Source organism: Achromobacter sp. 01N37 (assembly GCF_056399725.1).
Genome location: NZ_JBFTRX010000002.1, coordinates 509,325 through 564,871, shown reverse-complemented (window position 1 = coordinate 564,871; position 55,547 = coordinate 509,325). Strand labels below are relative to the sequence as shown.

At 64.7% G+C, this 55,547-nt stretch carries 53 protein-coding genes (2 of these 53 cut by a window edge); 15 read left to right on the top strand and 38 right to left on the bottom strand.

All coding sequences use genetic code 11. The annotated features are described in order from the left end of the window. Positions 1 to 906 carry the 5' portion of a Bug family tripartite tricarboxylate transporter substrate binding protein gene (locus tag AC1DSJ_RS05775; RefSeq protein WP_476760276.1) on the bottom strand. The gene continues 81 nt to the left of window position 1, outside the view, so only the first 906 of its 987 coding nucleotides appear in the window; the start codon lies at positions 904 to 906; its stop codon lies beyond the left edge, outside the window. 122 nt (positions 907 to 1,028) lie between these two features. Here AC1DSJ_RS05775 and AC1DSJ_RS05770 point away from each other — a divergent pair, with 122 nt between their 5' ends. Together AC1DSJ_RS05770 and AC1DSJ_RS05765 are read left to right on the top strand one after the other, a co-directional pair. Continuing rightward, entirely contained in the window at positions 1,029 to 1,958 is a 930-nt protein-coding gene (locus tag AC1DSJ_RS05770) for a LysR family transcriptional regulator (protein WP_082386960.1), read from the top strand. Positions 1,959 to 2,044: 86 nt separating this feature from the next. Further along, positions 2,045 to 2,386: a zinc ribbon domain-containing protein YjdM gene (locus AC1DSJ_RS05765; protein ID WP_054422110.1), complete on the top strand. Its 342-nt coding sequence runs from the start codon at positions 2,045 to 2,047 to the stop codon at positions 2,384 to 2,386. 108 nt (positions 2,387 to 2,494) lie between these two features. On the opposite strand, the gene AC1DSJ_RS05760 is transcribed toward AC1DSJ_RS05765, so the two are convergent. The 10 genes from AC1DSJ_RS05760 to AC1DSJ_RS05715 form a co-directional block, all read right to left on the bottom strand. After that, on the bottom strand, positions 2,495 to 2,731 hold the full coding sequence (locus AC1DSJ_RS05760) for a hypothetical protein (protein ID WP_054422111.1): 237 nt from the start codon (positions 2,729 to 2,731) through the stop codon (positions 2,495 to 2,497). A 16-nt stretch (positions 2,732 to 2,747) separates the two neighbouring features. After that, a complete protein-coding gene (locus AC1DSJ_RS05755; protein ID WP_427948966.1) occupies positions 2,748 to 2,984 on the bottom strand; it encodes a FixH family protein in 237 nt (78 codons plus the stop codon). Between the two features lie 17 nt (positions 2,985 to 3,001). Beyond that, positions 3,002 to 4,492 (bottom strand): cytochrome c oxidase accessory protein CcoG, encoded by a 1,491-nt coding sequence (gene ccoG, locus AC1DSJ_RS05750; RefSeq protein ID WP_342067686.1) that lies wholly within the window; start codon positions 4,490 to 4,492, stop codon positions 3,002 to 3,004. Between the two features lie 154 nt (positions 4,493 to 4,646). Then, positions 4,647 to 5,621 (bottom strand): cytochrome-c oxidase, cbb3-type subunit III, encoded by a 975-nt coding sequence (ccoP, locus tag AC1DSJ_RS05745; protein ID WP_175171308.1) that lies wholly within the window; start codon positions 5,619 to 5,621, stop codon positions 4,647 to 4,649. Further along, on the bottom strand, positions 5,618 to 5,794 hold the full coding sequence (locus tag AC1DSJ_RS05740) for a cbb3-type cytochrome oxidase subunit 3 (RefSeq protein ID WP_054422115.1): 177 nt from the start codon (positions 5,792 to 5,794) through the stop codon (positions 5,618 to 5,620). The genes ccoP and AC1DSJ_RS05740 overlap by 4 nt, the downstream gene beginning before the upstream one ends. 2 nt (positions 5,795 to 5,796) lie before the next feature. Then, positions 5,797 to 6,606: a cytochrome-c oxidase, cbb3-type subunit II gene (gene ccoO, locus AC1DSJ_RS05735; RefSeq protein WP_441371549.1), complete on the bottom strand. Its 810-nt coding sequence runs from the start codon at positions 6,604 to 6,606 to the stop codon at positions 5,797 to 5,799. 12 nt (positions 6,607 to 6,618) lie between these two features. Next, positions 6,619 to 8,115, bottom strand: a complete 1,497-nt coding sequence (gene ccoN, locus AC1DSJ_RS05730; RefSeq protein ID WP_175171310.1) for a cytochrome-c oxidase, cbb3-type subunit I — start codon at positions 8,113 to 8,115, stop codon at positions 6,619 to 6,621. A gap of 209 nt (positions 8,116 to 8,324) precedes the next feature. After that, a complete protein-coding gene (ccoS, locus tag AC1DSJ_RS05725; protein ID WP_082386961.1) occupies positions 8,325 to 8,486 on the bottom strand; it encodes a cbb3-type cytochrome oxidase assembly protein CcoS in 162 nt (53 codons plus the stop codon). Next, the gene (locus AC1DSJ_RS05720; protein ID WP_441371548.1) at positions 8,483 to 9,457 is read right to left on the bottom strand and encodes a P-type ATPase actuator domain-containing protein; all 975 of its coding nucleotides are present in this window, start codon (positions 9,455 to 9,457) and stop codon (positions 8,483 to 8,485) included. Before AC1DSJ_RS05720 ends, ccoS begins: the two co-directional genes overlap by 4 nt. 79 nt (positions 9,458 to 9,536) lie before the next feature. Next, positions 9,537 to 10,805, bottom strand: a complete 1,269-nt coding sequence (locus AC1DSJ_RS05715) for an adenosylmethionine--8-amino-7-oxononanoate transaminase (RefSeq protein WP_441371547.1) — start codon at positions 10,803 to 10,805, stop codon at positions 9,537 to 9,539. A gap of 147 nt (positions 10,806 to 10,952) precedes the next feature. Between AC1DSJ_RS05715 and AC1DSJ_RS05710 the strand changes: the two genes are divergently transcribed. Genes AC1DSJ_RS05710 through bioD form a run of 3 tightly spaced genes read left to right on the top strand, consistent with a single transcriptional unit; the run spans position 10,953 to position 14,325 of the window. After that, a complete protein-coding gene (locus tag AC1DSJ_RS05710; protein WP_441371546.1) occupies positions 10,953 to 12,170 on the top strand; it encodes an aminotransferase class I/II-fold pyridoxal phosphate-dependent enzyme in 1,218 nt (405 codons plus the stop codon). Further along, a complete protein-coding gene (locus AC1DSJ_RS05705; RefSeq protein ID WP_441371545.1) occupies positions 12,167 to 12,889 on the top strand; it encodes an alpha/beta fold hydrolase in 723 nt (240 codons plus the stop codon). Before AC1DSJ_RS05710 ends, AC1DSJ_RS05705 begins: the two co-directional genes overlap by 4 nt. Next, the gene (gene bioD, locus AC1DSJ_RS05700; RefSeq protein ID WP_441371544.1) at positions 12,889 to 14,325 is read left to right on the top strand and encodes a dethiobiotin synthase; all 1,437 of its coding nucleotides are present in this window, start codon (positions 12,889 to 12,891) and stop codon (positions 14,323 to 14,325) included. Before AC1DSJ_RS05705 ends, bioD begins: the two co-directional genes overlap by 1 nt. 11 nt (positions 14,326 to 14,336) lie before the next feature. Here bioD and AC1DSJ_RS05695 read toward each other — a convergent pair whose 3' ends face one another. From AC1DSJ_RS05695 to AC1DSJ_RS05685, 3 genes are read right to left on the bottom strand one after another with little or no spacing between them, the layout of a single operon-like run. Next, the gene (locus tag AC1DSJ_RS05695; RefSeq protein WP_441371543.1) at positions 14,337 to 15,545 is read right to left on the bottom strand and encodes a CaiB/BaiF CoA transferase family protein; all 1,209 of its coding nucleotides are present in this window, start codon (positions 15,543 to 15,545) and stop codon (positions 14,337 to 14,339) included. Beyond that, positions 15,542 to 16,423, bottom strand: coding sequence for an HpcH/HpaI aldolase/citrate lyase family protein (locus AC1DSJ_RS05690; protein ID WP_441371542.1), 882 nt, complete (start codon positions 16,421 to 16,423; stop codon positions 15,542 to 15,544). Before AC1DSJ_RS05690 ends, AC1DSJ_RS05695 begins: the two co-directional genes overlap by 4 nt. 43 nt (positions 16,424 to 16,466) lie before the next feature. After that, the gene (locus tag AC1DSJ_RS05685; protein WP_175171316.1) at positions 16,467 to 17,459 is read right to left on the bottom strand and encodes a tripartite tricarboxylate transporter substrate binding protein; all 993 of its coding nucleotides are present in this window, start codon (positions 17,457 to 17,459) and stop codon (positions 16,467 to 16,469) included. Between the two features lie 140 nt (positions 17,460 to 17,599). Here AC1DSJ_RS05685 and AC1DSJ_RS05680 point away from each other — a divergent pair, with 140 nt between their 5' ends. After that, entirely contained in the window at positions 17,600 to 18,457 is an 858-nt protein-coding gene (locus AC1DSJ_RS05680; protein WP_175171317.1) for a LysR family transcriptional regulator, read from the top strand. Between the two features lie 80 nt (positions 18,458 to 18,537). On the opposite strand, the gene AC1DSJ_RS05675 is transcribed toward AC1DSJ_RS05680, so the two are convergent. Further along, on the bottom strand, positions 18,538 to 19,434 hold the full coding sequence (locus AC1DSJ_RS05675; RefSeq protein WP_054422125.1) for a LysR family transcriptional regulator: 897 nt from the start codon (positions 19,432 to 19,434) through the stop codon (positions 18,538 to 18,540). A gap of 106 nt (positions 19,435 to 19,540) precedes the next feature. On the opposite strand from AC1DSJ_RS05675, the gene AC1DSJ_RS05670 reads away from it, so the two are divergent. Then, positions 19,541 to 20,608, top strand: coding sequence for an NAD(P)-dependent alcohol dehydrogenase (locus AC1DSJ_RS05670; RefSeq protein WP_054422126.1), 1,068 nt, complete (start codon positions 19,541 to 19,543; stop codon positions 20,606 to 20,608). A 198-nt stretch (positions 20,609 to 20,806) separates the two neighbouring features. On the opposite strand, the gene aceA is transcribed toward AC1DSJ_RS05670, so the two are convergent. Further along, complete coding sequence (gene aceA / locus AC1DSJ_RS05665) at positions 20,807 to 22,126, bottom strand: isocitrate lyase (RefSeq protein WP_054422127.1); 1,320 nt, start codon at positions 22,124 to 22,126, stop codon at positions 20,807 to 20,809. 322 nt (positions 22,127 to 22,448) lie between these two features. On the opposite strand from aceA, the gene queF reads away from it, so the two are divergent. From queF to AC1DSJ_RS05650, 3 genes are all read left to right on the top strand, one after another. Further along, on the top strand, positions 22,449 to 23,273 hold the full coding sequence (gene queF / locus AC1DSJ_RS05660; protein WP_054422128.1) for an NADPH-dependent 7-cyano-7-deazaguanine reductase QueF: 825 nt from the start codon (positions 22,449 to 22,451) through the stop codon (positions 23,271 to 23,273). Positions 23,274 to 23,530: 257 nt separating this feature from the next. Beyond that, positions 23,531 to 24,685: an amidohydrolase gene (locus AC1DSJ_RS05655; RefSeq protein ID WP_054422129.1), complete on the top strand. Its 1,155-nt coding sequence runs from the start codon at positions 23,531 to 23,533 to the stop codon at positions 24,683 to 24,685. Positions 24,686 to 24,820: 135 nt separating this feature from the next. Further along, positions 24,821 to 26,152, top strand: a complete 1,332-nt coding sequence (locus AC1DSJ_RS05650) for an MFS transporter (protein WP_217483397.1) — start codon at positions 24,821 to 24,823, stop codon at positions 26,150 to 26,152. Positions 26,153 to 26,262: 110 nt separating this feature from the next. Here AC1DSJ_RS05650 and AC1DSJ_RS05645 read toward each other — a convergent pair whose 3' ends face one another. The 12 genes from AC1DSJ_RS05645 to AC1DSJ_RS05590 all read right to left on the bottom strand — a co-directional run bounded on the left by AC1DSJ_RS05645 (position 26,263) and on the right by AC1DSJ_RS05590 (position 41,285). After that, on the bottom strand, positions 26,263 to 27,558 hold the full coding sequence (locus AC1DSJ_RS05645) for an MFS transporter (RefSeq protein WP_427945294.1): 1,296 nt from the start codon (positions 27,556 to 27,558) through the stop codon (positions 26,263 to 26,265). Between the two features lie 240 nt (positions 27,559 to 27,798). Continuing rightward, positions 27,799 to 28,371 carry a CDP-diacylglycerol--glycerol-3-phosphate 3-phosphatidyltransferase gene (pgsA, locus tag AC1DSJ_RS05640; RefSeq protein WP_054426407.1) on the bottom strand — a complete coding sequence of 191 codons (573 nt, stop codon included), beginning with the start codon at positions 28,369 to 28,371 and terminating at the stop codon, positions 27,799 to 27,801. A gap of 86 nt (positions 28,372 to 28,457) precedes the next feature. Continuing rightward, a complete protein-coding gene (gene uvrC, locus AC1DSJ_RS05635; protein WP_054426410.1) occupies positions 28,458 to 30,287 on the bottom strand; it encodes an excinuclease ABC subunit UvrC in 1,830 nt (609 codons plus the stop codon). Then, the gene (nagZ, locus tag AC1DSJ_RS05630) at positions 30,250 to 31,308 is read right to left on the bottom strand and encodes a beta-N-acetylhexosaminidase (protein WP_441371541.1); all 1,059 of its coding nucleotides are present in this window, start codon (positions 31,306 to 31,308) and stop codon (positions 30,250 to 30,252) included. The genes uvrC and nagZ overlap by 38 nt, the downstream gene beginning before the upstream one ends. Positions 31,309 to 31,361: 53 nt before the next feature. Further along, entirely contained in the window at positions 31,362 to 31,793 is a 432-nt protein-coding gene (acpS, locus tag AC1DSJ_RS05625) for a holo-ACP synthase (protein WP_175171319.1), read from the bottom strand. Between the two features lie 63 nt (positions 31,794 to 31,856). Beyond that, the gene (locus tag AC1DSJ_RS05620) at positions 31,857 to 32,597 is read right to left on the bottom strand and encodes a pyridoxine 5'-phosphate synthase (protein ID WP_054426415.1); all 741 of its coding nucleotides are present in this window, start codon (positions 32,595 to 32,597) and stop codon (positions 31,857 to 31,859) included. Further along, on the bottom strand, positions 32,594 to 34,111 hold the full coding sequence (locus AC1DSJ_RS05615) for an efflux transporter outer membrane subunit (protein ID WP_175171320.1): 1,518 nt from the start codon (positions 34,109 to 34,111) through the stop codon (positions 32,594 to 32,596). Before AC1DSJ_RS05615 ends, AC1DSJ_RS05620 begins: the two co-directional genes overlap by 4 nt. Next, complete coding sequence (locus AC1DSJ_RS05610) at positions 34,108 to 37,344, bottom strand: multidrug efflux RND transporter permease subunit (RefSeq protein ID WP_441371540.1); 3,237 nt, start codon at positions 37,342 to 37,344, stop codon at positions 34,108 to 34,110. Before AC1DSJ_RS05610 ends, AC1DSJ_RS05615 begins: the two co-directional genes overlap by 4 nt. Before the next feature lie 65 nt (positions 37,345 to 37,409). Continuing rightward, on the bottom strand, positions 37,410 to 38,669 hold the full coding sequence (locus AC1DSJ_RS05605) for an efflux RND transporter periplasmic adaptor subunit (protein ID WP_346550603.1): 1,260 nt from the start codon (positions 38,667 to 38,669) through the stop codon (positions 37,410 to 37,412). Positions 38,670 to 38,791: 122 nt separating this feature from the next. Beyond that, the gene (locus AC1DSJ_RS05600; protein ID WP_441371539.1) at positions 38,792 to 39,262 is read right to left on the bottom strand and encodes a helix-turn-helix domain-containing protein; all 471 of its coding nucleotides are present in this window, start codon (positions 39,260 to 39,262) and stop codon (positions 38,792 to 38,794) included. A 209-nt stretch (positions 39,263 to 39,471) separates the two neighbouring features. Then, the gene (locus tag AC1DSJ_RS05595) at positions 39,472 to 40,665 is read right to left on the bottom strand and encodes a DUF3734 domain-containing protein (protein ID WP_054426423.1); all 1,194 of its coding nucleotides are present in this window, start codon (positions 40,663 to 40,665) and stop codon (positions 39,472 to 39,474) included. A 14-nt stretch (positions 40,666 to 40,679) separates the two neighbouring features. Continuing rightward, complete coding sequence (locus tag AC1DSJ_RS05590) at positions 40,680 to 41,285, bottom strand: DUF4136 domain-containing protein (RefSeq protein ID WP_054426424.1); 606 nt, start codon at positions 41,283 to 41,285, stop codon at positions 40,680 to 40,682. A 141-nt stretch (positions 41,286 to 41,426) separates the two neighbouring features. Here AC1DSJ_RS05590 and AC1DSJ_RS05585 point away from each other — a divergent pair, with 141 nt between their 5' ends. Continuing rightward, the gene (locus AC1DSJ_RS05585; protein ID WP_054426426.1) at positions 41,427 to 42,221 is read left to right on the top strand and encodes a TOBE domain-containing protein; all 795 of its coding nucleotides are present in this window, start codon (positions 41,427 to 41,429) and stop codon (positions 42,219 to 42,221) included. Positions 42,222 to 42,337: 116 nt separating this feature from the next. Here the strand turns inward: AC1DSJ_RS05585 and AC1DSJ_RS05580 are convergent, their stop codons facing one another. The 4 genes from AC1DSJ_RS05580 to speD form a co-directional block, all read right to left on the bottom strand. Beyond that, positions 42,338 to 43,024, bottom strand: coding sequence for an ATP-binding cassette domain-containing protein (locus AC1DSJ_RS05580; protein WP_441371538.1), 687 nt, complete (start codon positions 43,022 to 43,024; stop codon positions 42,338 to 42,340). Next, on the bottom strand, positions 43,021 to 43,707 hold the full coding sequence (gene modB / locus AC1DSJ_RS05575; protein WP_054426430.1) for a molybdate ABC transporter permease subunit: 687 nt from the start codon (positions 43,705 to 43,707) through the stop codon (positions 43,021 to 43,023). Before modB ends, AC1DSJ_RS05580 begins: the two co-directional genes overlap by 4 nt. Positions 43,708 to 43,728: 21 nt before the next feature. Beyond that, positions 43,729 to 44,499: a molybdate ABC transporter substrate-binding protein gene (modA, locus tag AC1DSJ_RS05570; RefSeq protein WP_427949217.1), complete on the bottom strand. Its 771-nt coding sequence runs from the start codon at positions 44,497 to 44,499 to the stop codon at positions 43,729 to 43,731. Positions 44,500 to 44,617: 118 nt separating this feature from the next. Further along, positions 44,618 to 44,968: an adenosylmethionine decarboxylase gene (gene speD, locus AC1DSJ_RS05565; RefSeq protein WP_342068021.1), complete on the bottom strand. Its 351-nt coding sequence runs from the start codon at positions 44,966 to 44,968 to the stop codon at positions 44,618 to 44,620. On the opposite strand from speD, the gene AC1DSJ_RS05560 reads away from it, so the two are divergent. After that, a complete protein-coding gene (locus AC1DSJ_RS05560; protein ID WP_175171325.1) occupies positions 44,957 to 45,109 on the top strand; it encodes a hypothetical protein in 153 nt (50 codons plus the stop codon). The two genes, speD and AC1DSJ_RS05560, sit on opposite strands and share 12 nt — an antisense overlap. A 27-nt stretch (positions 45,110 to 45,136) precedes the next feature. Here the strand turns inward: AC1DSJ_RS05560 and AC1DSJ_RS05555 are convergent, their stop codons facing one another. From AC1DSJ_RS05555 to AC1DSJ_RS05545, 3 genes are read right to left on the bottom strand one after another with little or no spacing between them, the layout of a single operon-like run. Then, positions 45,137 to 46,606 (bottom strand): DUF4178 domain-containing protein, encoded by a 1,470-nt coding sequence (locus tag AC1DSJ_RS05555; RefSeq protein WP_441371537.1) that lies wholly within the window; start codon positions 46,604 to 46,606, stop codon positions 45,137 to 45,139. Positions 46,607 to 46,612: 6 nt separating this feature from the next. Continuing rightward, positions 46,613 to 47,668 (bottom strand): SPFH domain-containing protein, encoded by a 1,056-nt coding sequence (locus AC1DSJ_RS05550; protein WP_441371536.1) that lies wholly within the window; start codon positions 47,666 to 47,668, stop codon positions 46,613 to 46,615. Between the two features lie 42 nt (positions 47,669 to 47,710). After that, on the bottom strand, positions 47,711 to 48,097 hold the full coding sequence (locus tag AC1DSJ_RS05545) for a DUF350 domain-containing protein (protein ID WP_342068027.1): 387 nt from the start codon (positions 48,095 to 48,097) through the stop codon (positions 47,711 to 47,713). Between the two features lie 89 nt (positions 48,098 to 48,186). On the opposite strand from AC1DSJ_RS05545, the gene AC1DSJ_RS05540 reads away from it, so the two are divergent. The 3 genes from AC1DSJ_RS05540 to AC1DSJ_RS05530 all read left to right on the top strand — a co-directional run bounded on the left by AC1DSJ_RS05540 (position 48,187) and on the right by AC1DSJ_RS05530 (position 52,657). Beyond that, positions 48,187 to 49,698, top strand: a complete 1,512-nt coding sequence (locus AC1DSJ_RS05540) for a polyamine aminopropyltransferase (protein ID WP_175171328.1) — start codon at positions 48,187 to 48,189, stop codon at positions 49,696 to 49,698. Further along, a complete protein-coding gene (locus tag AC1DSJ_RS05535) occupies positions 49,698 to 51,347 on the top strand; it encodes an NAD(P)-binding protein (RefSeq protein ID WP_441371535.1) in 1,650 nt (549 codons plus the stop codon). Before AC1DSJ_RS05540 ends, AC1DSJ_RS05535 begins: the two co-directional genes overlap by 1 nt. 62 nt (positions 51,348 to 51,409) lie before the next feature. Then, complete coding sequence (locus AC1DSJ_RS05530) at positions 51,410 to 52,657, top strand: NAD(P)/FAD-dependent oxidoreductase (RefSeq protein ID WP_441371534.1); 1,248 nt, start codon at positions 51,410 to 51,412, stop codon at positions 52,655 to 52,657. 59 nt (positions 52,658 to 52,716) lie between these two features. On the opposite strand, the gene AC1DSJ_RS05525 is transcribed toward AC1DSJ_RS05530, so the two are convergent. From AC1DSJ_RS05525 to AC1DSJ_RS05515, 3 genes are all read right to left on the bottom strand, one after another. After that, complete coding sequence (locus AC1DSJ_RS05525; protein WP_054426446.1) at positions 52,717 to 53,511, bottom strand: ABC transporter ATP-binding protein; 795 nt, start codon at positions 53,509 to 53,511, stop codon at positions 52,717 to 52,719. Between the two features lies 1 nt (position 53,512). Then, positions 53,513 to 54,403: an ABC transporter permease gene (locus AC1DSJ_RS05520; RefSeq protein ID WP_054426448.1), complete on the bottom strand. Its 891-nt coding sequence runs from the start codon at positions 54,401 to 54,403 to the stop codon at positions 53,513 to 53,515. A 248-nt stretch (positions 54,404 to 54,651) separates the two neighbouring features. Beyond that, a protein-coding gene (locus AC1DSJ_RS05515) for an ABC transporter substrate-binding protein (RefSeq protein ID WP_054426450.1) crosses the window boundary here: on the bottom strand, positions 54,652 to 55,547 show its 3' portion. It continues 76 nt past the right edge of the window; only the last 896 of its 972 coding nucleotides appear in the window; its start codon lies beyond the right edge, outside the window; the stop codon is at positions 54,652 to 54,654.

Sequence of the window (55,547 nt, the reverse complement as noted above, 5' to 3'; positions counted from 1 at the left end):
CTGGCTCATCGGGGTGATGTCGGCGCCAATCGCCAGCAAGCGCGTCTGCGTTTCGGGCAGCGCCAGGATCTGGTTGACGTCGTCATGAATGCGTTTCTGGATGTCGGCAGGCGTGGCGCTGGGCATGTAGATGCCGTACCAGGCGCTCATTTCCACGCCAGGCACGCCGGCTTCGGCCATCGTCGGCACGTCGGGCAACTGCGCATTGCGGCGTGTGCTCAGCACGGCCAGCGCGCGCACCTTGCCGCTCTTGATGTGGGGGRTGACCGACGACGCGGTCTCGAAGGCGATCTGCACCTGCCCGCCCATCAGGTCGACCATGGCGGGGCCGCTGCCGCGATACGGGATGTGCGTCATCTGCACGCCGGTGGCGTCCTTGAACAGTTCGGCCGCGATGTGTTGCGTGCTGCCCGAGCCGCTGCTGGCGAAGTTGTATTCGCCCGGCTTGCTCTTTAACAGCGCGATCAATTCCTGCACGGTCTTGGCGGGCACCTGGTTGTTCACGACCAGGATGTTGGGCACCGCGCCCACGAACACCACGGGGGTCAGGTCGCGGTCGTTGTCGTAGCCCAGCTTCAGCAGATGCGGCGCGATGGCGTGCGCGGTAGACACGCCCATCACCATCGTGTGGTTGTCGGCAGACTTCGCGGCCAGATCAGCCGCCAGCGTGTTCGACGCGCCGGGCTTGTTCTCGACGACCACGGTCTGTTTCAGCATCGGCCCCAGCCGGTCGGCCACGGCGCGCGCCATGGCATCCGTGCCGCCGCCAGGCGCCGAACCCACCAACAGACGCAAAGGTTTCGTGGGCCAGCCGGCAGCTGGGGTTTGGGCGGCGGCTGGAGCCGACGCCATTGCCGACAGGCACAGGGCGCCCGCCGCCATCGCGGCCAATACGCGGATCTTCATGGTTGTCTCCTTGGGGTTTTCTTTGCCACTGACGGGCATTTCTTATGGGTTCATCTTAGGGATTCGGTTCGTTTCCGTAAAATGAAACTTTTGCACCAACCGTTCACCACAGGCGATCAATCATGGAACGCACCCTGAACGTCCCCGCGCTGTTGTCACGCTTGCGCATGCGGCAGATCGTGCTGCTGCTGGCCATTGACGAACGCGGCACGCTGCGCGCGGCCGCCACCCAGCTGAACATGACCCAATCGGCCGCCAGCAAAATGCTGCACGAGCTTGAGCTGGCGCTGGGCCAGCCGCTGTTTGAACGCGTGGGCCGCGGGCTGGCGCTGACGCCAGCCGGCGATTGCGTCATGGGCTATTTCCGCGGCATGCGCGGCACGGTGTCATCGCTGGCGCGAGAACTGGACGAGCTGCGGCTGGGCAGCGCAGGCAAGCTGTTCATTGGCAGCATCATGGCGGCGTCGCCCGGCCATCTGACCGACGCGCTTTTGCGGTTAAAGCAAACTTATCCGCTGCTGGCCGTGGAAATTTCCACCGGCACCAGCGATCTGCTGATCGCGCAACTGAACGAGGGCAAGCTGGATGTGGTGATTGGGCGCATGCTGACCGCGTCCGACCGCAACTACGTGTTCCGCCCGATCGGCGACGAAGCGCTGTCCGTGATCGCGGCGGTGGATCACCCGCTGGCTGGCCAGAAGCGCGTGAGCTTCGAAGCCATGCAGGACTACTCCTGGATTCTGCAACCGCAGGGCAGCCCCATGCGGGACGTGATCGAACAGGAGTTCCGGTCGCACAGCATTGCCCTGCCGCCGGGGCTGATTGAATCCGCGTCCATCCTCACGACGACCAACCTGGCGATGAAGTCACAGATGCTGGGCGTGATTCCGGAATCCGTCGCCAGCCGCTATGCGCGCCATGGCCTGCTGGCCATCCTGCCGTATCAAATTCAGCAGTCGCTGACCGCATTTGGCAGCATCGTTTCGCGCGACCGCCCGCTTACCGCAGCCGGACAGCATTTTGTCGACTTGCTGCATGAAGATAAGCGATGATAAATGCGCGTTCGGCGCATTTTTGCCTGCCTGGCGCAGTACAATCGCCGATTGCGCTTTTTGCGTTGTTACCTTGAGGTCTATCCGTGAGTGCTCTGCCCGCCTGTCCGAAGTGCCAATCTGAATTCACCTACGAAGATGGCAGCACGTATGTCTGCCCGGAATGCGCGCATGAATGGTCGGCCCAAGACGCCGCGCCCGCCGACGACGATGCCCGCGTCTACCGCGACTCGGCCGGCAACGTGCTGCAAGACGGCGACACCGTCACCGTCATCAAAGACTTGAAGCTCAAGGGCTCGGGCGGCGTGGTGAAGATGGGCACGAAGGTCAAAAGCATCCGCCTGGTGGATAGCGACCACGACATCGACTGCAAGATCGACGGCTTCGGACAAATGAGCCTGAAGTCGGAATTCGTCAAAAAGGTCTGAGGCGGCGCGGCCCGCTTTGCCGGTGCTGCCCCGCTTGCCTTGGGCCACGTGTGCAAGTTGCGCAACTTGCCCGGCATGAAAACCGGGCAAGCGCGGGCCACACCGCAATCACACGTCTTCGTCTTCTTCCTGCTTGGGCATCAAGTACGCCGTCAGCGTGCTGGACAGCCCCGCCATCACCCACAGCACGAAAAACGACACGGTGTAAAAGCCCACGCGCCCCGTGGGCACATGCCCGAAGATCGCCACATCCAAGGGGTCGATCAGCGCGAATATCAACGCGCTGCCCATCGCGGCCGCCAGGAACGACGGCCACAGAATCCACATCAATGAACGCAGGCCCATCTGTGCTCTCCCTGCTTTACGGGTTGGCTTGCGCGGCGCGCGCGCCCTCGCTCGCCTTGGGTGCGGCCTGCTCGATCACCAGGCCACGCTTGACCACGCCTTCCTGAATTGGCTCGTGGGTGAAGTTGCTGTACGCGAAGTAGATCGTGATGAAGCAGCCAATCATGGCGGCGGCAGGGCCCGCCATCAGAATCCAGGGCCAGGGCTCCTGGTACCAGGGTTTGGGCGTCGGTGCGGTTTGGGCGAGGGTCATGGGAGTGTCCTTCAGGCTTAATCAGGGACGTAAAAACTGGCGGCTTCGTCGGTCTCGATGGACCGGTTTTCGCCGTCGTGGCCGCGCGCGCGCAGCGTGATGGAGTGCGCACCGGGCTCAGCGCCTGCCGGCGCGCGAATCACCATCGGCACCAGCTTGTTGGAGGCGGCCTCCACTTCGACGGTGTCCGAGCCTTGGCGGCCAGCCATCACCGCCAGCCCAGGCATGCCGTCGGCCGACAGGCGCAGCCGCATCGGAGTGTCTGACGTGTTGATGATCTGCAAGCGGTAGACGTTTTCGATCTGCCCGCCCGCCACTTCACGGCCCAGCGCACCACGGTCACGAATGACGTCAACCCGCAGCGGGTTGCGCATCGCCAGCGACGCCACGAACGCCACGGCCAGAATCAGGATCAGGGTGCCGTAGATCAGCACGCGCGGACGCAGCAGATGCGAGCGCGCGCTTTGCGTGCTCAAGCCGTCGAGCATGGCGCGGTCTGACGTGTAGCGGATCAGGCCGGGCTCGTACTGCATCTTGTCCATGACCTGTTCGCAAGCGTCGATACAGGCGCCGCAGCCGATGCACATGTATTGCAGGCCTTCGCGGATATCGATGCCGGTGGGGCAGACTTGCACGCACAGGCTGCAATCCACGCAATCGCCCATGCCGGCGGCCTTGTGGTCCACCTTGCGCGAACGGCCGCCGCGGGGATCACCCCGGCGCTTGTCGTAGGTGACGACGAAGGTGTCCGGGTCCACCATCACGCTTTGGAATCGCGCGTAGGGGCACATGTACTTGCACACGGATTCGCGCATGAAGCCCGCGTTGCCCCACGTGGCAAAGCCATAGAACAGCATCCAGAACCATTGCCACGGCCCCAGTTGCAGCGTGAAGAGTTCATGGCCCAGTTCACGGATGGGCGCGAAATAGCCGATGAAGGTCGAGCCCGTCCACCATGCCAGCGCAATCCACAGCACATGCTTGGTGACTTTCAGGCGCGCCTTGCGCAGCGTCCACGGCGCTTCGTCCAGGCGGATGCGCGCAATGCGGTCGCCTTCAACCTTGCGCTCGATCCACATGAAGATTTCGGTGTAGACCGTTTGCGGACAGGCATAGCCGCAGAACAAGCGCCCCGCCACCGCGGTGAACAGGAACAGCGCCAGCGCGGATATCACCAGCAGCACGGCCAGGTACACCACGTCTTGCGGCCACAACACCAGGCCAAACAAATAGAACTTGCGCGCCCCCAGGTCGAACAGCACGGCCTGCCGGCCGTTCCATTGCAGCCACGGAAGCCCGTAAAAAATCAGCTGGGTGATAAACACGAACGCGATGCGCCAGCGGGCGAAATTGCCACTGACGGATCGCGGATAGATCTTGCTGCGCACCCCGGCCAGTGTCTGCTCCAGGGTTTCGGCCCCGGGGCGTGGCGGGCGCGTATGCGGGCGCCAGGGCGGCGGGTCGCCGCCAGGCGGCGTGCCGACGCTTGCGGTTGACCCATCTTCCATATGCTGCTCCGTCCTGTAAGTCCGATGATGTGGGAGGCGCGCAAGGCGTCCTCCCACTTAAGTCCTGCTGACTGCGTTACTGCCTTGCCGGCTGCGTAATGCCCTGCCGGCTGCGTAATGCCCTGCTGGCCGCGTGGCAGTCCTGCGAGCCGTGTTACTTGGCCACTGCCGCCGTGCTGGCCGCGGCCGTATCCACCACCGCCGCTTGCGCGCCGCCTTCCGGCTTGTTCGACAAGCCCCAGACCCAGGCCGTCAGCACCTTGATCTGCTCAGGATTCAGCACATGTTCCTGCGCCGGCATGCGGTTGTCGCGGCCATCCAGAATGGTCTTGACGATCGATGCTTCGGAACTGCCATACAGCCAGACGTCATCGGTCAGGTTGGGCGCGCCCACCAGCTGGTTGCCCTTGCCATCCACACCGTGACAGGCCACGCAGAAGTTGCCGAATTCGCGCTTGCCGCGGAACACGCGCACCGGGTCCGCCGTCAGCCCGGACAACGATCGCACGTACTGCGCGATGTCGCCGGCCATCTTGGCGTCGATGGCGGCCTTCCAGGGCGGCATCACGCCATGGCGGCCCTTCTTGATGGTCTCCATGATGATTTCCGGCGTGCCGCCGTGCAGCCAGTCGCCATCCGTCAGGTTCGGAAAGCTGGGGCCGCCCTTGGCGTCAGAGCCGTGGCATTGCGCGCAGTTGTTCAGAAACAGGCGCTGGCCGATTTCACGGGCGCCCGGGTCCTGCGCAATCTGCGGCACCGTCATGGTTTCAAAGCGCGCGTAGATCGGGCGCACGGCCTCGGCCATCTTGGCCTGATGCTGCGCCACTTCTTCGGTGCTGCTGTAGCCCAGCTGGCCCTTGTACGAACCCAGGCCCGGCATGAAGAACAGGTAGCCCAGCGCGAACAAGCACGCCAGCAAGTACATCCATGTCCACCAGGTGGGGACCGGGTTGTTGAGCTCGGTCAGGTCGCCGTCCCAGACGTGGCCGGTGTCTTCGACCTGGCCGCTGGCGGGCTTGGCGCCCAGCCAGCGGCGCTGCGTGTACAGCAGCCACAGGCACCAGACCACGCCGCCCACGGCGACGACCGAGATGAAATATCCCCAGAAGCCATTAACGAAATCGCTCATGACCGATTCGCTCCATCTTGTTGTGCCTGGCCGAACTCATCGGGCAGGGCGAACGGCAGCATGGCCGATTCGCGGTTGGCGCTCTGGCGCCCGCGTGAGCAGGCCCACCAGACAATGCCGAAAAAGGTCGCCATCGAAATGGCGGTAACGATTGCGCTCAAGTAACCCAGCATGATCAGCCTCCCATGGCCGCTTGCGCGGCAGGTTGCAAGGCGGACTGCGCGGCCGGCGCCGTCGCGGCCGGTGCGGCGGTGTCAGCGGCCTGCTTGGCGTCTTCAGCTTTCTTGGCGTCTTCTGCCTTTTTGGCCTCCTCTGCCTTTTTGGCTTCCGCATCCTGCTTGGCTTCTGCAGCCTGCTTGGCCTTGCGCACACCGACGCCCAAGCTTTGCAGGTACTCGACCAGCGCGTCCTCTTCCGTCTTGCCTTCAATGGCCTTGGGCGCGTCGGCGATCTGCTGATCCGTGTACGGCACGCCCAGCATCCGCAGCGCACGCATGCGCTCGGCCACGTTCTCGCCGGTGATCACCGTCTTTTGCAGCCACGGATAGGCAGGCATGTTCGACTCGGGCACCAGCTTGCGCGGATCGCGCAAGTGGATGCGGTGCCAGTCGTCGGAGTAACGCTCGCCCACGCGCGCCAGATCGGGGCCGGTGCGCTTCGAACCCCACAGGAACGGATGATCGAAGACCGATTCCGCCGCCGTCGAGTACGGCCCGTAGCGCTGCACCTCCGCAGCCAGCACGCGCACCTGCTGCGAGTGGCAGCCGACGCAGCCTTCGCGGATGTACACGTCGCGGCCCATCAGCCGCAGCGGGCTGTAGGGTTCAACGCCCGCCACCGGCTGGGTCGTGCTGTGCTGGAAGAACAGCGGAACGATCTGGACCAGGCCCGCAAAGGACACCACCAGGATGCTCGCGATGATCATCCAGCCAATGTTCTTCTCAAGCGTCTGGTGAGAAAAGAAGCCAGTTTTCTTGTTGGCCATGATGTCCTCTCGTCAAACAGTGGCCGGCACGGCGGGCGCGTCAACGACGGCGACCGGCGGGCGAGCGGCATGGGGATCGTCCAGCGGAATGGCGGGGTTGACCGGCTGCGCACCGCGCACCGTCTTCCACACGTTCCAGGCCATGACGAACACCCCCGACAGGAACAACGTGCCACCAAGCAAGCGGATCAGGTAGTACGGAACCCGCGTCTTCAGTTCTTCGACGAAGCTGTAGACCAGGGTGCCGTCGGGTGCGGTGTCGCGCCACATCAGGCCCTGCTGCACGCCGGCGATCCACATGGCGGCGATGTACAGCACCACGCCGATGGTCGCAATCCAGAAGTGCAGTTCGATGGCGCGCACGCTGTACATCTTCTCGCGGCCATACAGGCGCGGGATCAGGTAGTAGAGCGATCCAAACGAGATCATCGCGACCCAGCCCAGCGCGCCGGAGTGCACGTGGCCGATGGTCCAGTCCGTGTAGTGCGACAGCGCGTTGACGGTGCGGATCGACATCATCGACCCTTCGAACGTGGACATGCCGTAGAACGACAGCGCCGTGACCATGAACTTCAGGATCGGGTCGGTGCGCAGCTTGTACCAGGCGCCTTGCAGCGTCATGATGCCGTTGATCATCCCGCCCCACGACGGCGCCAGCAGAATCAGCGAAAACGTCATGCCCAGCGATTGCGTCCAGTCAGGCAGCGACGTATACAGCAGATGGTGCGGACCCGCCCACATGTACGTGAAGGCCAGCGCCCAGAAGTGGACGATGGACAGGCGGTACGAATAGATCGGGCGGCCAGCCTGCTTGGGCACGAAGTAATACATCATGCCCAGGAAGCTCGTCGTCAGGAAAAAGCCCACCGCGTTGTGGCCATACCACCACTGCACCATCGCGTCCTGCACGCCGGCGTAGGCCGAGTACGACTTCCACATCGACACCGGCATTTCGATGTTGTTGAAGATGTGGAGAATGGCGATGGTGAGGATGTACGAGCCGAAGAACCAGTTGGCCACGTAGATGTGTTTGGACCGGCGCTTGATGATCGTGCCGAAGAACACGATGGCATAGGCCACCCAGACCAGCGTGATCAGGATGTCGATGGGCCATTCGAGTTCGGCGTATTCCTTGCTGCTGGTGAACCCCATCGGCAAGGTGATCGCGGCGGCGACGATGACGACCTGCCAGCCCCAGAACGTGAAGGCGGCAAGCTTGTCCGAGAACAGCCGCGCCTGACAGGTGCGTTGCACGACGTAGTACGACGTCGTGAACAGCGCGCTGCCGCCGAACGCGAAGATCACCGCGTTGGTGTGCAGCGGGCGCAGGCGGCCGTAGCTGAGCCATGCGGTGTCGAAATTCAACTGAGGCCAAATCAGCTGCGCGGCGATAAAAACGCCCACAGCCATGCCGACAATGCCCCACACCACCGTCATGAGCGCGAACTGCCTCACGATCTTGTAGTTGAAGGTATCGGCCTTGCTTGCGATTGCGGCGCAATCGTTCATCACCCTTCCCCTAAAGTAACAAATAGCTCCAGGCTTGAATGATGGGACACGTCACAGGAGTCGGCGTTGATATGGATCAAGCGCCAGAGGGCGCACGCGGGAACGCAGCGCGGGCGCAACGAACCAAGGCCGCTTTCAAGAAAATTCCGTTGTTGCTCGGGCATGCCGCGCCAGCCCGCGCGCAGCGAACAGGCCGAACACAATCGTGCTTAGCCGCGGCTGGCGGGGCCGCTGTCGTCGTCGCGCAAGATGGCGGTGCCGGCGCTGTCGGTGTCGTCGTACTGGCCATTGAAAACGGCCCACCAGAGCGACACGCCTATCACCAGCACAAACAGCAGCGACAAGGGCAAGAGCAGGTAGAGGATGGTCATGGCGCGGCTTCCAGCGCTGCGGGCGAAGCGATCGCGCCCGACCAGTCGCGGCGGCACAAGCGCCACGAGTTATAGGCCACGGCCAATGACGACACCAGCATCGTGATGGCGGCCAGCCACGGCTGCACCCAGCCCATCAGCGCAAGCGGCGTCATGAGCAGGTGCCAGATCAGCGAACCATACAGGTTCTGCCGCGCCTTGTGGCGCGCCTGTTCCAAGAGTTCGTCTAGCGCGGCGTCCGGCATCGTGGGATGTGCGGCCAGCGCGGAGTGCGCGGACGCCATCGCGGTGGGCACCGCCATCGACATTGCGCAAGGGCAGCTCATGACCAGCAGCGCAACCATCACCGGAATGCTGTGCGCCGGGTCGATGTATGCCCAGCCGGCAGCGGCCGCCAAGGCCAGCGCCACCTGGATCATGACGAAGCGTGAAGCCAGCCGATCAGCGCGTGCGCCAAGGTCCAGCCGCTGCGCCTCGACGCGTTGATGGCGCTGCCCGCCCGCCGCACCGCCAAACGATTGGCGGGCGCACAGTTCCAGGTAGCGGGCGGTCAACAGAAAGGCCACGAACATCGTGACGGAATCAAAATAGACTTCGCCGCGCCCCGTCCAGGTGGCATGAACGCTGGGGATGAACGCGGCGACGATGCCCAGCGCCACCGGCACGTCCATGCCGGCGCGCCCGTGGCGCAGGTTGTCTCCAGCATGACGCCAGATCGGCCACGCTGAATACAGCACCACGGGGATGGTCAGCGCAAAGCTGGCCCAGTTCATCAGCACGATGGCCCAGTCCAGCGTTTCCAACGCATCGGCGGGCATGCTGTCGTGGCGCAGGTAGCCGGGCCACGCGAACATCATCACCTGCATCATCGCCAGCCAGGCCAGCGACAAGCGCACCAGGGCATGGCGGCGCTGCTGGCGGTCGGTATCTGACAGGCAGGCCGGGACGGCGAAGATCGATTTTGCTCGCATGCGCCGATGGTAACGAGCGCCCCCGCCCCCCGCCTTGATCTGGATCAAGCCGCTTTTTATGGCTTGCCTATGAACCGGATCAGGGGCGTTGCTGACGCAGCACGGCCACGACGGCGCGGATCAGCGTGGCCAGTTCGTCGTCTGTGATCGTCAGCGCGGGCGTCAGGTACACGACGTTGCCGAAGGGGCGCACCCAGACCCCGGCTTCGACCAGCCGCCGCTTCAAGGCTTCGCGGTCGGTGATGCCATCCAGCTCCACCACGCCAATCGCGCCCAGCACGCGGACATCGCGCACCCAGGGCAAGTCGCGGCACGGTTCCAGGCCGGCCGCCAATGCCTGGGACAGCGCCTGCGCCTGCGCCAGCCGGGGTTCGGATTCGAACAGATCCAGCGACGCATTGGCCGCCGCGCAGGCCAGCGCATTGCCCATGAACGTGGGGCCGTGCATCAGCGCGTGCGCTGGGTTGTCGGACCAGAAGGCGTCGAACACCCGGTTGCTGGCCACCGTGGCGGCCAGCGGCAGCGTGCCGCCCGTCAGCGCTTTGGACAAGGTGATGATGTCGGGCTTGATGCCGGCCTGCTCAAACGCGAACATCGAGCCCGTGCGCCCGAAGCCGGTGAAGATTTCGTCAAAGATCAGCAGCAAGCCGTGGCGGTCGGCCAGGCGGCGCAAGCGGCGCAGCACTTCCGGGTCATGCAGCAGCATGCCGCCCGCGCCCTGCACCAGCGGTTCGACGAGGATGCCGGCCAGTTGCGGCGCGCGCGTTTCCAGGAACTGATCCAGCGCCGCCAGGGTGGCGTCATCGCGCGGCAGGTCCACGATGTCGTGCTCGGCCAGCATGCCGCGGTACAGGCTGTGCATGCCGTCGTCGGGATCGCACACGGCCATGGTGCCGAACGTGTCACCGTGATAGCCGCCCCGAAACGCCAGAAAGCGGCTGCGGCCGCGCTCGCCCTGGTTCAACCAGAACTGCACCGCCATCTTCATGGCGACTTCCACCGCCACCGACCCCGAGTCGGTATAGAAAACGCGGTCCAGCCCCGGCCCCAGCAGCCCGGCCAGCCGGCGCGCCAGCGTCAGCGCGGGCTCGTGGGTCAGGCCGCCGAACATCACATGCGGCATGGCGTCCAACTGCGCGCGCACGGCCTGGGCAATGTGCGGGTGGTTGTAACCGTGACAGGCCGTCCACCAGGACGCCACGCCATCGATCAGGCTGCGCCCGTCGGCCAGTTCCAGCCGGCTGCCGTGGCTGCGCACGACGGGCAGCGGTGGCGTCACCGTTTTCATTTGGGCATAGGGGAGCCAGATGTGGGGCTGGCCCTGGGCCACCCAGTCGGGCGTGTGCATGTTTGAGCTCCGAAAAAGCAGGCGCCGCCGCAGGCATTCCCGGCGCCGTGGACGCCGGAAAGCGCCGGGCGCGCCTCCACTACAATGGCCCGCATTCTACGGCTTGGCGCGGGCGTTGCCCTGGCCCGGCCGCTGCCGGAACGATTGATGTCTAAGCTGGATTCCCTGTTTTTCTCTGAGTTGGCCGCCGCGGACACCCGCCGCGTACGCCGCCGCCTGCGCACCGCCACGGCCGCGCCGCCCGGGCGCATCGTGCTCAATGGCGCCCCCGTGCTGAACTTTTCCAGCAACGATTATCTGGGGCTGTCCAAGCACCCGCTGCTGATCGAGCGTGCGCGCGAATGGGCCGCCCGCCATGGTGCGGGCGCGCAAGCGTCGCGGCTCGTGTGCGGCAACCTGGATTTGCACGAACAGGTGGAAGCCAAGCTGGCCCGCCTGAAAGGCACCGAGGCCGCGCTGCTGCTGGCTTCGGGCTGGCAGGCCAACGCCGCAGTGCTGCCCGCCCTGCTGCGCGCCGCCGCAAGCCAGGGCGACATCGAGCTCTATGCCGACAAGCTCAACCACGCCAGCCTGCATCAAGGGTGCCAGGCGGCCGGGGTCAAGCAGATCCGGTTCCGGCACAACGACCTGGACCATCTGGAAAGCCTGCTCGCCGCCAAGGTGAAAGCGGGCGCGGGTACTGGCGCGGGTACCGGCGCGGGCAGGGGCAAGCCCGTGTCGCGCTTCATCGTCACCGAAAGCGTGTTCAGCATGGACGGCGACCGCACCGACGTCGCCCGCCTGGCGGACCTGGCCGACCGCTACCAAGCCTTTGTCTACCTGGACGAAGCGCACGCGACTGGCGTGCTGGGACCCGGCGGCATGGGGCTGGCAGGGCTGGCCCCCGGGCGCATCGATCTGGCGATGGGCACGTTCAGCAAGGCGCTGGGCGGGTTCGGCGCGTATGTGGCCGGGTCGCGCGCGCTGTGCGACTACCTGATCAACACGTGCTCCGGCTTCATCTACACCACGGCATTGCCGCCCGCCGTGCTGGGCGCGATGGACGCCGCGCTCGACCTTGTGCCGACCCTGGACGCCGAACGCGCCCGGCTGGGTGCGAACGGTGACCGGCTGCGCGCCGCGCTGCAAGACATGGGTTTGGACACCGGCGATTCCTCCACGCAGATCGTGCCGGCCATCGTGGGCGACGAAGCGCGCGCGCTGGACATGGCGGCCAGCCTGGAACGCCGTGGCCTGCTGGCCGTGGCCATCCGCCCGCCCACCGTGCCGGCCGGCACCAGCCGCTTGCGCCTGACGCTAAGCGCCGCGCACCGCGACGCCGACGTCGCCCAACTGATCGACGGCATCAAGGCGGTGCTGGCATGAGTACCCTGCGCCCCACCCTGCTCTTCATTCACGGCTGGGCGTTTGACGCGTCCGTCTGGACGCAACTGCGCGCCGCGCTTGCCGACTGGCCGCATGCTGTGGCCGACGCCGGTTACTTCGGCGCTACGCCCGCAGTGATCGACCCCGTCACTGGCCCCGTCACCGACACTGACTCCATCACCGGCCCCGACACTGCCCCCATCAATGGCCCCGTCATCGCCATTGGCCATTCGCTGGGCGTGATGCGCCTGTTGCGAAGCCTGCCGTCCAATTGCGTAGGCGTGGTGTCGATCAACGGCTTCCCGCGCTTTAGCGCCGCGCCAGACTTTGAGGCCGGCGTGCCGCGCCGCATGCTCGACCGCATGATGAAACGCTTGTCGGCCGACCCAGCCGCCGTCGTGCACGACTTTCGCGAACGTTGCGCAGAGGCATCCGTATTAGGTGAACCGCGCCTGGAACCGCTCGCCCGCGACCTGGAAGCCTTGCGTGACGAAGACCAGCGCGACGCCTTGGCGGCGTTGCCCGTTCCGCTGCTGATCCTGGCCGGGGAAGACGACCCCATCGTTCCCGCCGCCATGACGCAAGCCGCGTTCGGCGGCCGCGTGGGTGACGAACGGCACGATCTGGAACACGGCGGGCATTTGCTGCCGGTGTCGGACGCCCCCTGGTGCGCGCGCCATATCGCCGGCTTCATCGCCCGCGTGGCGCCAGCGGCTTGATGCAAGTCACCCAACGCAATGCAGGGGTCGGCGCCCGCTTCGGCGCCGCCGCCCACCACTATGAAGCGCATGCGCCCATCCAGCGCATCACCGCCGAACGGCTGGCCAGCGATATCGCCCGCTTGAACTTGCCCGCGCGCCCTCGCATCCTGGAAATCGGTTGCGGCACCGGGTTGCTGACCCAGGTCCTGGCGCGCCAGTTGGGTGCGGCAGACTGGACCATCACCGACATCTCGCCCGCCATGCTCGCCACCGCCCGAAGCGGCCCGGCGTTACCTGGCACCGCGCGCTACCTGGTGCTGGATGGCGAAACCCCCCAGGCGCTGGATGGCGAGTACGACCTGATCTGCTCCAGCCTGGCCGTGCAATGGTTCACGGACCTGAACGCGGGCCTGGGCCGACTCGCCGCGCGGCTGGCGCCCTGCGGCTATCTGGCCGTGGCCACGTTGGCGGCAGGCACCTTCGCCGAATGGCAGGACGCGCATCTGGCGGCGGGTTTCGTTGCCGGCACGCCACCCTACCCGCCGTGCCAGCTCATCCGTCCCGCCATGAGCAATCTGGCCGGTGGCGTGCGCAGCGAGCGGCTGATACAAAATCATCCTGATGGCCTCGCTTTTCTGAAGGGCTTGAAAGGCATAGGCGCCACCACGCCCGCGCCCGGCCGCCCGCCGCTCTCTGCGGCGGCGCTGCGCCGGGTGTTGGCGGCGTTTGACGAACAAGGAGCCACGGTGACGTATCACCTGGCCTACGGTATGTGGAAAAAATCGACGCATCGCCCCGCCGGGGTTTTCGTGACCGGCACTGACACCGGCATCGGCAAGACGCTGGTGTCCGCCATCCTGGCGCGCGCCTGGAACGCCGACTACTGGAAGCCGGTGCAGACCGGCGTCTCCGAAGACCCGGGCGACACCGACACCGTCGCCCAACTGGCGCAACTGCCGCCCGAACGCCTGCACCTGCCCGCCTACGTGCTGCAAGCGCCGCTATCCCCGTGGGCCGCGGCCACGCTGGAAGACACCGTCGTCGACGCCACCTCCATCGTGCCCCCCGCCACCACCGCCCCGCTGATTGTGGAAGGCGCGGGCGGCCTGTACGTGCCGATCGACGACACGCACATGATGATCGACCTGATCGCTCGCCTGGACATGCCCGTGGTGCTGGCCGCACGCAGCGGGCTGGGCACCATCAATCACACATTGCTCAGCGTGGAAGCGCTGAAACGCCGCGGCATCCCAATTCTGGGCGTGGTAATGAGCGGCCCGCTGTCCGCCGGCAACAAGGAAGCCATCGAACGCTTTGGCGACGTCCGCGTACTGGCCGAGATCCCGCCCCTGGCGCACGTCGACGCGGCAGCCGTCGCAATGCTGGCGCAAAGCATCCCGCCACTGGACGAATGCCTGGCCGCGCTAGGCGGCGCGCCGGCGGTGGCGGATTAAGGGGGACTACATCACCCCAACGCCCCACCTGCCCGTAGCGCCTCGGCTCTTTCCGGGGATATCCCTGCTTCCGCCAGCACGGCCCCGCTGTGTTCTCCGAACGCGGGCGCAGCGCTTGGGGTGTCGGGCACCGTGCGGCCGAACTTGATGGCTTGGGCGAAGCCCTGGTAGCTGCCGACGACCGGGTGGGTGAAGGTCGAGATCATGTTTTCGGCTTGCACCTGCGGGAAGTCGAACATGTCTTCGACACCACGCGCGGCGGCGCAGGGAACGGCTTCGCCGAACCAGGTTTCCCATTCCAGCGCGCTGCGGGCGCGCAATGCCTCGTGCAGGCGCGGCACGATTTCGTCGCGGTGTTCGGCGCGCTTGCGCACCGAGTCGTAGCGCGCGTTTGCGGCCAGGTCGGACAAGCCGGTTTTTTCGCACAGGGCTTGCCAGAAATGCGGCGTGTTCGCAGAAATGTACAGATAGCCATCGCCCGTGGGGTGAATGCCGGTGATGCCGCCTGAGCGCATGTCGCGCCCGATGTTGCGCGGTTCGCCTTCGGCCCAGATCAACCTTGCCGATTGCAGCGCCAGCGCGCTGCGCAGCAACGACACACCCACGAACTGGCCACGCCCGCTGCGTTCACGTTCGTAGAGCGCCGACGCCACGCCCGCCGCCACCATCGACGACGCGTAGTAATCCACGATCGATCCGTACAGGATCTCGGGCGGGCCATCGGCCTTGCCCTGCAACGCGCACATGCCCGTCATCGTTTGCAGCACCTGGTCGTAGCCGGCCTTGTCCTTCAAGGGGCCCTGCTCGCCATAGCCCGACACCGCGCAATAGATCAGGCGCGGGTTCAGCTCGGCCAGTTGCTCGTAGGCGATGCCCAGACGCGCGGGCACGCTGGGCCGGAAGTTGTGGACCAGCACATCCGCCTGCCGGGCGAGTTCATGCAGCACAGCCAGCGCGTCGGGGTTTTTCAGATCCAGCACCAGGCCGCGCTTGCCCCGATTCACGCCCAGAAAGGCGCGGCTTTCGGCGTCGAGCGTGGACGGATATTTGCGCAGGTTGTCGCCCGTGGGCGGCTCGACTTTGATGACGTCTGCGCCCTGGTCCGCCAGCAAGGTGCAGCCATAAGGGCCGGCGATGTAGGCGCTAAGGTCCAGCACGCGCACGCCCGCCAAGGGGCCGCCGGTGCTCTGCGCCGCGGTGGTTGCTGCGCCCGGCATCATTGCGCCTCCGCAGCGCTGACCAGACCCAGCCCCGACGCCGCACGCAAAATCGCTTCGGCGCGGCGCAGGAAGGGGCCATCGATCATGCGGCCGTCCACGACGAACGCTGCAACGCCCTTTGCAGAGGCCTCGCGCGCTGCCAGCACCACTCGGCCCGCGTGCGCGATTTCTTCGTCTGTGGGGCGAAATGCCGCATTGGCCAGCGCCACTTGTTTGGGGTGAATGCAGCTCTTGCCCAGAAAGCCAAAGCTACGCGCCAACGCCGCTTCGGCGCGATAGCCCGCTTCGTCGTCGATATTGGCGAATGCCGAGTCATAGGCGAACACGCCCGCCTCCGCCGCGGCCATGCGCAAGGCGAACATGGCTTGCTGCACGGCGGCAGGTTCGCGGCGGCCAATGCCAGCCGGCTCGAACAAGTCGCCCAAGCCCAATTGCAAACCGGCCACGCTGGGGTGCGCCGCCGCCAAACTCGCCGCCCGCCGCAACGCGCGCGGCGACTCGATGTTCAGCAGCAAGCCCACCGCGTCATGCACGCCATTGGCGATTCGCGCCTGCTCGATCGCGCTGGCGGCCGCCACCACATCTTCTTCGCGTTCTGCCTTCGGCAGGTTCACCAGGTGCAGCCCCGGCCGCACTACCGCCTGCACGTCCGCATGAAAGTGTCCGGAGTCCAGCGCGTTGACGCGCACGATCAGCGTCTTGCCCGACGCCGCCGCTTCCGGCCCCGCGAGCATACGGGCCAGATGGCCGCGCGCCTCGTCCTTGCGCGAGTCGGCCACGGCGTCTTCCAGGTCGAACGACAGGGCATCGGCGTCGCCATTGAAGGCCTTGGCGAACAACTCGGGACGCGATCCCGGAACGAACAGTTTGCTTCTCATGCTTGCACTCTTTGGGGAATGGGAATCGGGACCGATGACGCGCTTACTGGATGGAGATGTTGCGGTCGCTCGCCACCTGTTTCCACTTGGCCGCATCGGCCCGGACCAGGTCTGCGAATTGCGGCACGGTCAGTTCGGCCGGCACCGCGCTTTCCTCGGCGAACATGGCGCGCATCTTCTGGTCGTTCACGATGCCGCGGATTTCGGCGTTCAGCTTGTCCACCAGGGGCGCAGGCGTGCCTGCCGGGGCCAGCACGCCCCACCAGAGTTCCACCGCGTAGCCGGGCTGGCCTTCGCCTATCGTGGGCAGCGCCGGATAGAACTGCGAACGCTCAGGCGACGTCACGGCCAGCACGCGCAGCTTGCCGCCCTTGAGCAGCGACGCCGTGGACGCAAAGCTGCCAATCACAAAGTCCACGCGGCCACCGGCCAGATCATTCAGCGCATGCGACATGCCCTTGTAGGGCACATGCGTGAAGGAGGTTTTCTCGCCGCCGGCCAGAATTTCGCTGGCCATCTGGTTGACCGAGCCCAAGCCGGCGCTGCCGTAAGTCAGCTTGCCGGGCTCCTTGCGGCCTGCGGCCAGCAGATCGGCCATGGACTGATACGGCGAATCCTTGCCCACCACCAGCGCCATCGGGCTGCGCGCCAGCATCGCCACGGGCGCAAAGCTGCGCACCACGTCGTACTTCAGATTGGTCTGCACGGCGGCGTTGGTCGTCAACGTGGACGACGACAGCATCAGCACCGACCCATCCTTGGGCGCGCGCGCCACGTATTCCGCGCCAATTGCGCCGCCCGCGCCGGGGCGGTTTTCGACGATGACGGTGGTGGACAGCTTGGCGCCCAGCTTCTCGGCCAGCACGCGGGCGAAGACGTCGTTGCTGCCGCCTGGCGGAAACGGCACCACCATCGTGATCGTGGCCGGCACGGCGGGTGCAGCTTGCGCCACGGACACGCCCGGCGCGCCCAGCGCCACGGTCAACGCCAACGCGGGCAATAAGGCGGCGCGTGCGCCGGCCAGGATCTTGTTCATGCGGTGTCTCCTCGGTTGCGGTCTGGCCGGCGTGGAATGCCTGGCGTTCAGCCGCTTGTCGTTGTGGTTGAAGCCGATACTAGGACGCCGCTCTGGTGATATAAAGCGAGGATTCTTAAAACACTACGTGAGGATTTCTGATGAAGATCGAGTCTTTCCGTACGCTTAACGCCGTGCTGCGCGGCGGCAGCTTTGCGGCGGGTGCGGCGGACATGAACCTGTCGCCCAGCGCGGTCAGCCTGCAAATGAAGCAGATGGAGGAATACTTCGGCCAGCCGCTGTTTGACCGTTCGGCGCTACAGGTGCGGCCCAACGCGTTTGCGGCCGAGGTGGATGCGGTGTTGCAAGAGGCGCTGTCGCGTCTGGACGAATTGCGCCGGCGCAGCACGCCCGCCGTTGAGGGCCGCGTCCGCCTGGGCACGATCGAACCGTTGCAGGTCACGCTGCTGCCCCCGCTGCTGCGCAAGCTGCGCGAACGCTATCCGCTGCTGGACGTGCGGCTGGTGCGCGGCCGCGCCACGGAGCTGACAGAAAAATTGAAGCAAGGCGAGATCGACGCGGCCATCATCACGCAGCCGGAAACGGGCGGCTCGCGCCGTCTGACATGGACGCCGCTGTTTCGTGAAACGCTGGTGTTGATTGCACCGCCCGATTCGCGTGAGACGCGCGTGGCGGAATTGTTCCAGCAGTACGAGTGGATTCGTTTCGACAAGACCACCATCGGCGGGCGCCTGGCCGCGCGTTATGTGGCGCAACACGCCCCGCACGCGCGTTGCCGCATCGAAATGCAATCGCTGGCCGCGTTGACGGCGCTGGTGTCCGCCGGGCTGGGCGTGTGCGTGTTGCCGGAACCCGGGGCCAATTTGCTGGACGTGCACCCGGTGCGCGTGCTGCCGCTGGGCAAGCACGCGCCTTATCGCCAGATTTCATTCGTCTGCCGCCAGACCGACCAGGACAACCGCCTGGTGCAAGCGCTGCTGGAAGGCGCAAGGCCGTAGCACATCGGACTTGGACACCGGACTTGGACACCGCCCCCGTTTCCCGATGGCCCATCGCTGCGCCCCTGAGGGTCTGCGTCCTACGCCTCGCCTTCCACCTTGGCCATGTCGATGAACGCCCGCAACGCCGACGACACGCGCCGTTGCCGCGGGTAATACAGCATGAAGCCGGGAATGGACGGGCACCAATCTTCCAGCAGCCGCACGAGCTTGCCGGCGGCCAGCAATTCCGTCACATAGGTTTCCGGCACGCTGCCAATGCCGATGCCGTCCACCGCGGCGCGCACCTCGGCGTGCACGTCGCTCAGCGAAATGCGGCCCGCCACATCCAGCTCGATCGCCACGCCGTCCTTTTCGAATTCCCATTTATAGAATCGCCCGCTGGCAAAGCGATAGCGCACGCATTCGTGCTGCATCAAATCATTGGGATGCCGGGGCGGTTCACGCCCTTGAAGATACGCGGGCGACGCCACGACCGCCACGCGCAGGCGCGGGCCGATCTGCACGGCCACCATGTCTTCGGGAACGGCCTCCAGCAAGCGCACCCCCGCATCAAAGCCCGAGGCCACGATATCGACAAAGTTATCGTCTTCACCGATTTCCAGCCGGATATCCGGGTACGCCGCTAAAAAGCGCGCCGCAAACGGCATCAACAACAGGTAGGACGCCGCGCGCGAGGTGTTGATGCGCAGGGTGCCCGACGCCGACCCGCGAAACTGGTTCATTTCTTCGAGCGCATCGCCCAGGTCATGCAGCACGGGCAGCATGCGCTCGGCCAGCCGTTGGCCCGCGTCGGTCAACGCCACGCTGCGCGTCGTGCGGTTGAACAGGTTCACGCCCAGCCGCTCTTCCAGGCTGCGGATGGCGTAGCTGACGGCGGAGGTCGACAAGCCCAGTTCTTCGCCCGCGCGGCGAAAACTACAGTGACGGGCGACGGCGGCGAACGCGGCCAGGTGGGACAGGTTATCGGGCAGCATGATTGTGCTATTTCATCGAACAAAGCATGCGGAAATTCTAGCTTGATCCGGGGTTTCCACAGGAATATTGTGAACGCCTGCTTAACAAATTCTGTCGAGATACCCCATGATTCAAGCCCGTGGCTACGCCGCCCACAGCACCGATACCCCCCTCGTCCCGTTCAGCTTCACCCGCCGCGAGCCGGGCGACGACGACGTGCTGATCGACATTCTGTACAGCGGCATCTGCCATTCCGACTTGCATCAGGCCCGTGGCGACTGGGGCAACTCCGTCTACCCGATGGTGCCGGGCCACGAAATTGTGGGCCGCGTCACCCAGGTCGGCAAGAACGTCAGCAAGTTCAAGACGGGCGACTACGCCGGCGTGGGCTGCATGGTGGACTCCTGCCTGCACTGCAAGGCCTGCCGCCTGAACCTGGAGCAATACTGCGAGGAAGGCGCAACGCTGACCTACAACGACAAGGAACGCGGCAGCGACCAGCTGACCTTCGGCGGTTACTCCGACCGCATCGTCGTGAAGGAACACTTTGCGGTGAAGGTGTCCGACAAGCTCGACCTGAAGGCCGTGGCCCCGCTGCTGTGCGCGGGCATCACGACCTATTCGCCGCTGCGCCACTGGAAGGTCGGCCCGGGGCAGAAGGTGGGCGTCATCGGCCTGGGCGGCCTGGGCCACATGGGCGTGAAGTTCGCCCACGCGATGGGCGCGCATGTCGTCATGATCACCACGTCCGCCGACAAGGGGCGCGACGCCAAGCGGCTGGGCGCCGACGACGTGCTGGTGTCGCGCGATGCCGACGCGATGGCGGCGCACGCCGGCACCTTCGACTTCCTGCTGAACACCGTGCCCGTCAGCCATGACGTGAACCCGTACCTGGCGCTGCTGGGCTTGAACGGCACCATGGCGCTGGTCGGCGCGCTGACGCCGCTGGACCCCATCCCCGGCGCCAACCTGATCATGGGCCGCAAGTCGATTGCGGGCTCGGCCATCGGCGGCATGGAAGAAACGCAAGAGATGATGGACTTCTGCGCCGAACACGGCATCGTCAGCGATGTGGAAATGGTGCCGATCCAGTCCGTCAACGAGGCCTACGAACGCTTGATCAAGAACGATGTGAAGTACCGCTTCGTGATTGACATGGCTTCGTTGGCGGCTGAACAGCCGCTGGCCGCATAGGGCAGCGTAGCGCGGCATAGGGCAGCGTAGCGCGGCATCGGGCCTGCGCTGCCGAGGCCGGCGGCGCACAAGGGGCCGCGCGCCGCAGGCCGACGCTTCAGGGTGAAAAAAAAGGGTGCCCGAAGGCACCCTGAATCCACCCTACAACAGCACCTACAACTGCAAAGCAACCCCTTCAATCATGTGCGGAAGGCTGCTTTAAGCCACCTTCTGCGTCTTGCCGTGTTCAAACTGGGCCTCTTCCGTCGAGCCGGTCAGCGCGGTGGTGGAAGACTGGCCGCCTTCGATCGTCTGCGTGACGGCGTCGAAGTAGCCGGTGCCCACTTCGCGCTGGTGCTTCACGGCGGTGAAGCCCAGGTCGGCGGCGGCGAATTCCTTCTGCTGCAATTCCACGAAGGCGCTCATCTGGCGGCGGGCATAGCCGTGGGCCAGTTCGAACATGCCGTAGTTCAGCGCATGGAAGCCGGCCAGCGTGATGAACTGGAACTTGTAGCCCATGGCGCCCAGCTCGCGCTGGAACTTGGCGATGGTGCCGTCGTCCAGGTTCTTCTTCCAGTTGAACGAGGGCGAGCAGTTGTACGCCAGCAGCTTGCCCGGGAATTGGCGATGGATGGCGTCCGCGAACTTGCGGGCGTATTCCAGGTTGGGCGTGGACGTTTCGCACCAGATCAGGTCGGCGTACGGCGCATAGGCCAGACCACGCGAGATGGCCTGGTCGATACCGGCCTTGGTGCGGAAGAAGCCTTCCACAGTGCGCTCGCCAGTGATGAACGGGCGGTCGTTTTCGTCGACGTCGCTGGTCACGAGATCCGCCGCGTCGGCGTCAGTACGGGCCAGCAGCACGGTGGGCGTGCCCATCGTGTCGGCGGCGAGACGGGCGGACACCAGCTTGGCCACGGCCTCGCGGGTGGGCACCAGCACCTTGCCGCCCATGTGGCCGCACTTCTTCACGGAAGCCAGCTGGTCTTCAAAGTGCACGCCCGAGGCGCCGGCGTCGATCATGGCCTTCATCAGTTCGAAGGCGTTCAGCACGCCGCCGAAACCGGCTTCGGCATCCGCCACGATGGGCGCGAAGTAATCGATGTAGCCTTCGTCGCCCGGGTTCTTGCCTTCCATCCACTGGATCTGGTCGCAGCGGGCCAGCGAATTATTGATGCGGCGRACCACTTGCGGCACCGAGTTGGCSGGGTACAGCGACTGGTCGGGATACATTTCGCCGGCCAGGTTGGCGTCACCGGCAACTTGCCAGCCAGACAGGTAAATSGCCTTSAGGCCRGCCTTGACCTGCTGCATGGCCTGGTTGCCCGTCAATGCGCCCAGCGAATTCACGAAAGGCTCGCTATGCAGTTGCTCCCACAGACGGGTCGCGCCACGCTGGGCCAGCGTGTGCTGCACGCTGATGGAACCGCGCAGGCGGATGACATCTTCGGCGCTGTAGTCGCGCTTGATGCCCTGCCACCGGCTGTTCTCGGCCCAGTCTTTCTGCAGATTGCGGATTTCGGTTTCGCGATTGCTCATGGTGATGCTCCTGGTCAGTGATGAGAAGACTTCAAAAGATTCGCGTCTTGCATTGCGTGAATCGTTGGACAAAGTCTATGCCTCTGCTGCGGAGCAATGCGGGCTTATGTCTTATAGAAGATGAAAAATGTTTTTCTTATAAATCATTAACTTAGAAGTGAGGTTTCGCATTGCGAAACGATATTGTCATCTGTGAAATGCGCCCTCGTTGCATAGCAGCAGGAACTTTCACATGACGAGACTTACATTTCATAATGCGAAAAAATGCCGGTTTTTGAAGCGCCTACAATGCCTCCATTCCGATGATTTCCATGGTTTCGCTATGACCCTGTCTCACGGCCCGCTGGGCCAGAGCGTGGCCTACGCCTCGCAATACGACCCGTCCCTGCTCTTTCCCATTGCGCGTTCGCACAACCGCGCGGCGCTGAATCTCACCGCCGGCAGCCTGCCCTTTACGGGTGTGGACTTGTGGAACGCCTATGAGCTGTCGTGGCTGGACGCCAAAGGCAAGCCGCGCGTCGCCATGGCGACGTTCTCGGTGCCGGCCGACAGCCCCAACATCATCGAGTCCAAGTCGTTCAAGCTCTATCTGAATTCGTTCAACCAGACGCGCCTGGTGAATTCGGCCGCGTTGCGCGGACGACTGGAACGTGACCTGAGCGCCGCCGCGGGCGCGCCCGTGGGCCTGGATTTTTTCCTGCCGCAGCGCTTTTCTGAATTGCAGATGGGTGAGATGGACGGCATCTACATCGACAAGCTGGATATCGAAATCGATACCTATGAGCCCGCGCCCGAGGTGCTGCGCACACGGCCCGGCGATGTGGTCGAGGAAACGCTGGCCTCGCGCTTGTTGAAGTCGAACTGCCCGGTCACCGGGCAACCTGATTGGGCCAGCGTGCAAATCCGTTATCGCGGTGCACCCATCGACCGCGAATCGCTGCTGCGCTATGTGGTGTCGTTCCGCCAGCACGCTGAATTCCACGAGCACTGCGTGGAACGCATCTTCAGCGACATCATGCAAGCCTGCGCCCCCGAACAACTGACCGTCTACGCGCGCTATACGCGCCGGGGCGGGCTGGACATCAACCCGTGGCGCAGCAACTTCGAAAGCGCGCCTCCGGCCGACGTCCGCACCGTCCGCCAGTAAGCACGCGTTGCCCGGCCCGGCCCGGGTGAACGTGGCGGCCTCACCGTAATAAAAGAACGGACACAGCGTCGGCTCGCCCTGAGCCGGCGCCGTTGATCTGCGGCAAATCGTGCCGCCGACAGCGGCTCGCTGACAAGCAGTTACAGAACGCCTGCTTCGAATCGATATCGTTTATTGTTGCCCCGGCATCCAGGCGGGCCTTCGGGCCCGTCGCCACATCCGAACCGCAGTCATTCAACTCCCCACAGGAGGCCGTAATGCAAGTCCGTGATTGGTTTGTCGAGCGTCAACCCGAATTTGCCCAGTGGCGGCAAGACATCCATGCCCACCCCGAATTAGGGTTCCAGGAACACCGCACCGCGGAAGTCGTGGCGTCCAAGCTGGCGCAATGGGGGCTGGAGGTGCATCGCGGCGTAGGCCGCACCGGCGTGGTGGGCGTGCTGCGTGGCGAACGCGCAGGCAAGCGCAGCATCGGCCTGCGCGCCGACATGGACGCGCTGCCCATGCAGGAGAAAACCACGCTGCCCTACCGTTCCACGCACGAAGGCAACTTCCATGGCTGCGGGCACGACGGGCACACGGCCACGCTGCTGGCCGTGGCGCTGCACCTGTCGCAGAACCGTGATTTCGCAGGCACCGTCAACTTCATCTTCCAGCCCGCTGAAGAAACCCTGGCCGGCGGCGCCGCGATGCTCGAAGACGGCCTCTTCACCCGCTTTCCCTGCGACGAAATCTACGGCCTGCACAACAATCCCATGGTCGGCAAAGGGCGCGTCGCCGTACGCGAAGGCGCTTTGCTGGCGGCCTGTGACGGCTTCACCATCCGCGTGCATGGCGTGGGATGCCACGGCGGCATGCCGCAGCAAGGCAACGACCCAGTCGTCATCGCCAGCCAATTGGTGGGCATGCTGCAAACCGTGGTCAGCCGTTCGCTGGACCCCTTGGTGGCGGGCGTACTCAGCGTGGGCATGATGAACGGCGGCACCGCGCGCAACGTCATCCCCGACCTGATGGAGCTGCAAGGCACGGTGCGCACGCTGAGCATTTCCGCGCGCGAAACCGCCTTGCGCCGCGTGCGTGAAATCTGCGACGGCCTGGCGGCCAGCCACGCCACCCGCATCGATTGCGAATTCGACCTGGGCTGCCCGCCCACCATCAACGCGCCCGGCCCCACCGCCACGGTGGCCGCCGCCGCCGCGCGCGTGGTCGGCCAAGACCTGGTTGACGCGCAGATCACGCCACTGATGGCGTCCGAAGACTTTTCGTATCTGCTTCAGGCGTGTCCTGGCGCGTACTTCTTCGTCGGCCAGGACGGCCACTTCTGCCACCACCCCGAGTACGACTTCGACGACGACATTCTGCCCATCGGCGCAAGCGTCTTCGTTGAGATCGTGCGCGACCGGCTGAGCTGACCCGCTCCCGCCTTTTTCGCGTCTCGGGTCTGGGCTGACCGCCCTTCCCCCCTTTTTTTGAATCCCCGGAGCGTGGCGCTCAAGCGCCGCGCTCTGTGCCCCCTTGCGCCTTCGCCGCGCCTGCAGGAGTCCCTGATGACATCTGTTTCCGCTTCCTCTTACACCGTTTCCGCCAGCATGCGCCGCCGCGTGGTCATCGCGTCGGTGCTGGGCAATGCCTTCGAATGGTTCGACTTCGCCATCTACGGCATGTTCGCCACGATCATCGCAAAGCTGTACTTCCCCACCGGCGACAACGAAACGTCGCTGCTGCTGGGGCTGGCCACGTTTGGCGTGGCGTTCGCCGTGCGCCCGATCGGCGGTTTGGTGCTGGGTTTGTATGCCGACCGCTACGGACGGCGCCGCGCGCTGTCTTTGATGATCTTGATGATGGCGGGCGGCACCGCCATGATCGGCGTGCTGCCCACTTACGCGTCCATCGGCGTGGCCGCCAGCGTGCTGATGTTGGTGGCGCGGCTGATCCAGGGCTTTTCGGTAGGCGGCGAATACGCCAGCGCCAGCGCCATGCTGGTGGAATTCGCCCCAAAAGGACGCCGCGGCCTGTATGGCAGTTTTCAGATGTGCTCGCAGTCGTTGGCGTTTTCAATTGGCGCGGGCGTGGTGCATCTGCTGTCGTCTAACCTGTCGACGGCGGACCTGGAAAGCTGGGGCTGGCGCATCCCATTCCTGTTTGGCGTGCTGATTGGCCCCATCGGCTATTACCTGCGCACGCAGGTGGACGAAACGCCCGAGTTCCGGCGCTTTCAGGACCAGCGCGTCAAACCCCAACAAACCACGTTCCGCACCTTGTTCTCGCGCTACCCGCGCGAGCTCATCGGATCGTTCTGCATCGTGGTGACCGGCACGGCGTCCAACTACGTCATGTTGCTGTACCTGCCCATCTTCGCCGTGCGGGAATTGGGCCTGACGATGGGCGACGCGCAACTCAGCAGTGCGCTGGCCGGGGCCTTGCTGCTGGTGCTGTGCCCCTTGTCGGGCGCATTGTCTGACCGGCTCTCGCGCCGTGCGCTGATGCTGCCGGCCACGCTGGCCTTTGGCATCGCCACCTGGATCATGATGGCGCGCGTGCTGCACAACCCGTCCTTCGCCACGCTCGTGCAAGCGCAATTGCTGGCGGCGGCGTGCATGGGATTCATGTGGGGGCCGACGCCCGCGCTGATGACCGAAATCCTGCCCGTCAACCTGCGGTCAACAGGCGTATCGCTGTCGTACAACCTGGCGGTGATGTTGTTCGGGGGCCTGGCGCCGTTCATCAATACGGCGGTGATCCAGTACACCGGCAACCGGATGGTGCCGGCATATTACGTGGGCTTGTGCGTGGTCATCGGACTGGCGGGCTTGTTGTTGCTGGGCCGGCGAGGCGCCCCGCCCGCCGACAATCTGATGCCACTGATGCAAACGCGCTAGTCAGGGCTAGTCAGGATTGGACGCCGCCACGTCAAACGCGGCAGCGGGCATAGAGAAACGGCGCACCCTCTCGGGTGCGCCGTTTTGGCTTTCAGGCAAGACGGGACGTATCAGGAACGCGCCACCGCGCCCCCCGCCGTCATCGGCTCGGCGCGACGCGCCTGCACCGCGATCCATTGCGCCAGGAAGGCCGCGGCCGTGAACGCCACGCCAGCGCCCACCCACGGACCCTGCCGCATGCCGGCGTCCAGCAGCAAACCAAACGCCAGCGGCCCCAGCGCCGAGCCCACGTCCATGCCCGAATACACCAAGCCGTAAACAGAACCCGTCGACCCCTTGGGCGTGACGCGGCGGATCAGCATGTCGCGCGACGGCGCGGCCACGCCCGAGCAGAAGCCGGCCAGCGCCACCACCGGCGCGGCAAACGCGGCCGGCACCAGACCCAGCGCCAGCACCACGAGCGTCAGGCCCGCCAGAATCAACGCCACCATCACCGTGCGTTCGGTGCGCGGGTTGGCCGACACCAGGAAGCCGCCCGCCGCCATGCCCACGGCCGACGCCACCATGTAGCCGGACAAGGCCGAACTGGCGGCCACCTTGGACAAGTCGTACAGCTGGCCCAACAGCGGAATCGTGTAGTTCTGCACCGACGACAGCGCAATCGACGTGCACGCAAAGAACAGGAACGCGCCCCACAACGCCGGCTTGGACAACAAGGTGCTCAACGTGGTCAGCACACCTTCCTGCGGTTTGGCGGAGGCCGGCTTGGCGGATTTGGCGTCCGGCTGAACATCCAGCGGCGACGGGCCGCCGATGAGATTACGGCCGATCACCGTCAGCAGGAGCACCGCCGCCACCAAGCCCGCCGCGCTATAGGCCGCCACGCGCCAGTCGGCCAGCAAAGTGATGGTGGTGATGAAGACCGGCGTCAGCGCCCAGCCCAGGTTGCCCGTCAGCCCGTGCGCCGAAAACGCATGGCCCAGACGCGGCGCGGTAATCCGATGGTTGATGATGGAATAGTCTGCCGGATGGAACACCGAATTGCCGATGCCGCCCACCACGGCCGCGGCCACCAGCATCGTGTAGCCCGTGGCAGACCCGATCAGCAGGCCCGACACCACAAAGCACGCCAGCCCGAACCACAGTACCGGCCGCGCACCGATGCGGTCCACCACAAAACCCGATGACGCCTGGCCGATGCCCGACACCACATAGAACGTGGACACCAGCAAGCCCAGCCGGGCGAAGTCCAGCCCGAACTCGTTGCCCAGCGATACGTACAGGGAAGGCAAGACCAATTGGAAGAAATGCGACGAGGCGTGCGCAACGCCAATCAGCAGGATGATTTTCCAGTCGCGCCGGCGGACGTCGGCATCCGAAGGCATAGGGGTGGCAGCGGTGTTCATTGCAGAAGGCCGCGGGCAGCGGCGGAAGGCGCCCGCCAAAGGCGGTGCAAGGTTGTCTCCGGCAACGTCCGGAAGAACCGGGCGTTGTGTGCTTGGCGACGTGGTCCGGCGGGCCGGCCGATCGCTCTTGGAATATCTCGGCGGCCGTGTTGCGCGAGCCGGGCCGCCGGGGTGTTGCAAAACCAAGGGTGTTGCAAAACAAACATGGCCAGTACTTTCGTACCAGCCATGGAGATGCATTTACAGCGCTTTCTCGCGGATGGCGGGCCAGGCGCGTTGCAGGTAATACAGCATCGACCAGACCGTCAGCACCGCCGCCACGATGATCAGCACATCACCCAACAGCTTGGTGCTGATGCCGTAGACCGGCTGGTTGTACAGCAGGCACGGAATCGCCACCATCTGGGCGGCGGTTTTGAATTTGCCCAGGCGGTGCACGGCCACGCTGGCGCTGGCGCCGATCTTGGCCATCCATTCGCGCAATGCCGAAATGGTGATTTCGCGGCCGATGATGATCAGCGAAATGAAGGCGTCGACGCGGCTCAAGTCCAGCAGGACGATCAGCGCCGCGCACACCATCAGCTTGTCGGCAACCGGGTCCAGGAACGCGCCAAAGGCCGAGGTCTGGTTCCAGCGGCGGGCCAGCCAGCCGTCGAACCAGTCGGTCAGCGCCGCGATGATGAATGCCCAAGCGGCAAAGCTGTCACGCGTGGGAACCGACATCCAGCTCTCGGGCAGGTAGAACAGCCCGACCACCAGAGGAATCATGGCGATGCGCAGCCATGTCAGGATAATGGGTACGTTAATTGGCATAGTGTCCGTATGCTACATCAGCCGGGTGACACTGGCTGTATCGAAGCCTTGGCATGACCGCCCGCTGGCCGCATGGGCGAACCGGGCTACCCACGCAGCGCCTCGTAAATGCGTTCGGCCAAATCCTGGGAAATGCCATCCACCGACGCCAGATCTTCGATGCTGGCCGAGGCCACGCCCGAAAATCCGCCGAAACGGGCCAACAAACGTTGACGCCGCCGCGCGCCCACGCCTTCAATTTCCTCCAGCCGCGACACATTGCGCGTCTTGGCGCGCCGCGCGCGCATGCCGGTGATGGCGAAACGGTGGGCTTCGTCGCGCACCTGGGCGATCAGCATCAGCGCGGCGGACTCGCCGCCCAGCGCCACCGGGGGCCTTTCGTCGGCGAACACCAGCGTTTCCAGGCCTACCTTGCGCCCTTCTCCCTTGGCCACGCCCACCAGCGTCTGGATGTCCAGCCCCAACTCCACGAACACCTTGCGGGCCACTTCGACCTGGCCCTTGCCGCCATCGATCAGCACCAGGCCCGGCATTGGCGCGTCACCATCCGCCACCTTGGCGAAACGGCGCGTCAGCACCTGGCGCATGGCGGCGTAATCGTCGCCCGGGGTGATGCCGGCAATGTTGTAACGGCGGTACAGGGATGGCTGCATGTCGTGGTGTTCGAACACCACACAGGATGCCTGCGTCGCTTCGCCCGCCGTATGGCTGATGTCGAAACATTCGATGCGCAACGCGTCCAGCGCGGCTTCATCGGTATCCAGGTCCAGCGCTTCGGCCAGCGCCAACGTGCGGCCGGCGCGAGCGCCCGATTCGGTCAAGGCGCGGGCCAGCGCCATTTCGGCATTCTTGCCCGCCTGTTCCAGCCACGACCGGCGCGCGCCCTGAGGACGCGTCAACAAGCGCGACGGGCGGCCGCCTGCCTGTTCGACCAGCAGACCGATCAGGTCAGGGTCGGGCAAGGCGTGGGAACAGACCAGCACGGGCGGCATGGCGTTGTCGGTGTAATGCTGCGCCACGAAGGCTTCCAGCACTTGCGGCGCGGCCTCGCCCTCGGCGTGCGTCGGAAAGAAGGGCTTATCGCCCAAGTGGCGGCCGCCGCGCACCATCGCCAGGTTGACGCAGACTTTGCCGCCCGCCACCGCCACGGCAATGATGTCGGTGTCTTCGCCGCTGGTGTTCTCCATGGTCTGCTGATGCAGCACGCGCGCCAGCGATCCCATCTGGTCTCGCAGCGCCGCGGCTTCTTCAAAGCGGAGTTCACCCGCCGCCTGCTGCATGCGGGCTTCGATTTCGCCCATGACTTCCTTGGCCTCGCCATTCAGAAAGCGCACGGCGCGCTGCACGTCGCGTTCGTACTCGGCGGCCTCGATGGCGCCCACGCACGGCGCCGAGCAACGCCCGATCTGATGCAGCAGACAGGGCCGCGAGCGGTTGGCGAAGACGGTGTCTTCACAGGTGCGCAGCCGGAAGACCTTTTGCAGGATCTGGATGGTTTCGCGCACCGCCCAGGCGTTGGGAAACGGGCCGAAATACTGGCCGCGCTTGTTCGTTGCGCCCCGGTAGTAGGCAATGCGCGGCCATTCGTGGCCGGTGATCAGCAGGTAGGGATAAGACTTGTCGTCGCGAAACAGGATGTTGTAGCGCGGCTTCAGGCTCTTGATGAGGTTGTTTTCCAGGATCAGCGCTTCGGCTTCCGAGCGCGTGACGGTGACCTCCAGCCGCGCCACCTTAGACACCATCTGGGCGATACGGGGGCTGGCCAGGTTCTTCTGGAAATACGACGAGACGCGCTTCTTCAGGTCGCGCGCCTTGCCGACATACATGACTTCACCGGCCGCATCCAGGTGCCGGTAGACACCTGGAAGATGCGGCAGATCAGCCAGGAACGATTTGAGATTGAAGTCGTCGGGCATTCTGATAGCGGCTTTCAGCCTGCAAGGTGTCCCAGTCGGGCGCATCGAAACGCGGCATGAGGCGGCGGATGCGTTCAACCGATTCGGGAGCATGGTCGAACTTCAGGCGCGACAGCAGATCGTCGGCCAGATCGGGGCGGTTGCACACCAGCACCATATCGCAACCGGCGCGCAGCGCGGCGTTGGCGCGGTCCAGGATGTCGCCCGCAACCGATGCGCCTTCCATCGTCAGGTCGTCCGAGAACACCACGCCGTCATAGCCCAGGCGCTTGCGCAGAATGTCCTGCACCCAGCGCTTGGAGAACCCGGCGGGATGCTTGTCGACCTTGGGGTAGATCACGTGCGCGGGCATCACGGACGGCAGCACGGCGTCGCCCAGCCCGGCGTACGGCGCGGCGTCGTCCTTCAGGATGTCGTCCAGGCCGCGCGGGTCCACGGGGATTTCGTGGTGCGAATCCGCGCCCACAAAACCATGGCCCGGGAAGTGCTTGCCGCAAGCCGACATGCCGGCCAGCGCCAAACCCTGAACCAGGGCGCGCGACAGCATCGTCACCACGCGCGGGTCGGAATGGAAGGCGCGATTGCCGATGACTTTGCTGACGCCGTAATCCAGATCGAGCACGGGCGTGAAGCTCATGTCCACCCCGCAGGCGCGCAGCTCGGCGGCCAGCACATAGCCGGCTTCGGTCGCCAGACGCATAGCCTGAAGGGGGTCGCGGTCCCACAGCGCGCCCAGGTCGCGCATCGCGGGCAAGGCAGTGAAACCGTCTTCGCGGAAGCGCTGCACGCGGCCGCCTTCGTGATCCACCAGGATCAGCAGCGGTTCCTTGCGGGCTTTGTGAATCTGGCGAGTCAGCTTGGTCAGCTGCTTGCGGCTTTCGAAATTGCGGGCGAAAAGAATCACGCCGCCGACCAGCGGATGGCGCAGGCGCGTCTTCTCTTCTTTTGTCAGCGTGAAGCCCGCCACGTCGACCATCACGGGGCCGGGGGGCAGGCCACCCTTGGATTTCTTCTTGGCCATGAGGCTGTCCTTGTGTCTAGATATGGCAAGCCGGCGCCGCGCAAGGCGGAGGCTCAGGGCTTGCGTTCGACCACCACGTACGCGGCGGCCATGTCGGATTCGTCGGTGATGGATACATGCGCGGCGCCGAAACGCTGCGTGTACCAGTCGAGCAGCTCGGGCGCGATGACGAGCACCGGGCGTCCGCCCGGCGCGTTCAGCGTTTGCACGCGCCGCCACGTCATGGGCATGCGCATGCCCAGGCCGATCGCTTTGGAAAAGGCTTCTTTGGCGGCAAAGCGCGTGGCCAGAAAGCGCAGGCCGCGCACCGGGTCGCGGGCGCGGCGCGCATGGAATTTCTGCAACTCTTCCACGCCTAAAATCTTTTCGGCGAAGCGGTCGCCGTGGCGTTCCAATGCGCGCTCGATGCGGTCGATGCGCAGCAAGTCCATGCCGATGCCGGCGATGGCGCCAGCGGGCGCGGGGGTCTTGGGCGTGTCAGACATGGGCATCAACCAAAAACAACGCCGCCAAAAACGCGGCGCGGGGTTTCATCATCCAGCCTGCCGTCACAGGCCGCGCAGCGCTTGCAGCCGGGCCTGCACCATCAGCGCTTTCATGTCGCGCACCGCCTTTTCCCAGCCATCAAACACCGCCTGCGCCACGATGGCGTGGCCGATGTTCAGCTCGGAAATACCGTCAATGGCGGCAATGGGCGATACGTTGCCCACATGCAGGCCGTGTCCGGCGTTCACGCGCAGGCCATGGCGCAAGCCTTCGGTGACGGCCAGGCGGATGCGCTGCAACTCGGCCTGGGCGGCGTCGCCCTGGGCTTCGGCGTAGGCGCCGGTATGCAGTTCGATGACCGTGGCGCCAGCCTTGGCCGCCGCGGCGATCTGCACCGGGTCCGCGTCGATGAACAACGACACGCGAATACCGGCTTCGCGCAGCAAGGCCACGGCGTCCGTCACCGGCCCCATGGCGCCCGCCACTTCCAGGCCGCCCTCGGTCGTGAGCTCGGTACGCTTTTCAGGCACCAGGCAGACGTCGTTGGGTTTGACGGCGCAGGCAATTTCCAGCATTTCCGCCGTGATGGCGCATTCCAGATTCATGCGCGTGCGCAACTGCGGACGAATGGCGTAAACGTCCGCGTCTTGAATGTGGCGGCGGTCTTCACGCAGATGCAGCGTGATCAGATCGGCGCCGGCGTCCTCCGCGCGCAGCGCGGCGGCCACCGGGTCCGGGTACACCGTATGGCGTTGTTGCCGCAACGTGGCAACGTGATCGATATTTACACCAAGTTCTATCATTGAGCGGTCGTCGTCACTTTGGTCGGTTCTTTCGTGGTTTCTTCCCAGCCGCCGCCCAACGCCTTGTAGAGCTCCACGCGGTTGATCAGCGCGGCCAAACCGGTTTGCACCAGCGAAAGCTGGGCATTGAAGAAGTCTACCTGAGCGGTCTGCACTTGCAGGTAGCTGTCGATGCCATTGGTATAACGCAGATTCGACAGTTCCAGCGTGCGCGAAGACGAATCCTGCAACGCGCGTTGCGCATCAAGCTGCGCGCCATACGTGGCTTCGCCCGCCAGCGCGTCCGACACTTCGCGGAACGCCGTCTGGATGGTTTGCTCGTATTGAGCCACGGCGATGTTGTCGCGCGCCTTCGCCAGATTCAGCCCTTCGCGGATGCTGCCACCCGCAAACAGCGGCGTCGTGATCGACGGCGAGAAGCTCCAGTACCCCTGGCCACCCTTGAACAGATCACCCAGCGACGGGCTGGCCACGCCCAGCAGGCCGGTCAGCGAAATCGTCGGGAAGAAAGCCGCGCGCGCCGCGCCGATATTGGCGTTGGCGGCCTTCAACTGGTTTTCTGCGGCCAGAATATCGGGCCGGCGCTCAAGCAGGTCAGACGGCAGGCCGGAAGGCACCGTCGCCAGCAACTGGTCGCGGCCGAACGTGGCGGGCTCGGGCAGGTTTTCCGGCAACGGCGTTCCCACCAGCAGCACCAGCGCGTTCATGGCCTGCGCACGGGCGCGGGCCAATTGCGCCAGGTCAGACGACGCCGTATCCAGCAGCGACTTCGACTGGTTCAAATCCAGTTCCGACGCCACGCCGCCATCGAAACGGCGCTTGACGAGGTTGTAGGATTCCTGGCGCGAGGCCAGCGTGCGCTGCGTCAGGTCCAGCTGCACTTCGGCCGCGCGCAGGTTGAAGTACGACTGCGCCACGGAACCGACCAGCGTGATCTGCACGCTCTTTTGCGCCTGTTCGGTCGACAGATACTGTTGATACGCCGCTTCGGACAAATTGCGCAAACGGCCGAACAGATCGATTTCGAAGGTCGTCAGGCCGATACCGGCCTGATAGGAACTGGAAATCGAACTGGAATCGGGGCCGCCTGCCCGCATGTTGGCGGGCAAGTGCTGGCGCTGGCCCTGAATGCCGGCGCCGATGCTCGGCCACTGCGCGCCGCGCTGCACGCCGTACTGCGCACGCGCCTCTTCGACACGCTGCACGGCCACGCGCAAGTCGCGGTTGTTCTCAAGCGACAAGGCGATCAGGCTTTGCAGGCGCGGATCGCGGAAGAACTCGCGCCAGCCCAGGTCGGCCGCGGGCGTGCCGTCTTGCGGCATCACCGACGTCGATGGCTGCGTGCCCAGCGTTGAAGGGTTGTTGTACGCGCCGTACTGCACCTTGGGCTGGTCGGGCCACGCGCCCGTAACCGGCGCATCGGGGCGCTTGTAGTCAGGCGCCAGCGAGCAGCCGGCCAACGCCACCGCCACGAAGGCGGACAAAGCGGTCTGTTTGATCATCAGGGCTTTCATGCCTTGCCCTCCGGGCCACCGTGGGGTTGTGCGGGAGTTTGCGCAGCGTGGGACGAATCAGCGGTGGGTTCGCCAGCCGCCTTCTTGGCCGCCTGCTCTTCTTCCCAGGCCTTCAGTTCAGCGCCCAGCAGACGCGGGCGGGTCTTGAACAGGCCCAGCACCACGACGAAGAACGTCGGCACGAAGATGACGGCGAACGGGGTTGCCGCCAACATGCCGCCCAGCACGCCCAGACCCACTGCGCGCTGGCTGGCGGCGCCTGCGCCCGTGGCCATCGCCAACGGCACCACGCCCAGAATGAACGCCAGCGACGTCATCAGAATCGGCCGGAACCGCAGCCTTGCGGCTTCCACCGCAGATTCATATAGCCCCATTCCCCGCGCGTACTGATCCTTGGCGAACTCCACGATCAGAATGGCGTTCTTGGCCGCCAAGCCGATCACGGTCACCATGCCCACCTGGAAGTACACGTCGTTCGACATGCCCAGCGCGCTGACCAGGGCCACCGCACCCAACATACCCAGCGGCACCACCAGCATGACCGAGATCGGGATGGCCCAGCTTTCATACAGCGCGGCCAGCACCAGGAACACGATCAGCAGCGACAGGCCCATCAGGATGGGCGCCTGGTTACCCGCTTGGCGTTCCTGATACGACAGCCCCGTCCACTCGTAGCCGAAGCCTTGCGGCAACTGCGCGACGAGGTTCTGCATTTCCTCCATGGCCTGGCCCGTGGTGTAGCCCGCCGCGGCGCTGCCGCCGATACGCATGGACTCGTAGCTGTTGTAGCGCACCACCTGCACCGGACCCTGCACCCAATCGGCCGTGACGAACGTCGACAGCGGCACCATCCCGCCTTGCGTGTTGCGCGCGTTCAGCTTCAAGACGTCAGACAGCTGCATGCGGTACGGCGCATCGGCCTGGACCCAGATGTTCTGCATCCGGCCCATGTTCGGGAACTTGCTCAGGTAGGCCGAGCCCACCGCCGTCGAGATCAGCGATGCCGCCTCGTTGAAGTCCACCCCCAAGGCTGCTGCCTTGTCGCGGTCGATGTTCAGCGTCAGTTGCGTGCCCGCCGCCAGACCGGTGATGCGGACTTGCGACAGCACCGGGCTCTTCATTGCAGCGCCCATCAACTGGCCCGTGGCCGCGGCCAGCGCCTCGGAGCCGGCCGCACCGCGATCCTGCAAGCGCAGGTCGAAGCCCGTGGCGTTACCCAAGGACGAAATGGCGGGCGGCACCAGCGTGAACACCTGCGCATCGTGAATGCCCATCAACTGCTTCTGGAAGGCATTGAAGGCGATGGCGCCGGCGGAATCCTGGCGTTCCTTGCGGTCTTTGAAGTCTTTCAGCGTGGTGAACGCAATAGCGGCGTTCAGGCCGTTACCGTTGAAGCTGTAGCCCTGCACGGCGATGACGTTTTCCACCGCGGGAATGTTGCGGAAGTATTCCTCGACCTGTTCGATGACCTCAACCGTACGGTTGGCGCTGGCGCCCGTGGGCAGCTCGATGTTGCTGATCACGTAGCCCTGGTCTTCTTCGGGCAGGAACGACGACGGCAGACGCAGGTACAGCCAGCCCAGCAGCAGCACCAGCACCAGGAAGGCCAGCATCATGCGGCCGCCCTTGTGCAGAATGCGCGATACCCAGTTCTGATAACCGTGGGTGGTGGCGTCGAACTTGCGGTTGAACCAACCGAAGAAACCCTTTTTATCGTCGTGGTGACCCTTGGCCACCGGCTTGAGAATGGTGGCGCACAACGCCGGCGTGAAGGTCAGCGCCAGCAGGGCCGAGAAGAAGATCGACACGGCCATGGCCACCGAGAACTGACGGTAGATCACGCCCACCGACCCGCTCATGAAGGCCAGCGGCAGGAACACCGTCACCAGCACCAGCGTGATGCCGACGATGGCCCCGCTGATCTGGGGCATGGCTTTCTTGGTGGCCTCTTTTGGCGGTAAGCCTTCGGTGGCCATGATGCGCTCAACGTTTTCAACCACCACGATGGCGTCGTCCACCAGAATCCCGATGGCCAGCACCATCGCGAACATGGTCAGCACGTTGATCGAGAAGCCCAGCCCCAGCATCACCGCGAACGAACCCAGCATGGCCACCGGCACGACAAGTGCCGGGATCAGCGTGTAGCGCACGTTCTGCAGGAACAGGTACATCACCAGGAACACCAGCACCATGGCTTCGGCCAGGGTGTGCAGCACCTGCTCGATGGACACCTTCACATAGGGTGCGGTGTCGTAGGGGATGGCGTACTGGATGTTGCCCGGGAAGTACTTGGACAGCTCTTCCATCTGTTGGCGCACGCCCTGGGCGGTGGCCAACGCGTTGGCGTCCGGCGACAGCACGATGGCGAAAGCGGCCGTGGGCTTGCCGTTCAGGCGGGCCCCGAATTGATAGTTGTCGGCGCCCACTTCGATACGGGCGACGTCGCGCAGCAGCACCTTGGAACCATCGGTGTTGGCGCGCAGGACGATCTTGCCGAAGCCCTCCACCGTGCTCAACTGGCCGTTGGCCGTGACGGTGGCGGTGATGCGCTGCGACTCCGGGTTGGGCGGCGAACCGATGCTGCCGCCAGAGATCAACACGTTCTGGCCCGAGATCGCCTGGTTGACTTCGGACATGCTCAGGTTAAAGCCCACCAGCTTGGCGGGATCGACCCAGATGCGCATCGCGCGCGGCGCGGCGAACAGCTGGAACTGGCCCACGCCGGCCACACGCGAGACCGGGTTCTGCACGTTGCGGGTGATGTAGTCGGCCAATGCCGTCTGATCCAGCGAGCCGTCTTCGGACGACAACGTCACGATCATCAGGAAGCCGGTACTGGTCTGCTCGTATTGCAGGCCCTGCTGTTGCACGGCCGCCGGCAACTGCGCAATCACGTTGGACACGCGGTTCTGCACGTCCACCTGCGCCAAGTCGGGGTTGGTGCCCGGCGCGAAGGTCGCGGTGATCGTGGCGGTGCCGTAGGAATCGCTGACCGACTCGTAGTAGATCAGGCCCTTGGCCCCGTTGAGCTTGTCTTCGATGATACTGGTGACCGATTCCGCCACTTCCTTGGCCGATGCGCCAGGATACGTAGCGGTAATCGTGATCGCCGGCGGGGCCACGTCGGGGTATTGCGCCACCGGCATGTTCGGGATGGCCAGCACCCCCGCCAGCAGAATGAACAGGGCAACTACCCAGGCGAAAATTGGTCGATCAATGAAAAATTGCGGCATGTGGGCTGACTCTGAAAGCGATGCTCACCAAAGGGGAACGCGGCGCTGGTTGCGCCGCGTGCCGCTCAAGATTTCTGGCCTGCTGCCTTGTCCTGCTGGGCAGGTTCGGCAGGCTTGGGCGATTGCTCGGGCGCGGCCGGCTTGGCGCCGGGTTGCGCCGCGGGCTGAGCGCCGTTCGCGGGGGCTCCGTTCTTGTTCCATTGGCTGACCTGCACCGGCGCGCCGGGGCGGATTTTCTGGAAGCCTTCGACCACGACAACGTCGCCTGCCTTCAGGCCGCTGGTGATCAACCAGTTGTTCTTGATGGCGCCGCCGGTGGTGACGGGCAACTGGGAAATCTTGTTGTCCTTCACCAGCATCAGGCTTTGCGAGCCGTCGGCCGTGCGTTGCAGCGCCTGCTGCGGCACGACCAGCGCCTTGTCATCCACGCCCTGCTCCAGCCGCACGCGCACGTACATGCCGGGCAGCAGGATGCCGTCGGGGTTGGGCACTTCGGCGCGCAGGTTCACCTGGCCCGTGGACGGGTCCACGGTGATGCCGGTGAACAGCAGCTTGCCGGCGTGCTCGTATTCCGTGCCGTCTTCCAGCACAACGGTGGCGCGAGCGGTGTCTTTGCCCACCTTCTGCAATTGGCCGCTGGCGAATGCGCGGCGCAGCGTCGCCAATTCGGCAGTGGACTGCGTGAAGTCAACATAGACCGGGTCCAGCTGCTGCACGGTAGCCATTTGCGTGGCGGACGTGGCTTCCACCAGTGCGCCTTCGGTGACCAGCGGCTTGCCGATGCGGCCCGTGATGGGCGACGTGACATCGGTGTAGCCCAGGTTGATGGCCGCGTTGTCCTGGTTGGCCTTGGCGGCCGCCACCGAGGCATCGGCCTGGCGGAACGAGGCCACGGCGTTGTCGTATTCCTGCTTGCTGACGGCGTTGGCCTTGACCAGCGGCGCATAGCGGTCTGCCAGCAGCTTGGCGCTGAACAGATTGGCCTGCGCCTGCTTCAACTGCGCCGTCGCTTGATCGTAGGCTGCCTTGTAGGGCGCCGGATCAATCTTGAACAGCAGTTGGTTTTCTTTGACGTCACCGCCTTGCTCGAAGGCGATTTTCTGAACGATGCCGGTAACACGCGAACGGATCTGCGCATCACGCACGGCATCCACGCGGCCGGGCAATTCAGAAACGATGGGCGCGCGCTCGGGCTGCACGGTAATGACGCTGACTTGAGGCATGCCGGGATTCATCTGTGGCTTTTCGCCGCACCCTGCCAATATCAGCGCGAGGACGCCACCGGAAACAGCCAGACCTGAAACACGTTTAGGCGAAAACCGCATTGAAACCCCCGCGCATAGCGTAGTGACCCGTGAATAGCCCAATAATGTAACTCAGTTATTGGGGAAATCACGTATTTTCAAGCCGTACAACGATGCGCGGGAGAGACAAATCCGTAACAGCCTCAGCAGTTGGGAAGCGCTCTGAGATTGCCCAGGAACACGTAACCCACGCCGTGCACAGTATGCAGCGGCAAACGGGCGCCTGTCTGCAGGACTTTGCTGCGTAGCCGGCAAATCGCCACATTGAGCGTGCGCATATTGGTGCTCTGGCGCACGGCCATCAACGCTTCGCGGCGCAATTCGCGATGCGGGCTCTGCAGCAGGCAGACAAAGCACGCGCGTTCAATTTCGGTCAGGTCGATACGCGCGCCGCTGGGCGCCAGCAGCGTCCACCCTTGGTACATCAGGCTCCACCAGCCGTCGACCCGATCGGTCGCAAGCGTTGCAGGGGCATTGACGGTGATGGACGGCGGCAGGCGCGCGCCGCGTGGCGAGGGTTGATCCAGGCGGGCAAGCGCATCAGCGGCAGGCGCGTGAGGCGTAGGCGCGTGAGGGGCGAGCGCGTGAGGAGCAAGCGCGTGAGGGACATTCATGGCAGGTCTCCATCGGGCCAGCCCCGCCTGGCGTGGCGGCAGCCGGAACCCGGAACAAGGTTGCTGTTTGTCCCTGAAGACTACCGGTGTGAACGGCTTCTGGCTGCCGAATGAGCCAATTATCAGACCAGTCTTACGCGCCCTGCCTTTCTCTTTCTTTGTGCGCCCTATCTGTTTGTGGCGACCCGGCCTGTTTGTGCCCACCCTGCCTATTTATGCATGCCGTTGCGATGAATATCGTGCGTCACAAAGCAGCTGTTTTCGGTGGGCCGCGCCAGAATGCCGGGCTTGGCCAGCGTTTGGCGGATGTCGGCCAAACCGGATTCCCAGTGCTCGCGCATGGCCTCGGTGCCGAATTCGTAGTCCTTGGAGTAACGCTCCAGGTGCTTGGATTCGTAGATGAGGTTGATGATGTTGGTGGCGGGCGTATGCGACAACTTGCGGATGTCGGCGAACTCGGGCGCGTTGCGTTCGGACTCGGGCAGGCGCTCAAGCAGGCGCTGCAAGCCATGGCGCAACTTCAGCACCCGCCGCAGCTGATCCGTGACAAGGCGGGTTCGGCTGGAATACTGAATGTCTTTTTGGCGCTCGGCCACTTCTTCAAGCGAAGTCGGCAGCCCGCCACGCGCAGGCCATAAATCAACCTGAAACGCCAAGGTGTCGCGCATGTTGTCGTTGGTCAGCACCTGCGCCAGCGGCGTGTTCGACACGATACCGCCGTCCCAATAATGCTCTCCCTCGATCTCCACCGACGGAAAACCCGGCGGCAAGGCGCCGGAAGCCATGATGTGCTCGGGGCCCAGCTTATCGGTCTGGCTGTCGAAATAGGCGAAGTTGCCACTGCGCACATTCACCACGCCGAAGCTTGCGCGCACCTTGCCGCTATTGAGCACATCGAAGTCGACGAACTGGCGCAACGTGGCCGCAAGCGGCGTGGTGTCATAAAAGCTGGTGGACGCCGCCCCCCGGCCGCTGGCCCAGTACGGCGGCGGAAAGCGCGGTTTGAAAAACCCCGGCTGCCCTGAAAATAGCGCCTGAAAGGCAGACAGCTGGCCGTTCATGGCCGGCGAGCCGAAACCGAAGGGAATGCCTTCGAACATGCCCGCCAACGTGTCGCCCCACGGCACCGAGGCAAAACCGGCCGGGCGGCAAATACTTTCCCAGAAGCCACGCAGCCGCTCAACGCGTTCGTCTTCGGGCGAGCCCGCGATGATGGCCGCGTTGATCGACCCGATGGAAATGCCGGAAATCCAGTTGGGCCGAATGCCCGCTTCGTGCAAGCCTTGGTACACCCCCGCCTGATAGGACCCCAGCGCGCCCCCGCCTTGCAGGACGAGGGCAACGGTTTCGTAGGGAGGCGTATCGCCGGTATCGGTGGACGGGGCCTTGCGGCGAGTGGTCATTCGGCTACCTCTGGCTAGGGTTTGCTTTTGTCCGGCACTTGCGGCGCGGCGACGCCGGCCCGGAACGGATACTTGGCGAAGATTTGCGCCACCGCCTTGTCCACGTTCTGCGAGGTGTTGGCGGTATCGGGATTCTGCACTTCACCCACCGCCACGCCTTCCCACACCAGCTGCTTGCGGCGGGGATCGACCAAGTCGATATTCAGCGTGCCTTCGGTGTATTGATAAACGTCGTCGCCCCAGCCGTAGCCGGGCCAGCCGCCGTAGAACCCCGTGCGGTAGCCATAGTAAGGCCCCATCGGCGGCGCGGCCGGCGTGACTTGGGTTTTTTGCTGGAGCTTGGCGCCGAAGTTGACGAGCAGATCCGGGTTGGCGGCGCTGTACGTATAACCGCGCATCTCCATCTGGCCGCGCGTGGCGTCCTTGAGCCGCTCGGTCAAGAGGCTGCTGTAGCCCGCCTTGTCCGTGCCTAGCGGGTTCATGAAAGCGAATGTCCGGTATTGGGCAAAATCCGCCTGGTGATCGTAATCGCCCTTCACGGTGGGGCCTGATGCGCAGGCCGCCAGCAATGCCGTCATGGAACCGGCCGTCAACCATTTCAACGCTGGAAACGCTTTCATGTCGATTTCTCCGAGAGCTCAAGGCTTGGACATAGTGCCGCGAAGCCCGCAAAGTTTCAACAGAATCTCATTCGCATCCCCCCGCCTGCCGTCCATTACACTCGCAGCTGATTCATCCCCCTGACACAGACCCAAACCAGCATGTTGGAACTCGACGGCTCAATCTGGTTTCGTTCCGGCGCCCAGACCTGGGGCGGAAAGAACCGCATCGACCTGCTCTCCCAGATCGACGCCACTGGCTCGATCACGGCGGCTGCGCGCGCCGTGGGCATGAGCTACAAGGGAGCGTGGGACGCCATCGACGCCATGAACAATCTGGCGGGTGAACCGCTGGTGGTACGGGCCGCAGGCGGCAAAGGCGGCGGCGGCACGCAGCTGACCGACCGCGCGCGCCGCCTGATCGGCACCTTTCGGGCGTTGGAAGCCGAACACCGGAAGTTCATGGACAACCTGACGCGCGCAGGGCTGGACGCCAGCGGCGACATCGACCTGATGAGGCGTTTCATGCTGAAGACCAGCGCGCGCAATAAATTTCTGGGCACCGTCATCGAGATCCGCACGGGCGCCGTCAACGACGAAATCCTGTTGCGCATCGCGGGCGGCCATACCGTCACCGCGACCATCACGCGTGAAAGCACGACGGAATTGGGCCTGGAGCCGGGCAAGGAAGCGATTGCGCTGGTGAAGGCGTCCAACGTTATCGTCGGCGCACCGGGCCCGGGCCTGCGGCTGTCGGCCCGCAACCAGTTGCTGGGCAAGATCAGCGCGGTGCGTCCGGGCGCCGTCAACAGTGAAATCCTGATCGCCATGGACGGCGGCGCGACGATGGTGGCGATTGTCACCAACGACAGCGCGACGGAACTGGGCCTGGCCGAAGGCGAACCCGCCGTGGCGATTTTCAAGGCGTCCAGCGTGATCCTGGGCGTGCTGGACTGACGCGCAACGCGTCAGCGGTCCGGTCAGACGTCCGATCTAACGTCTGATCTAACGCCCAATCCGCAGCCCGCATCCATCCCCCGGGATCAAGCCAGATCAAACCCGATCAAACCCGATCAAACCCCCGGGTCATCCGCACGGCGGCGCACCTTGCCGTCGCGCACTTCGAACACTTCATCGGCCAGGGCATCCACATCCGCCGGGTCATGCGTGATCAGCAGCATCGGCACGTCCAGCTGCCGCTGCAGCGCATTCAGTTCCTGGCGCATCTTGCCGCGCAGTTGTGAATCCAGCGCAGAAAACGGCTCGTCCAGCAGCAGGATGTCGGGCTGCAACGTCAGCGCGCGCGCCAGCGCCACGCGCTGCTTCTGCCCGCCCGAAATCTCGTTGGGATAACTGCCGATGATGGCGCCCAGCTCAAACGCATCCACCCAGCGTTTGGCCTCTGGCGCCACGCCGCGCCTGGGCGGGTTGAGCCAGCCGCGCCGCAAGCCGAACGCGATGTTCTGCGCCACCGTCAGATGGGGAAACAGCGCGTAGTCCTGAAACAGATAGGCCACGCGCCGCGACTGCGTTGGCAGGCTGACGCCCGCCTGGCTATCGAACAGCACGCGCCCATTGATATCGATGCGGCCAGCGTCCGGCCGCAGCAACCCCGCCACCGCGCGCAAGGTCAGGCTCTTGCCCGCGCCCGACGGCCCGAACAAGGCGATGCGCTTGGACGACGACGTGAAGGCCACGTCCAGCTCAAATTGCCGGTCGCCCGACACCATGCGCTTGGCGACCTGGATGTTGATGGTCATCGCCCGCCCCCGTTGCGTTGACCCGCCCCGATAGGCACAAGCTTGCCCGCCACCAGCAACACGATGACGCAGGTGACGGAGGTGACCAGCACCAGCAGATTCGCGGTGTGATCGTCGCCTGCCTGCACGGCTTCGTAGATGGCCACCGACAAGGTCTGCGTGCGGCCGGGCAGGTTGCCGGCAATCATCAACGTGGCGCCGAACTCGCCCAAGGCGCGGGCGAACGCCAGCAGCACGCCGGCCGCAATACCGCGCGCCGCCAACGGCAAGGTCACGCGGAAGAACACGCCGGCTTCGCGCACGCCCAGCACCCGCGCCGCATTCTCAAGCTGCGGGTCCACGTTCTCAAACGCCGCGCGCGCCGACTTGAACACCAGCGGAAACGCCACGACGGATGCCGCGATCACCGCGCCCTGCCACGTGAACACCAGTTCAATGCCCCAGCCCGCCAGCGTTTCACCGATGACGCCGCGCCGGCCCAGCAAGACCAGCAGGTAATAGCCCAGCACGGTGGGCGGCAACACCAGCGGCAGGGTGAGGATGGCGTCCAGCAGATCGCGCCCCGGCCAGCGCCATCGCGACAAGCCGAACGCCGCGGCGGTACCGGCCACGGTCGCCAACAATGTTGCCCAGCCCGCCACCTTCAACGAAAGCAGCAGCGGCACCCAAACCGGATCTGTCATCAGTTCAACGCATCAGCAATATCAGGGCTTCTGAAAACCGTAGCGCGACAGAATAGCCTGCCCTTCGGGCGACAGCACATAGGCGACGAAGCTATCGGCTTCTTTCGCCGCGGCTTCACGCGCGGTCACGGCAATGGGATACGTCACGGGCGTTTGCGACGGCACGCGCACCGCCACCTTGACCTTGTCAGGCATGACGGCGGCGTCTGTTGCGAACACAAAGCCCGCGTCCACTTCGCCGCGCGACACGTAGTCCAGGCTTTGGCGCACGTTCTGCGCCAGCACGCTCTTGGCTTGCACCGCCGTCCACAACCCGGCGGCTTCAAGCGCGCCCTGGGTGTAACGGCCCACCGGCACCGAGGCCGGGTTGCCATAGGCGATGCGCTTGATGTCGTCGCGCGTCAGGTCTTTCAGCACGGTGATGTTGGCCTTGCTGTCCGTGGGAACGATCAGCACGATCTGGTTGGCGGCGAAGTCCACGCGCGAAGCAGGCTTGACGGCCTTTTCTTCCACGGCCTTGTCCATTGCCTTCTGGTCGGCCGAAGCGAACACATCCGCGGGCGCGCCCTTCACGATCTGCTGCAGCAGCACGTCGGACGCGCCGAAATTCAGCACGACCTTGGTGCCGGGATGCGCTTTCTCGTAGCCTTGCGCCACTTCCTTGAATGCGTTGGTCAGGCTGGCGGCGGCGGACACCACCAGGTCACCCGCGTGGGCGCTCGCGCCCCACAGGGTGGACAGCGCCAGGGATAGCGCCAGGGACAGGGCCAACGGCGGGCGTTTGCAGGTCATGATCTTCTCCTCGGGTATCGCCATATCGGTAACGAAATATATAGAGGTATATAACGCTCGTCAATTTGCGTCCCGCCGGCCATTGCGCCAGATCAAACGGGCAAAAAATGGGGGAATATCAGCCGCGCGCGACCGTCGTGACGTGTACCGATTCCGGCGCCAGCGCGTCTTGCAGCCAGGCCAGCGCCAGCTCGGGCTGCGCCGTGCCGCACATGAAGATGTCCAGCGCCGCGAACTGGTGTTCGGGCCAGGAATGGATGCTGATATGCGATTCGCTCAGCATGACCACGCCCGTCACGCCCGCGCCTTCGCCAAAGTGGTGGAAATGCGCGCTCAGCACATGCGCGCCGGCGGCCTGCGCCGCGGCGATCAATTGCGCTTCCAACGCGGCGGCATCCGTGAGCCGCGTGGCAGGCACGCCGCGAAAATCCGCCAGCACGTGGCGGCCCGGAGTGGCATGCACCGTCACTTGTGCGATCCGCCCGATGACCAGCCCGAACTGCCGGACGAGCTGCTGCCCCAGCTGCTGCTACTGCTGCTGCCGCCGCTCACGATACGGGCGCCGGGCGAACTGGCGCCCGTGGCCGCCAGCACCACCACCACCGCATAGACGGCATAAAGGAACTTGCCCATCGTCCTAGTCGTCCTTTCCGGAAAACTTGTCCGCCAGCTTGGCGGGGAACCACAGGAACGCCAGCCCGATCAGGACTGGAATAAAGCGGCCGTTCAAGATATTGCTCATGTTCAGGAACACCATGCCGATCGTCGCGATCCAGGCCCATTTGCCGTAGCCGCCGCGCTTGCCGCCCATAGGTAGCGACTTCTGCTTGGCCAACTGGGCGTCTCCAAACCACTCCGCCAACTGCGCCGGGGCGATGGGCGCCGACGCCGACCAGCCGAGTTCGTTGGCCGCGAGTTCACGCGTGAGCTTCAACGTGCCGGCCTTGTAGTCGGAGATCTTCGTGGTGTCGCCCGCCTTGACGCGCCAGTTGAACGCGCCCAGCGGCACCTCGACCCGCGAGGTGTAGTCGTACAGCTTCTGGTACAGCTTTGACCGCCAGCGCACGCTGATGGCGTTATTCAGGCTGGGCCAGGTGTCGCAGACCTGCACGCGTTCCCAGCCTTCGTCGGTTTCCACCAGCCAGATAAAGCCTTTGGCCGGGTTGAACAGCAGGTACTCGATCCAGTCGGACGGTTCGTCGGGATCGGGGTCCGCGCATTTCATCAGACCGATCAGCGTGTAGCTGGCGCCGTCGATCTTGGCCACCGCGCCCAGTGACAGCGTGGTGGTGATCGCCTTAACCTTGTGGCCCTTGGCGATGACTTCGGCCGTGGGGCCCGAGCAATCTACCGCCGATGCGCACGACGGGCAGACAACGTGGGTGGCCATGGCCGCCACGAAGCTGATCGGCGCGCCGCAGTTGGGGCACTCCAGCGCCTTGATCTGGCCACGGAAGCGGCCCGCGGTTTCCTCGACCTGTTCGTTGGTGCGCAGCGACCCCGCCTGCATGGCGGACAGGTCGAAGGCTTTGCCGATATAGAGTTCGGGTTCGGGCGCGTCGGAAAAATCCAGCGTGAGAAACGCGTCCAGGCTGCGGTAGTCCGCCACCTTTGCTTCCCAGCCATCGCCCGGCACAAACGGCAGTTCGCCCTGCGCAGCACCCGCCTGCGCCGTGCGGACATCGGCGGCGACAAAGCGCTGGCCATCCAGCTTAAGCTCGTCGCCTGGCGAAATGTCGGTGAACGCTGGCATGCCTTGCAAGGACTTGACCTTGCGGCGGCGCGTGACGGCGTACTGGCCCGACGCGTCCGACAACCAGCCGTCGGAGCCATCTTCGAACCACACGTACCACTCGTTCCAGAAGCCCTCGTCAAAGCGCAGTTGGATGCGGCCGATGACGTCAAAACGCTTGCTGTCGAACTTGCCCGTCGCGCCCAGGCACAAGGGCGAATAGTCTTCCAGCACATCGGCCATCTCGCCAATGCGCTTGACCGATTCGGCATCCTTCAACAAGGTGCTGCGGCAAGCGCCGCAAACCGCCATGACGGATGCGGTGGACGTGAACTTGACCGGGGCGCCGCACTGCGGACACAGAACCTGCTGCATAAGTCCTTAGCTGGTAAGTTTCTTCAGCACTTCGGCCTTGGCCGAATCGTAGTCAGCGGCGGTGATCAGCCCTTTGTCCAGCAAGTCCTTCAGCTGTTGCAGGCGCGCGACCGGGTCAGCGCCGGCCGCAGCAGGCGCGGCTTGCTGCGCGGGCTGTTGCTGCGGTTGCTGCGGTTGTTGCTGTGGCTGTTGCGGCTGGCCCTGCCCCACGCCCAACCCCGCGGCCATCGTCTGGCCCAGCGCGGCGCCGGCCGCCAGGCCCGCGCCGATGCCGGCAATGCCGCCTTCGTTCTGCGCGGCCAACGGAATCGACGTCGCAGTCTGGTACTGGGTGAACTTGCCCAGATCGCCCGCCATACCCATCGAAATCCGCGTGTCCAGCGCCTTTTGGAGCTCTTCGGGCAGGGACACGTTTTCAACGGTGAAGTTGTCGAGCTTCACGCCATAACGGTCGAACACCGGGGCCAGCTGCTCGCTGATGCTTTGCGACATCAGCCCCTGGTTACCCGCGATATCCAGGAACGGCACCTTGGAGCCGCCCAGCGCCGTCGTCATCGCGGCGACCACCATGTTGCGCAGCTGCGCTTCCAGGTCGTCCACGGTGTATTCATCACGCGTGCCGCTGATTTCGCGATAAAACTTGGCCGGGTCGGAAATCTGATACGAATACACGCCGAATGCGCGCAGGCGCACCATGCCGAATTCGCTGTCGCGCAGCGTCACCGGCTGCGCCGTGCCCCAGCGCCGGCCCAGTTGCAGGCGCGTGCTGAAGAAGATCACGTCCGACTTGAAGGGCGACTCGAACAGCTTGTCCCAGTTCTTCAGGTACGTCAGGATCGGCAGCGTTTGCGTCGTCAGCTTGTACATGCCGGGGCCGAACACATCGGCCACCTTGCCTTCGTTGACGAACACCGCCATTTGCGATTCCCGCACGGTCAGGCTGGCGCCGTACTGGATTTCGAAATCCTGCATCGGATGGCGCCAGGCGAGCACGCCGTCGCGATCCTCGTTCCATTGCAGGATGTCAATAAACTGCTTGCGAATAAATGAACCGAGACTCATGGCAAGTTCTCCCGTGTCAGATCGGATGACGCGCGCCGGCCGTCAGGTCAGGCAGGCGGCGTTGACGACGCCTGCGGCCAGCGAGATCGAACCGATCAGGCCGCCCATGGCGATATTGTTTTGTTCGATGGCCTCATTCATGCCGCGTATGGCCTGGGCGATCACGACATACACCACGATCTGCACCACCATGGCGGCGACGCCCCACACCAGGAACATCACGAAGCTGGCGTGCACGGCAATACTGGAGCACAGCGTGAAGCTGAAACCGACCAGCGCGCCGCCGTAGGACAGCACCGCTGCGATGTTGCCTTCGCGGATCAGGTCGAATTCTTTGTAGCGGGTCACGGCGGTGTAGACCGCGGTGAAAACGCCCAGCATGACAAGCGCCGAGACGATATAGATCAGATAGGTCACCGCCGGATGCATCGCTTCTCCCATTGCCACCCTCCTAATTGCGCGCAGTATATACGCGGCGTTCGATATACTGCGAACGCATTTTTCGCTCCGGACACCCCATGCGCGACCGCGTTCTCATCCTATCGGTATTGATCGTTGCTTCCTGCGGTTTGGGCTATGAGCTCATCAGCAGCGCGCTGGCCAGCTATTTACTGGGGGATTCCATCCTTCAGTTCTCGTCCGTCATCGGCTGCTATTTGTTCGCCATGGGCATCGGTTCGTGGTTGTCAAAATATGTAAAAGACGAAGACGTTTTGAATCGGTTCATCGACGTCGAACTGCTGGTCGCGTTGTTGGGCGGGGTGTCCGCCGCCGTCCTGTTCCTGGTTTTCGCCTGGCTGTCCGCGCCCTTTCGCGCGGCTTTGTATGTGGGCGTCTTCGTCATCGGCCTGATGGTCGGCATGGAGATCCCGCTGGTGATGCGCGTGTTCAACCAGCGCAAGGCCGAATTCCGCGAGATCGTCAGCCGCGTGCTGACCTTTGACTACCTGGGCGCGCTGGCCGTCTCCCTGATCTTCCCGCTGCTGCTCGCCCCCAAGCTGGGCCTGCTGCGCACGAGCTTTCTGTTCGGCATCCTGAACGCCAGCGTCGCGCTGTGGACGACGTGGCTGTTTCGCGCCGAGGTCCGCCGGCCCGGCGAAAAAGCCATCCGCGCCTGCGTGGTGATCGGCTTTCTGGCGCTGGGCTTCATCTATTCCACCGCGATGACGGCCTGGGCTGAAAAGGGCCTGTACGGCGACGACGTGGTGCACGCCGAAACCACGCCGTATCAGCGGCTGGTGGTGACGCGCTGGCATGACGACCTGCGCCTGTACATCAACAACAACCTGCAATTCTCGTCGCGCGACGAACATCGTTATCACGAGTCGCTGGTGCATCCGGGTTTGCAGACGCTGCCCTGGGCGCGCAACGTGCTGGTGCTGGGCGGCGGCGACGGGCTGGCGGTGCGCGAAATCCTCAAATACAAGAACATCGAACACGTGACGCTGGTGGATCTGGACCCGGCGATGACGGGCTTGTTCTCGCGCTCGGAGCCGCTGGTGGCGTTGAACCAGGGCTCGCTCAAAGACCCGCGCGTTACCGTCATCAACGACGACGCCGGCCGCTGGCTGGAAACGCACGCAGAGGTCTATGACTTCATCGTGGTGGACTTTCCCGACCCGTCCAACTTCGGGCTGGGCCGGCTGTACTCGGTGCCGGTCTACCATCTGATGGCGCGCCACCTGGCCGAAAACGGCTATATGGTGATCCAGTCGACGTCGCCCTACTTCGCGCCGCGCTCGTTCTGGAGCGTGGACGCCACGTTGAAGGAAGCGGGCCTGAACACCTGGCCGTACCACACCTATGTGCCGTCGTTTGGCGACTGGGGTTTCATTCTGGCCAGCAAGCGGCGCGACTACACGCCGCCTGACAAGATCACCGTGCCAACGCGCTATCTCGACCCGGCCACCACGCGCGAACTGTTCCACTTCCCCGCCGACATGCCGGCGCTGGCGATGCCGCCCAACCGCTTGAATGAGCAGTCGCTCGTGCGCTATTTCGACGAGGACTGGCGCAAGGTTATCCGCTGATGCGCCGCCGCAGCTTCCTGCTGGGCGCAGCCACGGCAGCGGCCGCCGGCACCGCGGGCTGGTATCGGTCGCGCATCGTCGAGACCCCGCCCAGCGTTCACTACCCGGGCATGCAAGCCGGACACGCATTGCGCGATGGCGCAGCGTTGCCCGCGCCGTCCGCCCACTATCAGCACAACGTCGCCATCCTGGGCGCGGGGGTGGCCGGCCTGTCATGCGCGTGGAAGCTTGCGCGCGAGGGCTTTACCGATTTCGTGGTGGTGCAAGGCCCGGAATTCGCAGGCAATGCGGCGGCAGGCAAGCGCGATGAGCTGGACTACCCGCTGGGCGCGCATTACCTGCCGCTGCCCTCGATGGCGTCTACCCATGTGCGCGAGATGCTGTCCGACTTCGGCATCATCGAACGCGGCGCGGGTGACGTGCGCCCGACTTACGACGAAGCCCTGCTCGTCCATTCGCCGCAGGAACGACTGCTGCGCAACGGGCGTTGGGAAGAAGGCTTGCTGCCCATGACCGGGCTGCCGGACGAAGACGTGGCGCAGCATCACCGCTTTCTGAAGCTGATCGACCGGCTGCACACGCAGGTGGGCAACGATGGCCGCAAGGTGTTCAGCATTCCGCTTGTGCTGTCATCGCAAGACCCGGCATGGCGCGCGCTGGACGCCATCACCTTCAAGCAATGGCTGGCGCGCGAGGGCTATACGTCGCCCGCGCTGCACTGGTATCTGAACTACTGCTGCCGCGACGATTACGGCGCGCAATACGACGTGGTCTCGGCCTGGGCCGGCCTGCACTACTTCGCCAGCCGCGACGGCCACGCCGCCAACGCCGGCGAAGGCGCAGTGCTGACGTGGCCGGGCGGGCTGGCCGTGCTGGCCGCCCGCATGCGCGACGCCATCACCCAGAAGCTGGGACACAACCGCTGGCTGATTCCGGGTACGGCGGTGCGCCTGGACGAGACGGCCGCCGGCCCGCGCGTGACGTGCATCACGGGTATGACTGACACCCAAGCCCCCACCGCCGCCTACACGCTGCAAACCCGGCGCACCGTCTGCGCCATGCCCTTGTTCGTCGCGCAGCGCATCCTGCCCGACATCCGCGCCTACGGTTACGACCCGGCTGTGCACACGTCATCGCACGCGCCGTGGCTGGTGTCCAACTTCGTGTTGGAAGGCTATCCGCTGGAAGCGCCCGGCGAACCGCTGTCTTGGGACAACGTCGTCTACCAAGGCCGGGCGCTGGGCTATGTCGTGTCCACACATCAGCTGCTGCGCGTTGCGCGTTCGCCCCGCACCGTGTTCACCGCGTATCACGCGCTAAGCGGGCAAACGCCGCAAGCCGCACGGCGATGGCTCACCACGGCAAGCCCCGAAGCCTTGCGCGACGAAGCCGCCGCTGATCTTGTCGCCGCCTACGGCAGCGAGTTCTGGCGCAACGCGCGGCAATTGGACATCACCGTGCGCGGCCACGCCATGGCCTCGCCGCTGTGCGGTTATTTGTCCAACGCGGGCTTGGCCGCGCTGCGCGAGGTAGATGGCCCRGTGCTGTTCGCGCACGCCGACCTGTCGGGCTATTCCGTGTTTGAAGAAGCATCTTGGTGGGGCGTGGTGGCGGCGGGCCGCATCCTGGGGCAGAAGCCGGCCATGTAACGGCGCCTCCCAAGGAAGGACTGCAATACAATCCCCGGCCTTGACGCTTCGAATAAAAAATCATGGGAAAGCACGTCATTGTTCTGGGCGCGGGCATCGTCGGTGTCTGCTGCGCATTGGAGTTGTTGCGCCGTGGCGCCACGGTCACCTTGGTCGACAAGCGGGAACCGGGCATGGAAACGTCAATGGGCAACGCGGGCGTGCTGGCGCGCAGCTCGCTGATGCCGTTCAACCACCCGGGCCTGTGGTCGCAACTGCCCCGGCTGCTGAAAAACGATACCGTCCAATTCCGTTATCGCCCCGCGTTCCTGGCAAAGCATCTGGGCTGGGCGACGCGCTTCCTCTTGAACGCCCGGCCCGCCGTCTTCCGCGAAACCGTCAACGCGCTGGACGGGCTGATCCGGCTGTCGGCCCCTGAACACCTGAAACTGCTGGACGAAGCCGGCGCGCGCCATCGCTTGCGCGATACGGGCTGGGTGTTCCTGTACCGCAGCGAGGCTGCGTGGAATGGCAGCGAGCTGGCGCGCAAGACCTTTGCGCAATACCAGGTGCCCACCCAGACGCTCAGCCCCGCCGAGCTTGCCCAGATGGAACCCGCGCTGGCGCCCATCTTCCATCGCGCCTTGTGGATTCAAGGTTCGTATTCGGTGGATGATCCGCATGCAGTTGTGGCCGCGTATGCTGACCTGTTCCTTCAAGCGGGCGGCACGCTCAAGCGCATGACCGCCACCGGCGTGCGCCGCGACGGCCAGCGCTGGACGGTGCAAGGCGCGCAAGACTCGGAATCGCTATCCGCGGATCAGGTGGTGGTGGCGCTGGGCCCGTGGTCCAAGGCGCTGCTGAACACTACCGGCATCGACTTGCCCATGGCGTTTGAACGCGGCTATCACATGCATTACCGCGGCGCGGACGGCGCGCGCGTCAGCCGGCCGGTGTATGACACGGGTGGCGGTTATGTGTTGTCGCCGATGGCGCGCGGGCTGCGCTTGACCACCGGCGTCGAACTGGATGCGTGCGACGCCGCCCCACGGCCGGCGCAGTTGGAGCTGGCGGAATCGCGTGCGCGCGAAGCCTTTCCGTTAGGCGAACGGCTGGATGCATCCGCCTGGCTGGGCCGCCGCCCCACTCTGCCCGACAGCCGCCCAATGATTGGCGAAGCGCCCAAACATCCCGGCCTGTGGCTGGCGCTGGGGCATCAGCACGTCGGCTTCAGCACCGCGCCCGGCACGGCGAAACTGCTGGCGGAATTGATGATCGATGGCCGTGCTACGGCCTTGCACCACGCGTTCCGGCCCGGCCGCTTTTTGTAAATTGCGCTTCGAACCTGGCGCGGGCTGCCGGCGTAAAGCCGGTCAGCCCCGGGGCTGCTTCAACCCAGCAGCAACGCGTCGTCCGACAGCTTTTCACCGCGCACGCGTTCAAACATTTGCAGCAGGTCAGGCACGTCCATGCCGCGGCGCTCGTCGCCCGACACGTCCAGCACCACCTGGCCCTGATGCAGCATGACCGTGCGGTCGCCCACGTCCAGCGCCTGACGCATGCTGTGCGTGACCATCATCGTCGTCAGCTGGTTTTCGGCGACGATGCGCGCCGTCAGCTGCAACACGAAGTCCGCCGTCCGCGGGTCCAAGGCCGCCGTGTGCTCGTCCAGCAGCAGGATGCGCGACGGCTGCAAGGCGGCCATCAGCAAACTCACTGCCTGACGCTGGCCACCGGACAACAGGCCGATGCGGTCGGTCAGCCGGTTTTCCAGACCCAGGCCCAATGTGGCCAGACGTTCGCGGAAGCCGTCTTTCATTGACGCCTTCACCGCGCGGCCAAAGCCGCGCCGCACGCCGCGCATCTGCGCCAGCGCCATGTTTTCTTCAATGGTCAGGTCTTCGCAGGTGCCGGCCATGGGGTCCTGGAACACGCGAGCCACGCGGCCGGCGCGCGCCCACACGGGCTGACGCGTGACGTCCACGCCATTGATGTCGATGCGGCCGGAATCAATCGGCAGGTCGCCCGACACGGCGTTCAGGAACGTGGACTTGCCCGCGCCGTTGGAACCAATCACGGTCACGAACTGGCCCGACGGAATTTCCAGCGACAGGCCGCGCAGCGCGCGGGTTTCGATGGGCGTACCCGCGTTGAAGGTAATTTTCAGATCTTGTGCGGACAACATATCAGCGCCCCTTCTTGCCGACCAGGCGGCGCTTGAGCATCGGAATGACCAGGGCGAACGTGACCAGCACCGCGGTAACCAGGTTCAGGTCTTGCGCCTTCAGGCCGATGAAATCGCTATTCAACGCCAGCGCGATGAAGAAGCGGTAAACGATGGCGCCGATGATGACGGCAAGTGTGGCCAACACCAGCTTGCGCGACGGCAGAATGCTTTCGCCGACGATCACCGCGGCCAGACCGATCACGATGGTGCCGATGCCCATCGAAATATCGGAACCGCCTTGCGTCTGCGCGAACAGCGCGCCCGCCAAGGCGACCAGCGCGTTGGACAGCGCCATGCCGCCCAGAATCATGCGGCCCGTATTCACGCCTTGCGCGCGGGCCATGCGGCCGTTGGAACCGGTGGCGCGCACGGCCAGCCCGGTCTGCGTGGCGAAGAACCAGTCCAGCGCCAGCTTGGCCAGAATCACAATCACAATCAGGATCAGCGGGCGCGCCACGTAATCAGCAATCCAGCCCGGCTGCAAAATGGTGAACACCGTGGGTTCGGTGATCAGCGGAACGTTGGGCTTGCCCATGATGCGCAAGTTGACCGAGTACAGCGCAATCATCATCAGGATGCTGGCCAGCAGATCCATGATCTTCAGCTTCACGTTCAGCCAGCCGGTGACCAGCCCCGCGGCAGCGCCGGCGAAGGTGGCGATGATGGTGGCCGAAAACGGATCGGTGCCCGACGCGATCAGCGTGGCACAGACGGCGCCGCCCAGCGGGAAGCTGCCGTCAACGGTCAGGTCGGGGAAGCGCAGCAGGCGAAAGGAGATAAACACGCCCAAGGCCACCAGGCTGAAGATCAGCCCGATCTCCAACGCGCCTAACAACGAGAACAATGACATGGGTTAAATCCAATCAGGGTAAGGATGGTGCATATTAAAGACTTGAAACGTCGGGTTTCTTGCGTTTGGGGGTCAGTTTTACCCCAGCTTTCGCAACAAACGTTTCCCGGCGCGTCATTTTCGCTTTTTTTCTGCCAAAGCGCCGCCACGCCTGCGGATTGGGCCGCAAGCGGAGTTGGTCAAGCGCATCGGTGAAAAAAAACCCCGCGCACACCTAGCAGGCATGGCGGGGTTTGTGCGGCGCCGTTTTACTTCACAACCACGGCGGCCGACTTGATGATGGCGTCAGACAGCGTCACGCCTTGCTTGGCGGCGGCGCCCGGGTTCACGTAGAGCTCAAGCTTGGAGACCACTTCCGACGGGATGGCGCCGGGCTTTTCGCCCTTCAGGATGCGAACCACCACCTTGCCCGTCTGCACGCCCAGGTCGCGGTAGTTGATGCCCAGCGCAGCAATGCCGCCGCGCTTGACGCTGTCGGTGTCGGAGGCGATCAGCGGGATCTTGGCGTCGTTGCCCACCTTCACCAGCGATTCATACGCCGAGACGACGTTGTTGTCGGTGTTGGTGTAGATGACGTCGACCTTGCCGATCAGGCTGCGCGCGGCGGATGCCACGTCAACCGAACGCGGGGCGGCGGCTTCCACCAGGCTCATGCCCGACTTTGGCAGAATTTCCTGAAGCTTCTTCACCACCACCACCGAGTTGGCTTCACCCGGGTTGTAGACGATGCCCACGCGCTTGGCGTTGGGAACGATTTTCTTGATGAGTTCAACCTGCTTGTCCAGCGCCAGCAAGTCGGACACGCCGGTCACGTTGGTGCCGGAAGCATCCATGCTGGACACCAGCTGGGCGGCAACGGGATCGGTCACGGCGGAATACACCACCGGCACGTCCTTCGTGGCGGCGACAACCGCCTGGGCCGACGGCGTGGCGATGGCGACGATGGCGTCGGGGCGGTCGCCGACGAACTTGCGGGCGATCTGCGCGGCGGTGCCGTTGTTGCCCTGCGCGCTTTGGTATTGCCACTTCAGGTTCTTGCCGGGTTCATAGCCGGCTTGCTTCAGCGCGTCTTGCACGCCGTCGCGCACGGCATCCAGCGCCGGGTGCTCGACGATGGCGGTCACCGCCACCGACTTCTGCTGCG

Excerpts from the sequence above, each read along its gene's own strand:
- AC1DSJ_RS05770 (WP_082386960.1), top strand. The coding sequence starts at position 1,029 with ATGGAACGCACCCTGAACGTCCCCGCGCTGTTGTCACGCTTGCGCATG.
- AC1DSJ_RS05760 (WP_054422111.1), bottom strand. The coding sequence starts at position 2,731 with ATGGGCCTGCGTTCATTGATGTGGATTCTGTGGCCGTCGTTCCTGGCG.
- AC1DSJ_RS05755 (WP_427948966.1), bottom strand. The coding sequence starts at position 2,984 with ATGACCCTCGCCCAAACCGCACCGACGCCCAAACCCTGGTACCAGGAG.
- ccoG (WP_342067686.1), bottom strand. The coding sequence starts at position 4,492 with ATGGAAGATGGGTCAACCGCAAGCGTCGGCACGCCGCCTGGCGGCGAC.
- ccoP (WP_175171308.1), bottom strand. The coding sequence starts at position 5,621 with ATGAGCGATTTCGTTAATGGCTTCTGGGGATATTTCATCTCGGTCGTC.
- AC1DSJ_RS05740 (WP_054422115.1), bottom strand. The coding sequence starts at position 5,794 with ATGCTGGGTTACTTGAGCGCAATCGTTACCGCCATTTCGATGGCGACC.
- ccoO (WP_441371549.1), bottom strand. The coding sequence starts at position 6,606 with ATGGCCAACAAGAAAACTGGCTTCTTTTCTCACCAGACGCTTGAGAAG.
- ccoN (WP_175171310.1), bottom strand. The coding sequence starts at position 8,115 with ATGAACGATTGCGCCGCAATCGCAAGCAAGGCCGATACCTTCAACTAC.
- ccoS (WP_082386961.1), bottom strand. The coding sequence starts at position 8,486 with ATGACCATCCTCTACCTGCTCTTGCCCTTGTCGCTGCTGTTTGTGCTG.
- AC1DSJ_RS05720 (WP_441371548.1), bottom strand. The coding sequence starts at position 9,457 with ATGCGAGCAAAATCGATCTTCGCCGTCCCGGCCTGCCTGTCAGATACC.
- AC1DSJ_RS05715 (WP_441371547.1), bottom strand. The coding sequence starts at position 10,805 with ATGCACACGCCCGACTGGGTGGCCCAGGGCCAGCCCCACATCTGGCTC.
- AC1DSJ_RS05710 (WP_441371546.1), top strand. The coding sequence starts at position 10,953 with ATGTCTAAGCTGGATTCCCTGTTTTTCTCTGAGTTGGCCGCCGCGGAC.
- AC1DSJ_RS05705 (WP_441371545.1), top strand. The coding sequence starts at position 12,167 with ATGAGTACCCTGCGCCCCACCCTGCTCTTCATTCACGGCTGGGCGTTT.
- bioD (WP_441371544.1), top strand. The coding sequence starts at position 12,889 with ATGCAAGTCACCCAACGCAATGCAGGGGTCGGCGCCCGCTTCGGCGCC.
- AC1DSJ_RS05695 (WP_441371543.1), bottom strand. The coding sequence starts at position 15,545 with ATGATGCCGGGCGCAGCAACCACCGCGGCGCAGAGCACCGGCGGCCCC.
- AC1DSJ_RS05690 (WP_441371542.1), bottom strand. The coding sequence starts at position 16,423 with ATGAGAAGCAAACTGTTCGTTCCGGGATCGCGTCCCGAGTTGTTCGCC.
- AC1DSJ_RS05685 (WP_175171316.1), bottom strand. The coding sequence starts at position 17,459 with ATGAACAAGATCCTGGCCGGCGCACGCGCCGCCTTATTGCCCGCGTTG.
- AC1DSJ_RS05680 (WP_175171317.1), top strand. The coding sequence starts at position 17,600 with ATGAAGATCGAGTCTTTCCGTACGCTTAACGCCGTGCTGCGCGGCGGC.
- AC1DSJ_RS05675 (WP_054422125.1), bottom strand. The coding sequence starts at position 19,434 with ATGCTGCCCGATAACCTGTCCCACCTGGCCGCGTTCGCCGCCGTCGCC.
- AC1DSJ_RS05670 (WP_054422126.1), top strand. The coding sequence starts at position 19,541 with ATGATTCAAGCCCGTGGCTACGCCGCCCACAGCACCGATACCCCCCTC.
- queF (WP_054422128.1), top strand. The coding sequence starts at position 22,449 with ATGACCCTGTCTCACGGCCCGCTGGGCCAGAGCGTGGCCTACGCCTCG.
- AC1DSJ_RS05655 (WP_054422129.1), top strand. The coding sequence starts at position 23,531 with ATGCAAGTCCGTGATTGGTTTGTCGAGCGTCAACCCGAATTTGCCCAG.
- AC1DSJ_RS05650 (WP_217483397.1), top strand. The coding sequence starts at position 24,821 with ATGACATCTGTTTCCGCTTCCTCTTACACCGTTTCCGCCAGCATGCGC.
- AC1DSJ_RS05645 (WP_427945294.1), bottom strand. The coding sequence starts at position 27,558 with ATGAACACCGCTGCCACCCCTATGCCTTCGGATGCCGACGTCCGCCGG.
- pgsA (WP_054426407.1), bottom strand. The coding sequence starts at position 28,371 with ATGCCAATTAACGTACCCATTATCCTGACATGGCTGCGCATCGCCATG.
- uvrC (WP_054426410.1), bottom strand. The coding sequence starts at position 30,287 with ATGCCCGACGACTTCAATCTCAAATCGTTCCTGGCTGATCTGCCGCAT.
- nagZ (WP_441371541.1), bottom strand. The coding sequence starts at position 31,308 with ATGGCCAAGAAGAAATCCAAGGGTGGCCTGCCCCCCGGCCCCGTGATG.
- acpS (WP_175171319.1), bottom strand. The coding sequence starts at position 31,793 with ATGTCTGACACGCCCAAGACCCCCGCGCCCGCTGGCGCCATCGCCGGC.
- AC1DSJ_RS05620 (WP_054426415.1), bottom strand. The coding sequence starts at position 32,597 with ATGATAGAACTTGGTGTAAATATCGATCACGTTGCCACGTTGCGGCAA.
- AC1DSJ_RS05615 (WP_175171320.1), bottom strand. The coding sequence starts at position 34,111 with ATGAAAGCCCTGATGATCAAACAGACCGCTTTGTCCGCCTTCGTGGCG.
- AC1DSJ_RS05610 (WP_441371540.1), bottom strand. The coding sequence starts at position 37,344 with ATGCCGCAATTTTTCATTGATCGACCAATTTTCGCCTGGGTAGTTGCC.
- AC1DSJ_RS05605 (WP_346550603.1), bottom strand. The coding sequence starts at position 38,669 with ATGCGGTTTTCGCCTAAACGTGTTTCAGGTCTGGCTGTTTCCGGTGGC.
- AC1DSJ_RS05600 (WP_441371539.1), bottom strand. The coding sequence starts at position 39,262 with ATGAATGTCCCTCACGCGCTTGCTCCTCACGCGCTCGCCCCTCACGCG.
- AC1DSJ_RS05595 (WP_054426423.1), bottom strand. The coding sequence starts at position 40,665 with ATGACCACTCGCCGCAAGGCCCCGTCCACCGATACCGGCGATACGCCT.
- AC1DSJ_RS05590 (WP_054426424.1), bottom strand. The coding sequence starts at position 41,285 with ATGAAAGCGTTTCCAGCGTTGAAATGGTTGACGGCCGGTTCCATGACG.
- AC1DSJ_RS05585 (WP_054426426.1), top strand. The coding sequence starts at position 41,427 with ATGTTGGAACTCGACGGCTCAATCTGGTTTCGTTCCGGCGCCCAGACC.
- AC1DSJ_RS05580 (WP_441371538.1), bottom strand. The coding sequence starts at position 43,024 with ATGACCATCAACATCCAGGTCGCCAAGCGCATGGTGTCGGGCGACCGG.
- modB (WP_054426430.1), bottom strand. The coding sequence starts at position 43,707 with ATGACAGATCCGGTTTGGGTGCCGCTGCTGCTTTCGTTGAAGGTGGCG.
- modA (WP_427949217.1), bottom strand. The coding sequence starts at position 44,499 with ATGACCTGCAAACGCCCGCCGTTGGCCCTGTCCCTGGCGCTATCCCTG.
- AC1DSJ_RS05560 (WP_175171325.1), top strand. The coding sequence starts at position 44,957 with ATGCACCGTCACTTGTGCGATCCGCCCGATGACCAGCCCGAACTGCCG.
- AC1DSJ_RS05555 (WP_441371537.1), bottom strand. The coding sequence starts at position 46,606 with ATGCAGCAGGTTCTGTGTCCGCAGTGCGGCGCCCCGGTCAAGTTCACG.
- AC1DSJ_RS05550 (WP_441371536.1), bottom strand. The coding sequence starts at position 47,668 with ATGAGTCTCGGTTCATTTATTCGCAAGCAGTTTATTGACATCCTGCAA.
- AC1DSJ_RS05545 (WP_342068027.1), bottom strand. The coding sequence starts at position 48,097 with ATGCATCCGGCGGTGACCTATCTGATCTATATCGTCTCGGCGCTTGTC.
- AC1DSJ_RS05540 (WP_175171328.1), top strand. The coding sequence starts at position 48,187 with ATGCGCGACCGCGTTCTCATCCTATCGGTATTGATCGTTGCTTCCTGC.
- AC1DSJ_RS05530 (WP_441371534.1), top strand. The coding sequence starts at position 51,410 with ATGGGAAAGCACGTCATTGTTCTGGGCGCGGGCATCGTCGGTGTCTGC.
- AC1DSJ_RS05525 (WP_054426446.1), bottom strand. The coding sequence starts at position 53,511 with ATGTTGTCCGCACAAGATCTGAAAATTACCTTCAACGCGGGTACGCCC.
- AC1DSJ_RS05520 (WP_054426448.1), bottom strand. The coding sequence starts at position 54,403 with ATGTCATTGTTCTCGTTGTTAGGCGCGTTGGAGATCGGGCTGATCTTC.